The 57,671-nt window shown below is 69.7% G+C and carries 45 protein-coding genes (1 of these 45 running past the window's edge); 21 read left to right on the top strand and 24 right to left on the bottom strand.

Annotation, left to right across the window (positions count from 1 at the left end):
* Positions 1–941 carry the 3' portion of a PP2C family protein-serine/threonine phosphatase gene (locus tag MLE42_RS03355; RefSeq protein WP_243286473.1) on the top strand. 226 nt of this gene lie to the left of the window's left edge, so the window shows 941 of its 1,167 coding nt (coding positions 227–1,167); the start codon falls outside the window, past its left edge; its stop codon occupies positions 939–941.
* Here MLE42_RS03355 and rfaD read toward each other — a convergent pair.
* The 5 genes from rfaD to MLE42_RS03330 all read right to left on the bottom strand — a co-directional run bounded on the left by rfaD (position 938) and on the right by MLE42_RS03330 (position 6,224).
* The gene (gene rfaD, locus MLE42_RS03350; RefSeq protein WP_243286472.1) at positions 938–1,873 is read right to left on the bottom strand and encodes an ADP-glyceromanno-heptose 6-epimerase; all 936 of its coding nucleotides are present in this window, start codon (positions 1,871–1,873) and stop codon (positions 938–940) included. The genes MLE42_RS03355 and rfaD overlap by 4 nt on opposite strands.
* Before the next feature lie 31 nt (positions 1,874–1,904).
* The gene (locus MLE42_RS03345; RefSeq protein WP_243286471.1) at positions 1,905–2,855 is read right to left on the bottom strand and encodes a DMT family transporter; all 951 of its coding nucleotides are present in this window, start codon (positions 2,853–2,855) and stop codon (positions 1,905–1,907) included.
* Between the two features lie 67 nt (positions 2,856–2,922).
* Positions 2,923–3,885 carry a DUF1573 domain-containing protein gene (locus MLE42_RS03340; protein WP_243286470.1) on the bottom strand — a complete coding sequence of 321 codons (963 nt, stop codon included), beginning with the start codon at positions 3,883–3,885 and terminating at the stop codon, positions 2,923–2,925.
* Between the two features lie 28 nt (positions 3,886–3,913).
* The gene (locus MLE42_RS03335; protein WP_243286469.1) at positions 3,914–4,882 is read right to left on the bottom strand and encodes a glycosyltransferase family 9 protein; all 969 of its coding nucleotides are present in this window, start codon (positions 4,880–4,882) and stop codon (positions 3,914–3,916) included.
* 223 nt (positions 4,883–5,105) lie between these two features.
* Entirely contained in the window at positions 5,106–6,224 is a 1,119-nt protein-coding gene (locus MLE42_RS03330; protein ID WP_243286468.1) for a glycosyltransferase family 4 protein, read from the bottom strand.
* A gap of 63 nt (positions 6,225–6,287) precedes the next feature.
* Here MLE42_RS03330 and MLE42_RS03325 point away from each other — a divergent pair, with 63 nt between their 5' ends.
* The 9 genes from MLE42_RS03325 (at position 6,288) to MLE42_RS03285 (ending at position 14,549) form a co-directional block, all read left to right on the top strand.
* On the top strand, positions 6,288–7,742 hold the full coding sequence (locus MLE42_RS03325; protein WP_243286467.1) for a sigma-54-dependent transcriptional regulator: 1,455 nt from the start codon (positions 6,288–6,290) through the stop codon (positions 7,740–7,742).
* An 88-nt stretch (positions 7,743–7,830) separates the two neighbouring features.
* Positions 7,831–8,331: a type II secretion system protein gene (locus MLE42_RS03320; protein WP_243286466.1), complete on the top strand. Its 501-nt coding sequence runs from the start codon at positions 7,831–7,833 to the stop codon at positions 8,329–8,331.
* Entirely contained in the window at positions 8,328–8,861 is a 534-nt protein-coding gene (locus MLE42_RS03315) for a YceD family protein (RefSeq protein ID WP_243286465.1), read from the top strand. Before MLE42_RS03320 ends, MLE42_RS03315 begins: the two co-directional genes overlap by 4 nt.
* 44 nt (positions 8,862–8,905) lie before the next feature.
* The gene (rpmF, locus tag MLE42_RS03310) at positions 8,906–9,091 is read left to right on the top strand and encodes a 50S ribosomal protein L32 (RefSeq protein WP_243286464.1); all 186 of its coding nucleotides are present in this window, start codon (positions 8,906–8,908) and stop codon (positions 9,089–9,091) included.
* A 10-nt stretch (positions 9,092–9,101) separates the two neighbouring features.
* The gene (gene plsX / locus MLE42_RS03305; protein WP_243286463.1) at positions 9,102–10,127 is read left to right on the top strand and encodes a phosphate acyltransferase PlsX; all 1,026 of its coding nucleotides are present in this window, start codon (positions 9,102–9,104) and stop codon (positions 10,125–10,127) included.
* 117 nt (positions 10,128–10,244) lie between these two features.
* Positions 10,245–11,183, top strand: a complete 939-nt coding sequence (fabD, locus tag MLE42_RS03300; RefSeq protein ID WP_243286462.1) for an ACP S-malonyltransferase — start codon at positions 10,245–10,247, stop codon at positions 11,181–11,183.
* A gap of 158 nt (positions 11,184–11,341) precedes the next feature.
* Entirely contained in the window at positions 11,342–13,132 is a 1,791-nt protein-coding gene (locus tag MLE42_RS03295) for a 2-oxoacid:acceptor oxidoreductase subunit alpha (RefSeq protein ID WP_243286461.1), read from the top strand.
* A gap of 8 nt (positions 13,133–13,140) precedes the next feature.
* Positions 13,141–14,016, top strand: coding sequence for a 2-oxoacid:ferredoxin oxidoreductase subunit beta (locus MLE42_RS03290; RefSeq protein WP_243286460.1), 876 nt, complete (start codon positions 13,141–13,143; stop codon positions 14,014–14,016).
* Positions 14,017–14,027: 11 nt separating this feature from the next.
* On the top strand, positions 14,028–14,549 hold the full coding sequence (locus MLE42_RS03285; RefSeq protein WP_243286459.1) for a ferritin-like domain-containing protein: 522 nt from the start codon (positions 14,028–14,030) through the stop codon (positions 14,547–14,549).
* Here the strand turns inward: MLE42_RS03285 and MLE42_RS03280 are convergent.
* The 5 genes from MLE42_RS03280 to MLE42_RS03260 are packed head-to-tail and all read right to left on the bottom strand — an operon-like array spanning position 14,536 to position 19,850.
* A complete protein-coding gene (locus tag MLE42_RS03280) occupies positions 14,536–15,204 on the bottom strand; it encodes a c-type cytochrome (protein WP_243286458.1) in 669 nt (222 codons plus the stop codon). The genes MLE42_RS03285 and MLE42_RS03280 overlap by 14 nt on opposite strands.
* Before the next feature lie 17 nt (positions 15,205–15,221).
* Complete coding sequence (locus tag MLE42_RS03275; protein WP_243286457.1) at positions 15,222–16,784, bottom strand: DHA2 family efflux MFS transporter permease subunit; 1,563 nt, start codon at positions 16,782–16,784, stop codon at positions 15,222–15,224.
* On the bottom strand, positions 16,781–17,893 hold the full coding sequence (locus MLE42_RS03270; RefSeq protein WP_243286456.1) for an HlyD family secretion protein: 1,113 nt from the start codon (positions 17,891–17,893) through the stop codon (positions 16,781–16,783). The genes MLE42_RS03275 and MLE42_RS03270 overlap by 4 nt, the downstream gene beginning before the upstream one ends.
* A gap of 11 nt (positions 17,894–17,904) precedes the next feature.
* Complete coding sequence (locus MLE42_RS03265; protein ID WP_243286455.1) at positions 17,905–19,329, bottom strand: TolC family protein; 1,425 nt, start codon at positions 19,327–19,329, stop codon at positions 17,905–17,907.
* A gap of 38 nt (positions 19,330–19,367) precedes the next feature.
* Positions 19,368–19,850: a MarR family winged helix-turn-helix transcriptional regulator gene (locus MLE42_RS03260; RefSeq protein ID WP_243286454.1), complete on the bottom strand. Its 483-nt coding sequence runs from the start codon at positions 19,848–19,850 to the stop codon at positions 19,368–19,370.
* Positions 19,851–20,108: 258 nt separating this feature from the next.
* On the opposite strand from MLE42_RS03260, the gene MLE42_RS03255 reads away from it, so the two are divergent.
* From MLE42_RS03255 to MLE42_RS03240, 4 genes are all read left to right on the top strand, one after another.
* Positions 20,109–20,813: a nitroreductase family protein gene (locus tag MLE42_RS03255; RefSeq protein ID WP_243286453.1), complete on the top strand. Its 705-nt coding sequence runs from the start codon at positions 20,109–20,111 to the stop codon at positions 20,811–20,813.
* 96 nt (positions 20,814–20,909) lie between these two features.
* The gene (locus MLE42_RS03250) at positions 20,910–21,917 is read left to right on the top strand and encodes an alpha/beta fold hydrolase (protein ID WP_243286452.1); all 1,008 of its coding nucleotides are present in this window, start codon (positions 20,910–20,912) and stop codon (positions 21,915–21,917) included.
* Positions 21,918–21,976: 59 nt separating this feature from the next.
* Positions 21,977–22,723, top strand: a complete 747-nt coding sequence (gene fabG, locus MLE42_RS03245) for a 3-oxoacyl-[acyl-carrier-protein] reductase (RefSeq protein WP_243286451.1) — start codon at positions 21,977–21,979, stop codon at positions 22,721–22,723.
* A 7-nt stretch (positions 22,724–22,730) separates the two neighbouring features.
* Positions 22,731–24,662, top strand: coding sequence for a PP2C family protein-serine/threonine phosphatase (locus tag MLE42_RS03240; RefSeq protein WP_243286450.1), 1,932 nt, complete (start codon positions 22,731–22,733; stop codon positions 24,660–24,662).
* Positions 24,663–24,722: 60 nt separating this feature from the next.
* Here the strand turns inward: MLE42_RS03240 and MLE42_RS03235 are convergent, their stop codons facing one another.
* Both MLE42_RS03235 and xseA read right to left on the bottom strand, forming a co-directional pair.
* The gene (locus MLE42_RS03235; RefSeq protein WP_243286449.1) at positions 24,723–27,473 is read right to left on the bottom strand and encodes a serine/threonine-protein kinase; all 2,751 of its coding nucleotides are present in this window, start codon (positions 27,471–27,473) and stop codon (positions 24,723–24,725) included.
* Between the two features lie 342 nt (positions 27,474–27,815).
* Positions 27,816–29,126 carry an exodeoxyribonuclease VII large subunit gene (xseA, locus tag MLE42_RS03230; protein ID WP_243286448.1) on the bottom strand — a complete coding sequence of 437 codons (1,311 nt, stop codon included), beginning with the start codon at positions 29,124–29,126 and terminating at the stop codon, positions 27,816–27,818.
* Positions 29,127–29,522: 396 nt separating this feature from the next.
* Here xseA and MLE42_RS03225 point away from each other — a divergent pair, with 396 nt between their 5' ends.
* The 5 genes from MLE42_RS03225 to MLE42_RS03205 all read left to right on the top strand — a co-directional run bounded on the left by MLE42_RS03225 (position 29,523) and on the right by MLE42_RS03205 (position 38,936).
* On the top strand, positions 29,523–30,287 hold the full coding sequence (locus tag MLE42_RS03225; protein ID WP_243286447.1) for a hypothetical protein: 765 nt from the start codon (positions 29,523–29,525) through the stop codon (positions 30,285–30,287).
* Positions 30,288–30,526: 239 nt separating this feature from the next.
* On the top strand, positions 30,527–33,844 hold the full coding sequence (locus tag MLE42_RS03220; protein WP_243286446.1) for a S41 family peptidase: 3,318 nt from the start codon (positions 30,527–30,529) through the stop codon (positions 33,842–33,844).
* 174 nt (positions 33,845–34,018) lie between these two features.
* Positions 34,019–35,638 carry an L-lactate permease gene (locus tag MLE42_RS03215; protein WP_243286445.1) on the top strand — a complete coding sequence of 540 codons (1,620 nt, stop codon included), beginning with the start codon at positions 34,019–34,021 and terminating at the stop codon, positions 35,636–35,638.
* 139 nt (positions 35,639–35,777) lie between these two features.
* The gene (locus MLE42_RS03210; RefSeq protein ID WP_243286444.1) at positions 35,778–36,923 is read left to right on the top strand and encodes a glycerate kinase; all 1,146 of its coding nucleotides are present in this window, start codon (positions 35,778–35,780) and stop codon (positions 36,921–36,923) included.
* 144 nt (positions 36,924–37,067) lie between these two features.
* Positions 37,068–38,936, top strand: a complete 1,869-nt coding sequence (locus tag MLE42_RS03205) for an aldolase/citrate lyase/malate synthase family protein (RefSeq protein WP_243286443.1) — start codon at positions 37,068–37,070, stop codon at positions 38,934–38,936.
* A 13-nt stretch (positions 38,937–38,949) separates the two neighbouring features.
* On the opposite strand, the gene MLE42_RS03200 is transcribed toward MLE42_RS03205, so the two are convergent.
* The 8 genes from MLE42_RS03200 to MLE42_RS03165 all read right to left on the bottom strand — a co-directional run bounded on the left by MLE42_RS03200 (position 38,950) and on the right by MLE42_RS03165 (position 49,830).
* Positions 38,950–39,210 carry a hypothetical protein gene (locus MLE42_RS03200; protein ID WP_243286442.1) on the bottom strand — a complete coding sequence of 87 codons (261 nt, stop codon included), beginning with the start codon at positions 39,208–39,210 and terminating at the stop codon, positions 38,950–38,952.
* A 156-nt stretch (positions 39,211–39,366) separates the two neighbouring features.
* Complete coding sequence (locus MLE42_RS03195) at positions 39,367–42,174, bottom strand: M20/M25/M40 family metallo-hydrolase (RefSeq protein WP_243286441.1); 2,808 nt, start codon at positions 42,172–42,174, stop codon at positions 39,367–39,369.
* Between the two features lie 41 nt (positions 42,175–42,215).
* Positions 42,216–43,526 carry an aminotransferase class I/II-fold pyridoxal phosphate-dependent enzyme gene (locus tag MLE42_RS03190; RefSeq protein ID WP_243286440.1) on the bottom strand — a complete coding sequence of 437 codons (1,311 nt, stop codon included), beginning with the start codon at positions 43,524–43,526 and terminating at the stop codon, positions 42,216–42,218.
* Positions 43,527–43,648: 122 nt separating this feature from the next.
* Entirely contained in the window at positions 43,649–44,974 is a 1,326-nt protein-coding gene (locus MLE42_RS03185) for a glutamate-5-semialdehyde dehydrogenase (RefSeq protein WP_243286439.1), read from the bottom strand.
* Positions 44,971–45,828 carry a glutamate 5-kinase gene (gene proB, locus MLE42_RS03180; RefSeq protein ID WP_243286438.1) on the bottom strand — a complete coding sequence of 286 codons (858 nt, stop codon included), beginning with the start codon at positions 45,826–45,828 and terminating at the stop codon, positions 44,971–44,973. The genes MLE42_RS03185 and proB overlap by 4 nt, the downstream gene beginning before the upstream one ends.
* A 287-nt stretch (positions 45,829–46,115) precedes the next feature.
* On the bottom strand, positions 46,116–47,126 hold the full coding sequence (locus MLE42_RS03175; protein WP_243286437.1) for an alpha/beta hydrolase family protein: 1,011 nt from the start codon (positions 47,124–47,126) through the stop codon (positions 46,116–46,118).
* A 221-nt stretch (positions 47,127–47,347) separates the two neighbouring features.
* Positions 47,348–48,763, bottom strand: coding sequence for a pyridoxal phosphate-dependent decarboxylase family protein (locus MLE42_RS03170; protein WP_243286436.1), 1,416 nt, complete (start codon positions 48,761–48,763; stop codon positions 47,348–47,350).
* 23 nt (positions 48,764–48,786) lie between these two features.
* Positions 48,787–49,830, bottom strand: a complete 1,044-nt coding sequence (locus tag MLE42_RS03165) for a M28 family peptidase (protein WP_243286435.1) — start codon at positions 49,828–49,830, stop codon at positions 48,787–48,789.
* A 117-nt stretch (positions 49,831–49,947) separates the two neighbouring features.
* On the opposite strand from MLE42_RS03165, the gene MLE42_RS03160 reads away from it, so the two are divergent.
* Positions 49,948–50,340: an OsmC family protein gene (locus tag MLE42_RS03160; RefSeq protein ID WP_243286952.1), complete on the top strand. Its 393-nt coding sequence runs from the start codon at positions 49,948–49,950 to the stop codon at positions 50,338–50,340.
* Between the two features lie 166 nt (positions 50,341–50,506).
* Here the strand turns inward: MLE42_RS03160 and MLE42_RS03155 are convergent, their stop codons facing one another.
* From MLE42_RS03155 to MLE42_RS03145, 3 genes are read right to left on the bottom strand one after another with little or no spacing between them, the layout of a single operon-like run.
* A complete protein-coding gene (locus MLE42_RS03155) occupies positions 50,507–51,790 on the bottom strand; it encodes an ABC transporter permease (protein WP_243286434.1) in 1,284 nt (427 codons plus the stop codon).
* Between the two features lie 2 nt (positions 51,791–51,792).
* Positions 51,793–53,019, bottom strand: coding sequence for an ABC transporter permease (locus tag MLE42_RS03150; protein WP_243286433.1), 1,227 nt, complete (start codon positions 53,017–53,019; stop codon positions 51,793–51,795).
* Positions 53,020–53,026: 7 nt separating this feature from the next.
* Positions 53,027–54,259 (bottom strand): efflux RND transporter periplasmic adaptor subunit, encoded by a 1,233-nt coding sequence (locus MLE42_RS03145; protein WP_243286432.1) that lies wholly within the window; start codon positions 54,257–54,259, stop codon positions 53,027–53,029.
* A 146-nt stretch (positions 54,260–54,405) separates the two neighbouring features.
* On the opposite strand from MLE42_RS03145, the gene MLE42_RS03140 reads away from it, so the two are divergent.
* Positions 54,406–56,817, top strand: a complete 2,412-nt coding sequence (locus tag MLE42_RS03140) for a TonB-dependent receptor (RefSeq protein ID WP_243286431.1) — start codon at positions 54,406–54,408, stop codon at positions 56,815–56,817.
* A gap of 7 nt (positions 56,818–56,824) precedes the next feature.
* On the opposite strand, the gene MLE42_RS03135 is transcribed toward MLE42_RS03140, so the two are convergent.
* On the bottom strand, positions 56,825–57,671 hold an 847-nt coding region (locus MLE42_RS03135), incomplete at its 5' end, for a transporter (protein ID WP_243286430.1).

Here is a 57,671-nt window from a genome sequence, read left to right as displayed (position 1 = left end):
AGGACGTCTACTTCATCATCCTCTCGGCGCTGGACGGGACGGCCTCGCGCATCGGCAGCCTGTCCCTGGGCGCCGATGACATGATCCCGAAGCCGTTCCACGCCCAGGAGGTGCTGGCCAAGGTGGACTCCACCTTCCGCCTCATCGGGATGCAGAAGGAGATCAAGCGCCAGAACAAGGAGCTGACCGCCTTCCAGGAGCGCGTGCAGGAGGAGATGGAGCTCGCCGCGGCCCTCCAGATGGGCCTGCTGCCCAAGCTTCCCGGCGAGGGGCCCGGGGTGCGCTACACCCACTGCTACCTGCCGGCCGCCGGCATCGGCGGGGACATCTACGCGGTGCTGCCGCTGCCGGACGGCAGCACGGCCATGATGATCGCCGACGTGAGCGGCCACGGCGTCACCGCCGCGCTCATCTCCGCCATGGTGAAGACCTCCTTCGAAAACCAGGTGCGGCTGGGCGGCGAGCCCCTGGCCTGGGCCACGGGCATGAATGAGGACCTGTGCCGCTCCACCCTGGCCGAGCAGTTCGCCACGGCCTGGCTGGGGCGCCTGGACCCGGCCACGAACCGCATTCGCTACGTGGCGGCCGGCCACTGCGCGCCGCTGCGCATCGTGCGGGGATCCCAGGGGGGGCTCCAGCGCTCCGAGGTGCTGCGGGGCAAGGGTTTCATGCTGGGGCTGGATGTCCAGCTGCCCTTCATGGAGCATGACGCGGAGTTCCTGCCCGGGGACCGCCTGGTGCTGTACACGGATGGCCTGGTGGAGGTGGAGCGGGAGGACCGCACCATGCTCGAGGAGGCCGGCCTGCGCCGCATCTGCGCTGAGCTGCCCGCCGGGGCGGAGGACGCCGCGGCCGCCATCATCGCCCAGACCCGGAGCTTCAACGCCCCGGCGCCCTTCGTGGATGACGTGACGCTCGTGGTGCTGGACCGCAGGCCCTAGATCTCCGCGAGGGTGGCCTCGATGCCGGCCTCCAGCTCCGTGAAGGGGGCGGTGTAGCCCGCGGCGCGGAGGCTGCGCACGTCCGCCTGGGTGAAGCTCTGGTACTTGCCCCGCAGGGCGTCGGGGAAGGGGATGTACTCGATGCGGCCCCGCCCCAGGTGGGCGATGAGGGTCTTCGCGATGTCGTTGAAGCTGCGGGCCTTTCCGGTGCCCGCGTTGACGATGCCCTTGGCCATGGCCCCGCCGCCGAAGTGCAGGTTGATGGCCACGATGTCGCCCACGAAGATGAAGTCGCGCCGCTGCTCGCCGTCGCCGTAGCCCTCCGTGCCCTCGAAGAGGCGGCAGGCCCCCTCCTCCTTCAGCTGGCGCAGGAGCTGGTGCAGCACGGACATCATGCGGCCCTTGTGGCCCTCCCGGGGGCCGAAGACGTTGAAGTAGCGCAGGCCCACCACGGGGCTCTGGATGGCGGCCATCAGGCTGCGCACGTGCTGGTCGAAGGCCAGCTTGGAGTAGCCGTAGACGTTGAGGGGGCCCTCGTTCGCCGGCACCGGCTCGAAGTCCGTGCTGGCGCCGTAGGTGGCCGCGCTGCTGGCGTAGACCAGGGGCGTCTTCCGGGCCAGGCACCAGTGGAGCAGGGCCTTCGAGTCCCCGTAGTTGTTCTCCATCATGTAGCGGCCATCGCTCTCCATGGTGTCGGAGCAGGCGCCGTTGTGGAACACGGCCTCGGGCCGCAGGTCCAGGGTGCCTGCGTCCAGGCGGGCCCGGAACTCCCGCTTGTCCAGGTAGTCCGAGAGGGTCAGGTCCGCCAGGTTCCGGGCCTTCTCGGCCCGGGCCAGGTTGTCCACCACGAGGATGTCCGTGTGCCCGCGGCGGTTCAGCTCCCGCACCAGGTTGCTGCCCACGAATCCTGCGCCGCCTGTGACGATGAACATGCCCGACTCCTTCTCTGCACCAGGATACCGGCTATCCGATGGCCTCTTCCGGCTCGGGCCTCTGGAGGCGTTTCAGCAGTCTCGGCCCCAGTTCCGCCACGAAGGTGGCCGCGAGGATCAGGAGGCCGCCGGCCAGCTGCATGGGGCCCAGGTGCTCCAGGACGCCGGGGACGATGCCGCTGACGGCGATGCCGGCGGTCCAGACGGGTTCCAGGCTGAAGAGGATGGCGCTTTCCGTGGCCCCCAGGCGGGCCTGCATGGTGCTCTGGACGTAGAAGGCCAGGGTGGTGGCCAGCAGGCCCATGAAGCCCAGGGCGACCCAAGTGCCGCCCCGGGCGAGGGCGGCGCCGGCGCCCTGGAAGACGTGGGGCGCGGGCAGGGCCAGGGTGATGATCAGCGACACGATCCCGGTGACGGCCACCTGCATGAAGGCCAGCACCCAGCCGGAGGAGCGCCGGGAGAAGTGCGCCGTCATCACGATCTGGACCCCGCAGAGCACCGAAGCCAGCAGGGTCTCGGAATCGCCCCGGTTCCAGCCGCCCCAGGCGGCGCCGGGCTCGCGCACCAGCAGGGCCAGCCCCGTCAGGGCCACCAGGGCGGCCAGGCCATGGGAGGGACGCAGGCGGTCGCCCGCCACCAGGGCCACCAGGGGCGTGAAGATCACATAGAGCCCCGTGATGAAGCCGGATTTCGACGTGGTGGTGAAGCGCAGGCCGTCGGTCTGGAGCCAGAACAGGGCCGCCAGCACCAGCCCCAGCCAGAGGCCGTCCAGGGCCTCCCGTGGCCGGATGGGCACCCGGAGCAGCAGCATCATCAGGCCCAGGCCCGCCGTCCCCACGGCGAAGCGGAGGGTCAGCAGGGCTCCCACGGAGAGCCCCGCCTGGAGGCAGTACTTGGTGGCGGGGAAGCCGCCCCCCCAGATGGCCGCGATGGCCGCCATGGCGAAGACGGCGATGAGGTGGGACCTGCGGGACTCCGGCATCCCTCCAGGCTATCGCCCCATCCGGGATGGACGAAGGAGGAATCGCGAAGTCCTTGACGCTCTGCTGTTATTTCAAGATCGCAGCCAGGCGGATCGTCAATTCCGGCTGATCCGGGTCGTCGGTGGCCAGGGACAGGACCTCGCTGTACCGGCCCGCCTTCAGGGAAGCGGGCAGCACCACGGACAGCTCCTGGCTGGCGGAACGCTGGCCCAGACCCTCCACCCGGACGCCCGTGAGGGAGCAGCGGCTGCCGGTGACGCGGAAGGCGCGGCCGTCCGCCTGCTTGAGGGCGATCTTCTGCCGCAGCTCGCGGCCTGCGGCGTCCTGGAAGACCAGCTCGACCGGCGTGGCCTGGATCGAAGGCTTCAGCTCCCACTGGATGTTCAGGCCCATCTGGCTCATGCGGGGGTTCGTGAAGTGCACCGTGGCCTGCTCCACGCCGCGGAACCGGCCGGCGGGCACCTTGCGGCCGTCGAAGGCGACTTCCAGCACCAGGTCTTTGCCCTCCTGCCGGTAGGCGAAGGCGAGGAAGGGGGCGCCGGGGGCCTTCACGTCCACGATCTGGACCGGTTCGCCGCTGCCGCTGGCGTAGCGGACGAGGCTGCGCGAGGTTGAGGACTTGGGGGCGTTGTGGAAGTAGACGGATTCGACGGAGGGCATGATCTCCTGCACCACCTCCGCCTCGAGGGTCAGGCTGGTGGCCGGGGTCTTCGGGTCGTTGCAGACCACTTCGATGGACTTGCGCACGCCGCCCTTGAGGCCCCGGGGATCGAAGGTGGCCTCCAGGTCGGTGCTCTCGCCCGGGGCGATGGACCACTTGCCGATGACCGTGGCCGTGCAGCCGCAACTGGGCCGCACCTGGGTGATGCTCAGGACGGCGTTGCCGGTGTTGGTCACGCGGTACTTCGCGGCCACCTTCCGGTCCGGCGTGATGCGGCCGAAGTCATGGTGGGTCTTGTCGAAGTGGATGGCGGGGGCCTGGGCCATGAGGGTGACGGCGGCACAGGCAAAGAAGAGGCGGCGGAGCATCGGGACCTCGTCGGGAAGAGTTGTGATTCTATCCGCAGATCAGGTCGCGGAGGGCGGCCCAGACCTGATCCGGTCCGATCCCCGCGAGACAGGGGTGGCCGGGGGTGAAGCAGTCCCGCTTGAAGCAGGGGGCGCAGGGGACGCCATCCTTGCGCAGGCCGCGGCTCTCCGGTCCCCAGGGGGTGGATCCGCCGGGGTCCGTGGCGCCGTAGAGGGCCAGCACCGGCGCGCCGGTGGCGGCGGCAAGGTGGCTGAGACCGGAGTCGTTGCCCAGCACCGCCGCGGCGCCGCGCATCCAGGCCGCGGCCTCCTTGAGGGTGGTCTTCCCGCAGAGGTCCAGGCCTTCCTCACCGGCCACCGCCGCGCAGGTGGAGGCCTCGTCCGGCGAGCCCAGCACCGCCACGGCGTAGCCTTCGGACCTGGCCTTCAGCAACAGGGTCCGGTAGTGCTCCACGGGCCAGGCCTTGGAGGGCCAGGTGGAGCCGGGCATCAGGCAGAGGTAGCGTTCCGCCGGCTTGTCGATGGCCACCTGCGGATCGAAGTCCGCGTAGGGCATGGGGGGCAGGTCCGGCCAGCGCCGCTTCAGCACCGCGTGGTAGCGCAGCAGGAAGGGGCCTTCCGCGTCCCAGAATGGGCCGCTGTGGGTGTTGAAGGGGCCGGCCAGGCTCTCGTCCACGCCGATGCGCTCGGGCACCCGGGCCAGCCAGGCCGCCAGGGCGGGCCGCAGGGACTTGGGGAAGTGGATGCTGCGGGCGGCGCGGTGCTGCCTCAGGGTGCGGGCCATGGCGAAGGGGCCGGGCTTGCCTTCGTCCGGCAGCGCTGCGTCGCAGAACCACGTATCCGCCACCAGGCCCACGGTGGTCTTCGGCCCCCAGACGACCAGGGGCCCGGCGTCGATCTCCCGGAGCAGGCGCAGCACGGGCAGCTGCATGGCGGCGTCGCCCACGAACCGCGGGAAGCGCACCCAGGTGGCGTGGTCGGGGATCACGAGGGTCATTTCCGCGGCTCCAGCGGGGCTCGCCGCCGGGGACTACCCCCCGATCGCACCGCGCCCCGCGCGGTGCTCCCGCTCCCGCTGCGCCTCCATCTGACGGACAGCGCCCCGCGCTGTCCTCCCGCTCGTTCCTCGCGGAGGTGGAGCCTCTGGCTTGCGATCGCGGAGGGGGCCCCGTCATCGCCCACGAACCGCGGGAAGCGCACCCAGGTGGCGTGGTGGTGGATCACAGCCATGCCGCCACCGCATCGCGGAACTTCGCCGCGGCATCGTAGTCCCGGGTGAGGGCCGTGCCGAAGGCGTGGGCCTTCGCGCGCTGGGCTTCCCAGGCCGCGGGATCCGCCAGCAGGGGGGCGATCCGGGCGGCGGCGGCGCGAAGCAGGCCGTCCTCGATGGCCTTGCGGTCGTCGGGCTTGGAGATGAGAAAGCCGCCCTCGCCGTCCTTCAGCATGGTCCCGATGCCGCCCACGGTGGGCGCCAGCACGGGCACGCCTCGCTCCAGGGCCTCGATGAGGGCCAGGGGGAAGAATCCCTCGTTGCGGCTGGTCATGACGTAGAGGTCCAGGGCCGCGAAGGCGGGGGAGAGGTCCTTGAGCGGGCCCGTGCGGGTGCAGTGGTCGAGCAGCCTCTCGTCCTCCAGCGCGTCCTGGATCTCCTGGGCGTAGGCCTGGTCTTCCCGGCCCGCCAGCAGCAGGTGCAGTGGATCTGGCAACTGCTCTCCCAGCCGGGCGGCGAACCGGATCACGTCCGCGGTCGCCTTCCGGGCATCCATCTGCCCGGCGTACCCTACCACCACCGCGTGTTCCGGTACGCCCAGCGCGATGCGCGCCGTGCGCCTCGCCTCCGCGCCCACAGGCTCCACCACCGCACGCGGATACAGGGGGTGGATGATGCTGCACGGGGCGGTGCCGAGGTGCTGCCGTACCGCCGCGGTGAAATCGTAGGTGCAGATCCACCGGTCCACGAGGTTCCGCACGCCGCGGTACTTGCGCAGGTGGCGCTCGTAGTGCTCGTGCAGGGTGAGGACGGTGGGGATGCGCACGCCGAACCGCGCCAGCCAGGGCAGGGCCCGCTGCACCCCCTTGTGGTTGCAGAGCACCAGCAGGTCCGGCCGGGTCCGGCGCAGCCAGCGGAAGGCGCCCAGGGCACCGGGGAGGTGGAGCACCTCGGCCACGTTCGGATTCCGTTGCCGCAGCTCGGGCTCGATATCGCGCTTCCCGGGCTCCTTCCGGAAGATCACACTGACCTTCACCGGCAGCCCCGCCAGGGCCGCCACCTGCTCCAGGAGCACCCGCTCGCCCCCTCCGAAGGACAGTTTCCGGTGCGCGAACACGACGTGCTTCACGGGACTCCACGAAAGGGTTCAAGATAGGGTAACTGACCTAACGCGTCACTTCTTCAGGTTGCCATGTCCCTCGCCTCGACCCAACGGATCCTGCTGGTGGAGGACGAACCCGGCCTTCGGGAGGTGCTGACCCTGGCCTTGGAGGGGGCCGGCTTCAAGTGCGAGGCCGCTTCGGGCATCGAGGAGGGGCGGCGGGCCCTCCGGGAGACCACCTTCGACGGCGTGCTCTCGGACCTGAAGCTGAAGGACGGCTCCGGCATCGAGCTGCTCTCCTGGATGAAGGAGCAGGGCCTGGAGACGCCGGTGGTGATCATGACCGCCTACGCCACCACGGAGACCACCGTGCAGGCCCTCAATCAGGGCGCCGTGGACTTCATCACCAAGCCGTTCAAGCACGAAGAGCTCATCGGTACGCTGAAGGGCCTGCTGGCCGCGGCCGAGCCCGAAGCTCCGCTGCCGCAGGATCTGGGAGAGCTGGTGGGCGTGGGCCCGACCATGCGGAAGATCAATGCCCTCATCGGCAAGGTCTCGCGCGCCGACACGACGGTGCTGCTCACCGGCGAGAGCGGTACGGGCAAAGAGGTGGTGGCCCGGCTCATCCACCGCTATTCCGACCGCGCCAAGGGCCCCTTCATCCCCGTGAACTGCGGGGCCCTGCCCGAGGCCCTGCTGGAAAGCGAGCTGTTCGGCTTCGAGAAGGGAGCCTTCACCGGGGCCGGGGCCATGAAGCGCGGGCTCTTCGAGGAGGCCGGCGGCGGGATCCTCTTCCTGGACGAGATCGGCGAGATGCCGCTGCCCTTGCAGGTGAAGCTGCTGCGGGCCCTGCAGGAACGGCGGGTCCGCCGGCTGGGGGCCACGGAGGAGCGGCCCGTGGACGTGCGCGTCATCGCCGCCACCAACCGGGATCTGCGGGCCCGGGCCGAATCCGGGGCTTTCCGCGAGGATCTCTTCTACCGGTTGAACATCCTCCAGATCGAGCTGCCGCCTCTGCGGGAGCGCCTGGACGATCTGCCCATCCTCGCGGAGCATTTCATCCGCCGCTTCTGCCAGAAGCTGGGCAAGCCGCCCATGCAGCTCCACGCGGACACCATGGCCCAGCTCCTGGCCTACCGGTTCCCGGGCAACGTGCGGGAGCTGGAGAACCTCATGGAGCGCTGCGTGGCGCTCAACGCCGGTGGGCCCATCACCCGGGACCTGCTGCCGGACGGCTTCGGCCAGGCTGGCGTCAGCGAAGCCGCGGGGCGCCCGGCTCCCCTGACCATCCCCCCGGACGGCTTCGACCTGGAGGCCTGGATCAACGCCCTGAAGGGCCACTTCCTCAAGCGCGCCCTGGAAGAAGTGGGCGGAGTGAAGACCAAGGCGGGCAAGCGGCTGGGCATGAGCTTCCGGGCCTACCGCTACTGGCTGGCCGAACTCGGGGGCCTGGAGGCCCTGTCCCAGGATTTCCCCTGGCCTGCCGACTTCCCCCCCGCCCCGGTGGACGAAGGCGGCGGAACCGAGGGCGGCAAGGACGCATGATGCCGATGGATCCTTGCTTTTTCAGCCATTTCTGGCACACTGTAACGCTCGGATGCGCCGCAGACGAGCCCTCACCCCGGACCCTCCCATGACCCCGACCCACGCCTGCCGACGAGACCGCGGATTCTCCCTGCTGGAGCTCCTGGTGGCGATGATGATCATCGCCGTCCTGGGCACCCTCGGCTTCTCGCAGTACAAGAAGCACTCCGCCCAGGCCCGGTACCTCAAGGCCCAGGACGACCTCAAGATCGTGGCCGAGGGGCTCGACCAGTACTACCTCAAGCACGGCCGCTTCCCCGATTTCGGCAGCTTCGACGCCATGGTGGACGGCAACTCCTCGCTGGTGAAGGAGAGCCTCATCAAGGTGGGCATGGCCGCCCAGGACCCCTTCGGCCAGCCCTACGAGGGCAAGTCCAGCCGGGCCACCTACGAACTGAAGTGCGCCGGCGACCCTGGCAACCAGGAGGACGCCGGTCCCATCGTCCGGACCCCCGGCCAGGTGACCGGTTCCTCGCCCGTCAGCGGGGCGGGCAGCGCGGCGGCGCCCAAGGCGGATGCCCCGGCCGCCGACACCGGAGCCGGCAAGTGATCGATCTCCACAAGCTGCCCCTGGAGGGCCTCCGCCTGAACGGCACCACCGACGCGGTGGCGCTGGAGGGTGGCGTCTCCCTGCGGGACCTGGCCTGGTCGGTGTTCGCGCTGGCCTCGGACGGCGATGTCTTCCTCGAGGTGAAGGGCCAGGCGGTATGGCAGGGGGCCTGCAGCCGCTGCCTCGCGCCCCTGGACCGGCCCATCTCCGTGGAGAGCCAGTTCCTGGGCAGCAAGGATCCCGACCTGGTGGGCCGCGGCTCCCATACCCTGGGCTCCCAGGACCTGGACGTGGTCTTCCTGCCGGAGGACACGCTGGACGAGGCCGAGCTGGTGCGGGAGCAGTTCGAGCTCCAGGCCCCCATGCACCCCCTCTGCGCCGAGGACTGCAAGGGGCTCTGCCCCACCTGCGGCAAGAACTGGAACAAGGGCCCCTGCCAGTGCCCGACCGGATCCGCGCAGGCCCCCTCCGCCCTCAACCAGGCCCTCACGAAGGCCCTGGCGGGAATCAAGCTGGACCCGGAATCCTGAAACCCTTAACCTGGAACTTTGCGTTTTCCCCCTAGGAGCAAGCCATGCCGAATCCCAAGCGCCGCCATTCCAAGGCCCGCCGCGACCGCCGGCGCACCCACGACGCGCTGGAGGCCATGAGCGCCAGCACCTGCCCCAACTGCCAGACCCCCAAGCTGCCCCACCGCGTGTGCCCCAGCTGCGGCTTCTACCGCGGCAAGCTGGCCGTCCGCGTCGCCGAGAACGCCTAAGAGCCGTCCGGTGGACGGTCATCGCATCGCATTGGACGTCATGGGGGGCGACCACGCTCCCCATGCGACGCTGCTGGGCGCCCGGGAGGCCCTCCAGGCCTGGCCGGGACTCTTCCTCCTCCTCGTCGGGGATGAGGCGGTGCTCCGTCCGCAGCTGGCCCGCCACGGCTTCACGCCGGAGCTGATGGCCCGCGCGGAAGTGGTCCATGCCTCCCAGACCGTGGTCATGGAGGACAAGGCCACCAGCATCCTCAAGGAGAAGAAGGACAGCTCCATCCGTGTCGCCGCCCAGCTCGTCCGCGAGGGGCGGGCCCACGGCGTGGTGTCCATGGGCCACACGGGGGCGGCCATGGTGGCCTCCAGCCTCGTCATCGGCAAGCTCGAGGGTGTGGACCGGCCGGCCCTGGCCAGCGTGATGCCCAACATGAAGGGTGGGCCCACGGTCCTGCTGGACGTGGGCGCCAACGTGGACTGCCGGGCGGAGCACATCGCCCAGTTCGCCGTGATGGGCTCGGTCTACGCCGAGGAAGTACTCGGCCTCGAGCGGCCCCGCGTGGGCATCCTCAGCGTGGGCGAAGAGGACGGCAAGGGCACCGACGTGACCAAGGACGCCTCCGCCATGCTCCGCGAGATGGAGATCCGCTTCGAAGGCAACGCCGAAGGGCGGGACATCTGGAACGGCAACTTCGACGTCATCGCCTGCGACGGCTTCGTGGGCAATGTGGTGCTGAAGTCCAGCGAGGCCCTGGCCGAGGGCATCATCAGCGGCCTGCGGGACAGCTTCATGGAATCGCCCATCACCAAGCTGGCGGGCCTTCTCGCGAAGCCCGCCATGAAGCGGTTCAAGCAGAAGCTCGATTACGCGGAGTACGGCGGCGCGCCGCTGCTGGGCGTCAAGGGCGTGAGCATCATCGGCCATGGGCGCAGCGACCACAAGGCCGTGCGCAACGCCATCCGCGCGGCCTTGCGCGCCGCGGAGCACCGTCTCCACGAGCGCATCCAGGAGCGCGTGGCCATGCTCCTGCCTCAGGACTGATTCAAGGGCAAAAGCATCCACCACGAAGACAGGAAGACCACGAAACAAACCCTCTCCTTCGTGGTCTTCCTGTCTTCGTGGTGAATCCGTTTTCTAGGTTTGAGGTTGGAGGTTGTCATGAGCAAAGTGGCGTGGCTGTTTCCGGGGCAGGGCTCGCAGGCGGTGGGCATGGGCGTGGCGCTGGCGGAGGCCGAGCCGGCGGCGCGGGCCGTCCTCCAGGACGCGGACGCGGCCCTGGGTTTCCCGATCTCGAAGCTCATGGCCGAGGGGCCGGAAGACACGCTGAAGCTGACGGAGCACACGCAGCCCGCCATCCTGACCCACAGCACCATGGTGGTGCGCGCCTGGGCCCACCGCCTGCCGAAGCCCGATTTCGCCGCGGGGCATTCCCTGGGCGAGTACAGCGCCCTCGTGGCGCTGGGCGCGCTGGGCTTCCAGGACGCGGTCCGCACCGTGCGCGAGCGCGGCCGGGCCATGCAGGAGGCCGTGCCCGTGGGCGTGGGCGCCATGGCGGCCATCCTGGGCATGAGCCAGGCGGATGTGGAGGCCAGCTGCGCCGAGGCCGCCGCCGCGACCGGGAAGATCGTGGTGCCCGCCAACTTCAACGGTCCCGGCCAGATCGTCATCGCCGGCCACGCCGAGGCCGTGGACGCGGCCCTGGAGGCCGCCAAGACCCGCGGCGGGCGCAAGGCCATGAAGCTGCCGGTGAGCGCGCCCTTCCATTCGCCCCTCATGGAGCCCGCCCAGGCTCGCATGGAACCCATCCTGCGGGGCCTGACGTTCAAGGCGCCCATCTGCCCCCTGGTGAACAACGTGGACGCAGCCGCGATCTCAGAACCCGAGGCGCTGCGCAATGGCCTGGTGCGCCAGATTCCCGGCGCCGTGCGCTGGCAGGCCACCCTGGACCTGCTGCTGGACCAGGGCGTCACCTCCTACTTCGAGCTGGGTCCGGGCAAGGTCCTGGCGGGCCTGGTGAAGCGGCAGGCCAAGGAGCGGGGCCTGGAGGTGACCGCGCTGAGCCTTGGCGCCCCCGAGGACCTCGCCCAGCTGGGCTGACACCGCAATGGCAGGGCCTTCCCGCCGGGAAGGTGTGATGAAAAGCAATGCCCCCCGGGGGTAGGGTGGATGGAACGACACTGCGTCTTCCAGTGGGCGGCGGCGGGCGGCGGAATGTGGCCCGGTGCTGCGCACATCACCCTCAGTCCGAGGTGCCCATGCGCAAGGATCTTGTCTTCGGAATGGCCGGTTCAGGAGGCGATGGCATCGTCTCTGCCGGCGACTCCCTTCTCCAGGCTGCTTCGGCGGAGGGTTATCACGGCGTGATGACCAAGAGCTTCGGCTCCCAGATCCGCGGCGGGGAGTCCTCCTGCCGCGTGCGCATCAGCACGGACCCGGTCCTGAACCCCGGCGGCAACCTGGACGTGGCCGTGGCCCTGAACTGGGAGGACTTCCTCAAGTTCGGCGCCGAGCTCCCCGTGGCCGGCACCACCGTGGTGATCTACGAGGCCGCCACGGGCGTGCCCGAGAACCAGATCCCCCTGGTGGGCGTGACGCCCCTGCAGGTCATCGCCGTGCCCATCGCCGCCATGGCCAAGGAGACTGCCGGCACCGAGCGCGCGAAGAACACCGTGGTGCTGGGCCTCATCGCCGGCTGGTTCGGCATCGGCGGCGAAGCCGTGATGAAGGGCATCTCGAAGAAGCTGGCCAAGAAGAGCCAGGAGCTCGTCGAAGCCAACCAGAAGGCCTTCGACGCGGGCGTGGCCTTCGCGAAGTCCCATCCGCTCAAGGCCGACATGACCGTCGTGCCTTCCTCGAGCAAGGGCGCCGTGAAGCTCCTGACCGACGGCAACGACATGTGCGCGGCCGCCGCCCTCTTCGCCGGATGCCAGTTCTTCGGCGGCTACCCGATCACGCCCTCCACCGAGATCATGCAGTTCTTCACCAACCACGTCTGGAAGTACGGCGGCGCCGTGCTGCAGGCAGAGGACGAGATCGCGGGCATCGGCTCCGCGGTGGGCGCCTCCTTCGCGGGCAAGAAGGCCATGACCGCCACCAGCGGCCCCGGCCTCTCCCTGAAGTCCGAGATGATGGGCCTCGCCAGCATCGCCGAGCTGCCGCTCGTGATCGTCGATGTGCAGCGCGGCGGCCCCTCCACGGGCCTGCCCACCAAGACCGAGCAGTCCGACCTCTTCGCGGCGGCCTTCTCCGCCCACGGCGACGTGATCCGCCCCGTGCTAGCCCCCACCTCCGTGGCCGACATGTTCCGCACCACCGTGGAGGCCTTCAACATCGCCGAGTACTACCAGACGCCGGTGATCATCCTCTCCGACCAGGAGATCGCCTCCCGCAAGGAGACGCTGGATCCCATCGACACCAGCCAGTTCAAGATCATCAACCGCCTGGTCCCCACCGGGGCGGACCTGCAGGACTACAAGCGGTTCAAGCAGACCGAGAACCACATCAGCCCCATCAGCCATCCGGGCATGCTGGGCGGCACCTACCTGGCCTCCGGCATCGAGCACGTGGAATCCGGCGCGCCCACGAACAGCGGCTCCGTCCACCAGCGCATGAACGACAAGCGCATCAAGAAGCTGGATCCCCTGAAGGAGCGCAAGGACCTCTTCGAGATCACCGGCAACCCCGACGCCCCCCTGGCCCTGGTGGCCTGGGGCAGCGTGGCCGGCGTCTGCCGAGAGGCGCTGCAGATGGCCCAGGCCGAAGGCCTGGACGTGAAGCTCATGGTGCCCTACCTGCTCTACCCGGTGGCCGAGCAGACCTACCGCGACTTCTTCGCCTCGGTGCAGAAGGGGCTCGTGGTCGAGCAGTCCCACCTGGCCCAGACGTTCAAGGTGCTGCGCATGCACCTCGACCTGCCCAAGGGCCTGCAGTCCCTGGCCCGCAGCGGCGCGAACCCCTTCCTGCCCGGCGAGATCGTCGCGGCCCTCCACCATCTCCTCTCGGAGCTGCAGCGCAGCCACGAGGGCAAGCTTCAGCCCCAGGAGTGAGGTCGATCATGAGCGCCACCTGCGAATTCCAAGCGAAGGACTACAAGAGCGACCTGAAGCCCATCTGGTGCCCCGGATGCGGCGACTACTCCGTGGTGCAGGGCATCTACCGCGCCCTGGCCGCCATCGGACGCCCGCCCCATGAGGTCGCCTTCATCTCGGGCATCGGCTGCTCCAGCCGCATCCCGGGCTACACCACGGCCTACGGCTTCAACACTGTCCACGGCCGGGCTCTGCCCATCGCCCAGGGCATCAAGCTGGCCAACCCCGACCTGCTGGTGCTGGCGGCGGGCGGCGACGGCGACGGCTTCTCCATCGGCGGCGGCCACATCGCCCACCTGATCCGCCGCAACATCGACATCACCTACATCGTGATGGACAACCAGATCTACGGCCTCACCAAGGGCCAGCTCTCGCCCACCTCCCAGAAGGGCCGCACCACCTGCACCTCGCCCTACGGGAGCCTTGAGAACCCCGTCAATCCGCTCCTCTACGTGCTGGCCTACGGCGCGGGCTTCGTGGCCCAGGCCTCGCCCACGGACCTGGCGGGCATGGCCGCCACCCTCGAGGAGGCCATCCGCTACCCCGGCTTCGCCTTCGTGAACGTCCAGTCCCCCTGCGTCACCTACGGCGAGGAGGCCCAGCAGATCAAGGGCCTCAAGGCCATCAGCGAGAACCTCGCGGCCATCGGCCACAACCCGGCCGACCGGCTGGCGGCCATGGACCTGGCCCAGCACTACGGCGAGAAGCTGCACCTCGGCGTGTTCTACAAGAACCCCGAGCCGCCGCCGACCTATGACGCCCTGATCCGCGAGCGTCAGGCCCAGTTGTCCCAGGGCGCCCTCCCCAAGGAGCGCATCCTGGATCTCTTCATCAAGAAGTGACGGGAGGCCCCATGGCCGCACGGATCGATTTCGCCAGCCTGAGCCTGATGGATGCCCTCGATCTGGCGGTCCTGATCGAGGACGAGGCCAAAGAGCGCTACGAGGAATTCGCAGCGCAGATGGACCAGCACCGGACGCCGGATGCCGCCAGGTTCTTCCGCCTCATGGCGGTGAACGAGGCCAAGCACGGACAGGAGCTGGCCGATCGCCGGAGCCAGCTGTTTGATGGTGTGACGCCCACGATCACCCGGGCCATGGTCTTCGAGGTGGAGGCCCCTGACTACGACCAGGCCCGGGCCTTCATGAGCCCGCGCCAGGCCATGAAGGCGGCCCTGGCCTCCGAGGTCAAGGCCCACGCATTCTTCGTGGCGGCCCTCCCAGCCCTGAAGGATGCGCGAGTCCGCGCCCTCTTCGAAGAGCTCCGCGACGAGGAGGTGCAGCACCAGGCCCTCGTCAAGGCCGAGCTGGCCAAGCTCCCTCCGGACAGCGGCCTCTCCGACGACGATTTCGTCGACGAGCCTACAGCTCAATAGACTCCTCGTCCGGCCCGCGCCAGACCTCCATCAGCACGAAGGCCGCCGCGGCCAGGTAGGCCGCGGCCAGCAGTCCCAGGGCCACCCAGGGCGCCCACGCGGTGCCCGGGTGGCCCTGGCGCATCCACCAGAGGGTGGCGTCGAACAGCACGGCCACCGCGCAGCCCCCCATGAGGAGGTGGCGGCCCGGCCAGGTGATCCGCCGCAGGTAGAGGACCGCCACCGCCAGGAACACCAGGGGGAAGGCGGCGAGATGCAGGCCGCGGGCGCCGATCGTGGCATAGAGGCTCTCCGAGGTCTCCTCCAGGGCCAGGGGCCGAAGGTCCTCGTAGCTCGTGAGGCGCGGGTACTGGCCGCCATCACCGTGGCAGCTGGCGCAGTTGTTGGCGACGATGGCCTCCACGGGCGCGAACCCCTCCCGCGTGGCGCCCCCCTGCACCCAGGTCCGGAAGACCGCGACCTGCGCGGGGTTGGTGTTGGGCGCCATGACGCCCTCCAGCACGGTGATCAGGCGGGACCGGGCCGGGGGTGCGGCCGCCGCCGGTCGCTCCTGCTTCGCGGCGAAGGCCAGACCGCCGGCGAGGAAGGCGCCCAGGGCCAGGACGACAAAGGTGGCGAAGGCGCGTTCCGAGGAGGGCAGGGTTCGCAGGGACATCCGCCCATGGTACCCGCTCACTCCAGGGGCATGTCGCCGCTGGCGAGGCTCCGCCGCATGAGGAATAGCAGGGGGAAGAGGCAGAAGCAGAGGATGCCCATGAACCAGAAGGTGTCCGCGAAGGCCATCATGGTGGATTGCCTCACCACGGTGCCGTAGGCGGCGCCCTGGGCCATGTGGGCGGCGTCCGCCGGCGACAGCCCCCCGCGCAGGACGCCCAGCTGGGTGGTGCGGTCCAGGAAGCCCTGATAGGCCGGGTTCCCCGGCGCCAGGTGGCCGATGAGGTTCGCCTGATGCACCTGGGACCGGCGGGCCAGCATGGTGGTGGCCAGGGCGATGCCCGTGCTGCCGCCGATGTTGCGCACCAGGTTCATGAGGCCGGTGGCGTAGGCCGTCTTCTCATGGGGGATGTGCTGGAAGGCGGAGACGTTGATGGGGATGAAGAGGAAGGCGAAGCCGAGGCTCTGCACCACGCGCGACCACATGGCCGTGCGGAAGTCCACCTGGAGGTTGAAGCCCGCCATCTGGATGAGGCCCAGGCCGCAGGTGAAGAAGCCGATGCCGATGAGCCAGCGGGTGTCCACCTTCTTCAGCAGCATCGCCACCACCGGCATCATCAGCATGATGGCCAGGCCGCCGGGGCTCAGCACCCAGCCGCTCAGCAGGGCCGTGTAGCCCAGCAGGGTCTGGAGGAAGATGGGCAGCAGGGCCAGGCTGCCGTAGAGCACGAAGCCCAGCACGAAGAGCATGAGGATGGACACGGCGAACGTGCGGTCCTTCATCAGCCGGAAGTCCACGATGGGCCGCGTCTTGCGCAGCTCGTAGAGGACCGCGAACACCAGGGCCACCGCGGCGATGATGGCGAAGAAGACGATGAAGTTCGAGGAGAACCAGTCCTTGCGCTGGCCCTCGTCCAGCACGATCTCCAGCGAGGCCAGGCCCAGGGTGAGGACGCCGATGCCGAAGTAGTCGAACTTCGCGCCCTCCTTGAGCGAGATGCGGGGGAAGGTCGGGGGGTCCTGCACCAGGGCGCTGGTGAGCGTGAAGGACAGGAAGCCCACGGGGATGTTGATGAGAAAGATCCAGTGCCAGCTGAAGTTGTCCGTGATCCAGCCGCCCAGCACCGGCCCGATGATGGGTGCCAGCACCACGCCCATGCCGTAGACGGCCATGGCGGCGCCGCGCTTCTCGTGGGGGAAGGTCTCGACGAGGATGGCCTGGGAGATGGGCTGCAGGCCGCCGCCGCCCAACCCCTGGAGCACCCGGAAGAAGATGAGCCAGCCCAGCGAGGGTGCGATGCCGCAGAGCAGCGAGGCGACCGTGAAGGTGGTCACGCAGGTGAGGTAGAACCGCTTGCGGCCCATGAGGCTGGAGAAGTAACCGCCCAGGGGCAGCACCACGGCGTTGGCCACCAGGTACGAGGTCAGCACCCAGGTGGTCTCCTCCACCGTGGCGGACAGGTCCCCCGCGATGTGCGGGAGCGCCACGTTCGCCACGCTGGTGTCGAGGACCTCCATGAAGGTCGCGATCATCACCGTGAGGGCGATGATCCAGGGGTTGATGCGGCGGTGCTGAGTCACTTCACGATCACCGTGGCTTCAACGTTCATGCCAGGGCGCAGGACGACCTTCTGAGCTTCGGATTCGTCGATGTGGATCTTCACGGGGATGCGCTGGACGACCTTCACGAAGTTGCCCACGGCGTTCTCGGGGGGCAGCAGGCTCATGCGCGAGCCGGTGGAGCCGGCGATGGAATCCACGTGGCCCTTGAGCACCATGCCGTTCATGTCCACCTTGACCTCGGCCTCCTGACCGGGCTTCATCTTCGCGAGCTGGGTCTCCTTGAAGTTGGCCGTCACCCAGGTCTGGTGCAGCGGGATCAGCGTCATCAGGCCCTGGCCCGGCTGGATGGTCTGCCCGGCCTCCACGAACTTGCGGGTCACGACGCCATCCACCGGCGCCAGGATCTTCGTGTACCCGAGCTGCAGTTCCAGTCCCTCCTGGCCGGCGCGGGCCTGCTCCACCTGGGCCTGGGCCGACGCCAGGCGGGCCTCGGCCGCGCCCATGGCCACGCGGCGGATGTCCGCCTCGCGCTGGAGGGAGCCCAGCTTCTGCTGGGCGGCGCGCCAGTCGCCGTCGGCCACTTCGGCCTGGGTGCGGATGCCGTCGAACTGCTGGGCGGAGATCTCCTCGCGTTCCGCCAGGGGCTTCATGCGCTGGACGTCCATCTTCGCTTTGTCGAGGCTGGCCTTCTTGGAATCCAGGTTGGCCTTGGCCGTCTCCAGGTCCGAGCCCTTGGCCTGCTGGAAGGCCACCCGGGCCCGCTCAAGATCGGCCCTGGCGCCTTCGACCTGGGCCTTGGCCTGGGCCAGGGCCGCCCGGGCCTGGTCGAGCCGGGCCTGGATGTCGCGGGGATCCACGACCACCAGGGGGTCGCCGGCCTTCACGGCCTGGTTGTCCTCCACCAGCACCTTGTCCACGGTGCCGTAGACGCGGCAGGAGACCGGCACCAGGTGACCGTCCACCTGGGCGTCGTCCGTGCTCATGCGGTTGCGGGTGTAGAGCCACAGCCCGCCGCCGAGGAGGAGCACGATGGGCGTGCCGATGAAGAGGGCCCGCATGGCCTTGGAGATGCCGGCGGCTGCGGCGCCGCTGGGGGTGTCCGTCACGGGGGAAGCATCTTGGTTCATGGGTGTCTCCATCAGCGGGCGAAGGTCTGTTCAAGCTGGCCGGTGGCGCGGGCCAGGTCCACGCGGGACTGGTTGAGGCGGTAGAGGGCGTTGATCTGGTTGTCGTTCGCGCGGGCCAGCTCGTCCTGGGCGTTGATCACTTCGATGTTGTTGCTCACGCCGGCTTCGAACCGGTGCCGGGCCTGGGTGAGGGCCTCGGTGGACAGGCTCACGGCGAGGTTGGCGACCTCCACCTCGTGGGTCGCGGCTTCCAGCTCGGCCTGCGCCACCTGGACTTCGTATCCCACCTGGGCGCGCACCTCGCGACGTGCTTCCTGCACGCGGGCCTGCTCGGACTTGGCGCGGGACACATGGGAGGACACCAGGCCGCCCGTGAAGAGGGGCACGCGGAGGCCCAGCGAAATCTGGTAGGTGTGGGTCCAGGACTCGGACTGGAGGCCCGTGGTGCCGTAGGTCCCGCTGGCGACGAGGGTGGGCAGACGGAGGCCCTGGGCGGCCTGGCGCAAGTTCTCGGCGGCCTTTTCGCGGGCATCGAGGGCCGCGAGCTCCGGGCGCTGGGTCAGGCCGGCCTGGTAGGCCGCCTCGAAGCCGTCCGTGGGCAGGGCGGGCGCCGAGAGGCTGTCGGCCAGCTCGATGCGGGTTCCGGGTGTCAGGTCCAGCAGCCGGCCCAAGCCGGCCAGGGCGGTGGTGCGCTGGGTCTGGGCCTGGATGAGGCGCTGGCGCTCGGTCTGCAGCTGCACCTGGGACCGCAGCGTATCGAGCCTGGTGCCCACACCTTGCTTCTGCTGGTTCTCGGCCAGCTTGGCCAGGGCTTCCGCCAGCTCCACGCGGGATTCTCCCGCCTTCACCGAGGCCGCCGCGCGCAGCGCGTGCAGGTACTGGCCCACCACCAGGGCGGCGATCTCCTCGCGCACGGCGCGGCCCTGGGCGCGGGCGGCGTCTTCCGCATGGCGGGAGGCCCGCCACTTCTTCCAGAGGCTGAGGTCGAACAGGGAGACCTGGGCCTCCACGCCCACCTGGCCCCAGTTGTATGGACCCACCACCTCGGGTCCACCGGGCTGCGGCAGGCCCATCAGCGCGTCCAGGTTGTACTTGTTGCGCTGGCCGAAGGCCTGGGCGCTCACCTGGGGCATGAGGGCCGCGGCGGCCGCCCGGCGGTCATCCCCGCTCTCGGCGATGGTCAGGAGCGACTGCTGCAGTCGAGGATTCTGCTCCAGGGCGGTCTTGAGGGCCTGGGCCAGCGTGAGCTGCACGGTGGGGTAGGCGCTGACCGGCGCCGCCGTGGTGGAGGAGGTGGCGGGAGGAGGAACCTGGGTCCAGGCGGTGCCAGCGGTCAGCAGGGTGAGGGAGAGCACCCGGCCCCGGCCGAGGGCACGGGGGGCGCCAATGGTCCAGGAGCGGGCCCAGGAGCTGGCCCGGGAGCTGGTGCGGGACATGCGAACCTCCATCTGTCTCGAAAAAACGCGTGTGCCGGTCATGAGGGCAGCTCGCTGTTGGCGCGGATCCGGTTCAGGAAACCCTTGAGCTGGTCCAGCTCTTCCCGGGAGAAGCCCTTCAGGTGGGCGTTCAGCACCTTGATGGCCACCGGGGGCAGATGGGGCAGCAGGTCGTGGCCCGCCTCCGTCAGCTCGAGGAGGGTGATCCGCCGGTCCTTGCTGCTGGGAACCCGGCGGATGAGGCCCTTCTCCTCCAGGCGGTCCAGCATGCGGGTCATGGAGCCGGTGTCGCAGTGGCCGAAGCGGCAGAGCTCGGCGGCCGTGGAGGCGCAGCCCCGGGCGATGCGCATGAGGATGACCCACTGCGCGCCGGTGATGCCCATGCCCTGGCTGGCCAATTCCTCATCGAATCCGGTCAGGATCCGCCGCGAGATGTCCGAAATCAGGCGCCCCAGGCTTTCCTCCGGCTGGTAGTTCTCGGGGGTGTACAGCGGCTCGGTGTTCTCGGGTTCGACAGGCATGGCGACGTCCTGATTGAGTGCCTAAGCAATTACTGCCAGAGCAGCAATCTTGGGGACCTCAGGAACTTCCGTCAACTGCCTGGCCCTTCTGCGGGTGCCTCCGAAGGAAGTGGCCCAGTGTGGAAAGTTATGTTTTTGCGTCTTGTTATCAAATTTGTGGTGGCAAAAAACAGGCTCGAAAAAAGAGCGGAAAACGAACCGTGCCCTCCTCTTCCGCCCTCGATGGGAGGACCATGGAGGCCTTCGCAGGAGGTTGCCATGGTTCGCGCACCCTTGCTCAAGCGGGTCCTGCCTGCCGCCCTGGTCGGCGCCCTGCTCGGGGGCGGTCCCCTCGTCCCCCAAGCCACGTCTGCGTCGGGTCCCGGCGGGCTTCTGGCGCTGCCCCCGCCCGCCACGGGCACCGTCCCGCTGGACGCCGCCCTCCGGGAACGACGCACCACGCGCGCGCTGGTGGGCCCGGCCCTCTCCCTGGCGGAGGCCTCCCAGCTGGCCTGGAGCGCCCAGGGCGAGAACCGCCCGGGGCGGCGCACGGTGCCGAGCGCCCATGCGAGCTATCCCCTGGGCCTGTACCTCGTCACCGAGGGAAGCCCCACCTTGGGGGCCGGCACCTACCGCTATCAGCCGGGCGCGCATGGGCTCAGGAGCTCAGGGCCCAAGGGCGTGGCGGCCCTGTTCGGCCCCATCCGCGCGATGCAGCCCTGGATCGTCAAGGCGCCCGCGGTCTTCGTGGTCACGGGAAGGCCCTTGAAGATCTCCTCGCGCGAGCCGGCACCCAGGATGGACTACACCTTCTGGGAGGCGGGCGCGGCGTCCCAGGCCCTGCTGCTGCAGGCCGCGGCCCTCGGCCTCGGGGCCGGCGTGGCCTCCGGCGCGGATCTGGCCGCGGTGGGTGCGGCCCTGGGCCTGGACCCGGAGGAGAAGGCGCTCATCCTGCTGCCGGTGGGACGCCTGAAAGGGAAGTGATCTCCAGCGAACCTTCATCCCCGCTGGCCCATTGAAGGGATGGGCCCACGCTTCGTTTACCCTGGACCGAGGGATGCCCGCGACCCCGGAGACCTCATGAACCCTGCCTGGCCCTGCCTTCCCCTCACGGCGCTCGCAGCGTTCTCCCAGACGGCTCCCGCACCCGCCCCGGCGCCTGCCCCGGGGGATCGCGAGATCACCTTCCCAGGATTCAACGCCTTCCCCTTGAAGGGCAGCGTCAAGGCCGGCGGGGAGCACCGCTACTTCGCCGTGATGGTGGCCGGCTCCGGGCCCACGGACCGCGACTGGTCCAATCCCCTGATCCCCGTGCCCAGCCATGGGGGACGCGACCTTGCGGCCTGGCTGCAGGGGCAGGGTCTCGGCTCTTTGCGCTACGACAAGCGGTTCATCGGTTCGAAGGATCCGAAGCTCGACATCTCCCTGGATGCCCAGGTGGGGGACCTCAAGGCCGCCCTGCGGACCGCCCACGCGCTTCCGGAAGCGAGGGGGAAGAAGCTCCTGCTGGTGGGCCACAGCGAAGGGGCCCTACTGGCCCTGCTGGCCGGCGGGGAGGCGGACGCCGACCTGCTGCTGGCCATGCCCGGCCTCAGCATGGGCCGCGTGATCCTCGCCCAGGTGAAGGCGCAGTTGGACGCCGCCGGAGCACCCGCGGAAGTGGCCCAGGCGAACCTCGGCTACCTGGAGGCGTCCGAGGCCGCGATCCGCCAGGACAAGCCCCTGCCCGAGGCGGGCCCCCAGGTCGCGCCCGGCGTTTTGCGCCTGGCCCGAGTGCTGGCGCAGCCGGAGAGCCGGGGCTTCGTCCGCGACACCCTCGACCTGGATCCCTGGGCCCTGGCCCAGCGCCTGCCGGTGCCCTGCGCCGTGGCCTGGGGCGACCGCGACGTGCAGACCTGGCGGCCGGACGCGGTGCCGCCGGGCTTCAAGGGCACGGTCATCGAGCTGCCGGAGGCGAACCACCTGCTGAAGCGGGAGGCCCGTCCCCGAGCTTCGCTCGACGGCCGATCCGCCGCGTCCGCCTACGGGGACGGCACGCCCTTGGCGGACCTGACGCCGGTCGCCCAGTGGCTGAAGGCGCTGAAATAGGCAGGATAGGGGCGGCCGGACGCCTTGCTAGACTGGACCCTCGCATCTTTGGAGGTCCCATGTTCCGCCTCGACGGCAAGATCGCCCTCGTCACCGGTGCCAGCCAGGGCATCGGCGAAGCCATCGCGAAGCGGCTCGCCGCCCAGGGCGCCACGGTGGTCTGCGCGGCCCGCACGCTGAGGAAGCTCCAGGAGGTGGCGGACGCCATCACCGCCGAGGGCGGCAAGGCCGACGTGGTGGTGGCCGACCTCTCGGACGGGGCCTCCGTGCGCGCCGCGGTCGCCACGACGGTGGAGCGGCACGGTGCCATCCACATCCTGGTGAACAACGCCGGCATCACCCGCGACAAGCTGCTCATCCAGATGAAGGAGGAGGACTGGGACGCGGTGATCGACACCAACCTCAAGGGCGCATGGACGGCCATCCAGGCCGCCACCAAGCCCATGATGAAGCAGCGCTGGGGACGCATCATCAACATCGCCTCCGTGGTGGGCCAGATGGGCAACCCGGGCCAGGCGAACTACGTGGCCGCCAAGGCGGGCCTCATCGGCCTCACCAAGTCCGTGGCCCGGGAGCTGGCCAGCCGCAACGTGACGGCCAACGCCGTGACGCCCGGCTACATCGAGACCGCCATGACCGCGGGCCTGCCTGCCGAGGTGAAGGCCGAGTTCACCAAGCAGATCCCCCTGGGCCGCATGGGCACCGCCGATGACATCGCCGCTTCCGTGGCCTTCCTCGCCAGCGACGAGGCGGGCTACATCACGGGCCAGGTGCTCAGCGTCAACGGCGGCATGCTGATGGCCTGAGCCGACCATGCTCCAACGCGCGAAGGACCTGATCCGCCGCGGCTGGGCCGCCTTCCGATTCCGCCGCCACTGGCCCTGGGTGCTGGTGGCGCTCGGCCTGCCGCTGGCCCTGAAGCCCGTGGATTCGGGCTGCGCGGCCTTCCTGGCCTGGATCGGGGCTCTGGTCCTGCTGGGACGGGCCCTGCGCTGGATCTGGGACCGGCTGCTGTTCCGGGTGTCGCGGCGGCTCTGGATGATCCTCGCCCTCATGTCCGTGCTCCCCGTGGTGGCCATGGCCGTGATGCTCATGGCCCTGAGCTGGCTGGGTCTCGGCGCGCAGGTGAGCCGCTCCACCCAGCAGACCCTGGCGGCCTGGGAGGAGGCCCTGCGGAGCGCCAACGGCGAGGCCTCCGACGCGGCGGCCCTCCAGGTCCTCCGCACCTACGGCGGGGCCTGGGTGGACCACGCGCGCCAGCTGCCCGAGGGCGTGGACGCCTCCTTCGTGGGCATGGTCTGGGCGGATAGCCACGATGTGGATGCCGAAGCGGGCCGGAAGGACACCTACCTGCGGGCTGTGCGCAAGGAAGCCGGCGGCTACCGCATCCTCTCGCTCAACCTGGGCGTGCTGGGCGACCGGGCCCAGGCCCTGGCGGGGGGCCAGGTGGTGTTCCAGCTCACCCCGCGGAAGGAAGGCCGGGAACGCGAGGAGAAGCTGCAGATCAAGACCGGCGACCGGCGGAGGGACACGGAGGCGCCCATCCTCGTGGGCCAGCGGGAGACCCTCGCGGGCTGGACCAAGGGCCAGGCCCTCCGGGGTTCCGGACTGTTCGCGCCGTTCAACCTGCCGCCCCTCGCCTTCCCCATCGTGGACTGGACCACGGGCCGGCCCATGGTGCTGACCGCCACGCCGGAGACCAACCTCTACGCCCTGTTCGCCGGCTTCCGCTCCGGCGACCGGCAGGCACTGTCCGAGGGCACCGTGAAGGCCATCGTCGTGGTCTCCCTGGTGCTGATGGGCCTGCTCATGGCCCAGGCGGTGGCGGCGATCCTCGGGCTGGTGCTGGCCTGGTCCCTGGGCCGGGCGGTGAACGATCTGCACGGCGGCGTGAAGCGCCTCAGCCTCGGGGATTTCTCCACCCGCATCCGGCCCCGGGGCCGCGACCAGGTGGCCCAGCTCTCCTCCGCCTTCAACGAGATGGCGGGCCGTCTCCAGGCCGCCGCCACGGAGCGGGAGGAGCGCCTGCGCATGGAGGAGGAGCTGCGCGTGGCCCGCGAGGTCCAGATGCGGCTGCTGCCGGACCTGGAAGCCCTGCGGATGCCGTCGGTGCGGGCCGCCATCCTGCCGGCCCTCGAGGTGGCGGGAGACTACTACGACCTGTTCCCCCTGTCGGACGGCAGCCTGGCCTTCCTCATCCTCGACGTGAGCGGCAAGGGCACCAGCGCCGCCTTCTACGCGGCCGAAACGAAGGGCGTGCTGTCGGCCCTGGACAAGCAGGCCCTGGGCCCGCTGGAGGTGGCCGACCGCCTCAACGCCATCTGGTGCCAGGGCCACGCCCGGCGCCTCTTCCTCACCCTGGCCTACGGCACCTTCCACCCCCGGACGGGCCAGTACCAGTTCGTGCGGGCGGGCCATCCCCCGGCCTTTCTGCGCGGCGCGGACGGCCGCGTGGCGCGCCTCCACCCCCGGGGGCTGGGCGTGGGCCTCAGCGCCACCCAGTTCAAAGCCTCGCTGGAGCTGTGCGAAGGCGTCCTGGATCCCGGCGACAGCCTGATCTTCTACACGGACGGCCTGTCGGAGGCCCAGGCCCCGGACGCCTCCTTCTACGGCGAGGACCGCCTGGAAGCCCTGCTGGCCGGCCCTTCCGAAGACCTGCAGGCCACCATCCTGGCGGACGTGATGGCCTTCACCCAGGGGCGGCCCCTGGCGGACGACCTCACGCTGCTGATCCTCAAGCGCTGACCGGGCCCAAGGACTGGCTGGCCCCAGACACTGGCCGGCCCCGAACACTGATCAGAAAGGTCAGCCCTGGGCCGCCGCCCTCAGCTCGCGCACGATCTCCGGGGCCTGGACGCGGGCCCCGCTGAGGGCCTTCGCGAACAGCAGCTTCGCCTCGTCCAGCCGGCCCTCGGCGCGGGCCAGCCAGGCCTGGGCCCGGAGGATGTAGGGCGTCTCTTCGGTGGAGAGGCCGCGGCTCCGGTCCAGCAGGGCGCGGGCCATGCCGCGCCGGCCCTCGCGGGCCATGCATTCGGCCTCCGCCGCCAGGCAGTGCGTCTCCATCAGCGTGTCCGCCAGCTCCTCGTGGAGGGCCAGGGACTGCCGGTAGAACGTGCGCGCCGCGTCGTAGCGCCCGGCATCGCGGTTGATCTCGCCGAGGTTGTAGAGGGCGGTGGCCTCCATGGGCTTGAGCTGGGTCTTCCGGGCCTGCTCGAGGCACTGGCGCTCCAGGATCTCCGCATGGTCCAGGTCGCCCCGCGCCTGGGCCACGCTGGCCAGGCCCATGAGGGAGTAGACCAGGCCGTTGTCGTCGCCGATGGATTGGCGCAGCGCCTGCGCCTTGCGGAAGAAGGCCTCCGCGCGGTCCAGGCCGCCCTCCTGGGCGAGGGCCAGGTCGCCCAGGTTGTTGGTGATGAAGGACTCGCCCCAGCGGTCGCCGTAGGCCTGCACGGTCTGGAGGGCGCTCTGGTAGCGGGCCTCCGCGTCCTTGAGGTGCCCGCGCTCCTTCTCGATCACAGCCAGGTTGTTGAGCGACCGCGTGGCGTTCAGCTTGTCGCCCAGGCGCTGGTACGTGGCCAGGGCCTGCTGGTATTCGGTTTCCGCCTCGGCGGCCTTGTGCTGGCGCTGGAAGTTCACGCCGAGGGTGGCGTGGATCCCCGCCTCGAAGGCCGCCTCGCCCAGGGTGCGGGCCAGCTCCAGGGCTTCCCGGCCGACGCGGTCCGAGGCCTCCCACTGGCCCCGGTCCCCATGCCGCACGGACAGGTAGTGGAGGGCCTTCATCTCGCTGATCCGGTCGCCCTGGGCATGGGCGGACCAGCGGGCCCACTGGAAGACGGGCTCGGGGGGCGCGTCCGCCAGGCGGCTGAGGCAGCGGGCGTAGCCGAGGATGGCCGGGGCGAAGTCGGGGGCCTTCAGCGCCGCGGTCTGGAAGGCGGGGGCGGCCTCCTTGAAGTCGCCGCGGTCCATGAGCTCCGCCCCCCGAACGTAGGCGTCCATGGCCTCCGGCGCCACCGGCAGCAACGCCTTCGGCTCGGAAGCCAGCGGATCCACGGCCTTCACGAGCGCCGCCGCCACCTTGCGGGCCAGGGGCTGGGACACGGCCGAGCGATCGCTGGCCTCGCGGGTCTCGCCCGCGTGACGGACTTTGCCGGCGGCGTCCCTGAGCTCGTAGGCCAGCACCACCGAGCCTCCATCCCCCCGCGAGAGGGTGCCCTGGAGCACCAGCTGGGCGCCCAGCGCGGAGATCAGGGAGGCCTGGGCCTCCGGCGCGAGGGGCCCGCGCGGCGGCAGCCGCAGGGCGGCCCGGCCCCGGGCCAGGGTGTCCGCGTCCACGGGGGCCAGCTTGGTGCGCGCGCCCAGCGAGGTCTCGATCATCTGGGGCAGCACCAGCTGGGTCATGGAATCCAGCCGGGGGTCGCCGGTGGCGTTGGCGAAGGGCAGGACCGCCAGGCGGGCCGGGCGCTCCCGGGTCAGGTCCGCGATGATGCCGCGGGAGGTGAACCAGTTGGCGCCCGCCGCCAGCGCCAGGGCGCCGAGGGCCGAGGCGCCGGCCCAGCGCAGGGCGCTGCGGGGCCGGAGGAGGTCGTCGAGGCGCCGGCCGACCTGGGCGGCGGTGGGGCGCTTGAAGGGATGCGCGTCGAGCATGGACAGCAGCAGTGCCGAGGTTCCCGAGGGCAGGCCCCGGACCTTCAGCTCCTTGTGGTTGCCCCGCACGATGGCCACCATCCGCACCCGGCCTTCGCCGGGGAAGGGATGCTCGCCCGCCAGCAGCTCCCAGGCGAGGATGCCGAGGGAGAACACATCGCTGGAGGAGCCCGCGGCCTGGCCCTGGATCTGCTCCGGGGAGGCATAGCTCGGGCTGCCCATGAACGCGCCCGCCTGGGTGAGCCGGTCCCAGGAGGGGCTCCCGGCCTCGTCGCCGCCCGGCCCTTCCTTCGCCCGCCGCGCATCCTCCGCGGCCTTGAGCGTCACCAGCGACGGCACGCCCTGGGGCGTGGTGCGGGCTTCCCCCGAGCCTGCGGGGTCGGCCAGCCGCGCCAGGCCGAAGTCGAGGACCTTCACCTGGAGCTTCCGGCTGCCTGGGGCCTGGGCCACCATGATGTTCCTGGGCGTCAGGTCCCGGTGGATCAGCCCCTTCGCGTGGGCGGCCTCCAGGGCGTGGGCCACGGCGCTGACCACCTGCAGCTTCTCGCGAGTGGTGAGCTCCGGCCCGGCCTGATCCAGCGTCCGCCCTTCGATGAGCTCCATGGCGATGTAGGTGCCGCTGGGGTTCTCCACCCAGTCGTGCACCTGGCAGACGTTCGGGTGGTTCAGCTGCGCCAGGGCCAGGGCCTCGCGGCGGAAGCGCTCCGGCGCCGTGGCTTCCCGCTCCTGGCCCGAGCGGAGGGCCTTGAGGGCCACGCTGCGCTCCAGGGTGGGATCCCAGGCCTGGTAGACCTCGCCCATGCCGCCCGTGCCCAGCAGGGACTCCACCCGGAACCGGCCCACCTGGGTGCCGACGTCGAGGATCCGCCTCTTGGAAGAGGGAGCGGACTCGGCATCGATTTCATTGGACATCTGAGCACCGGTGAATTTTTTTTACGTTATCACGCGACGCGGTCCGAGGCGCATATAAGAAGTCCGTTTACCTGAGGATCGGCGAGCCTCGTCCTGGAATGACCGAACCGCGAAAAGCGCAAATCGCCCTGCGGGCGCGCGAATGACGAATGATCCTCCGCCTCCCGCGCGGGGCGGGTCTGGCGGCCTTCAGGAGCCGGCATTCCCGCCTCGCGTGCGGCCAGCCGCGCCGCGCGGCTGGGGGCCGAAGGCCCAGGCGGCCCATCTCCGTCGCGTTTCGCGCCCATTCGCGTCATTCGCGGTTGCCTGCTTTTCCGGCTGAGCTCCGCCGGGAACTGCCGCCTAGTCCAGCCGGGCCTTCCGCTCGCCGTCATGCCAGCGCAGGCGGAGGCCAGCGCCCGCGGGCAGGGCCCGGGCGGCGGTCACCGGGCGCCCCTCGGCGTCCAGGGCCAGCACGAAGCCCCGCTGGAGGGGGCCGGCGGGATCCAGGCCCCGCAGCCGCTCCGCCAGCACGGCCAGCCGCTGGTCGCGGCGCTGGAGGGCGCCCAGGACGGCGGGAGCCAGGCGGCGCCGGGCCTCATGCACCCGCGGCAGGTCCGGCTCGCCGGCGGCGCGGCCGGCCGCCTGGCCCAGGCGGTGGCACAGGAGGGACAGCCGCGCGCCGGCGGCGTCCAGCCCGCGGCTGGGGTGGGCCAGGGCCAGCCGCTGGCCCTGGGCGGCCAGGCGCGTTCCGCCCATGGCCAGCGGCTCCGCCCGTTGCAGACCGTGCTCCACCAGCAGGTTCAGCGTGGTCTCCAGGCCCCGCAGGCGCCAGGCGGTCTTGGCGGCCAGGGCCTCCACCCGGCGACGCAGCTCCGCGGCCAGGGCCGCGCGGTCCGGCGTGGCCAGCTCCGCGGCCTGGCTGGGGGTGGCGGCGCGGCGGTCCGCGGCCAGATCCACCAGCGTCGTATCAATCTCGTGGCCCACGCCGGTGACCACGGGGATCCGGCACACGGCCACGGCCCGCACCAGCTCCGGATCGTTGAAGGCCCAGAGGTCCTCCAGGCTGCCGCCGCCCCGCACCAGCAGCAGGGCCTCGCAGCCCCAGTGGGCATCCTGGAGCTCCTGGAGGGCGAGCAGTGTCTCCGGCACGCAGCGCTCGCCCTGGGCCGCCGCCGGGGCGATAAGCAGGTGGATGCCCGGGGCGCGGCGGCTCGTCACCTCCAGCACATCGCGCAGGGCCGCGCCGCCCAGGGCCGCCACGATGCCGAGCTTCTTGGGGAAGCGGGGCAGGGGGCGCTTGGGGCGGTCGAAGAGCCCCTGGGCGCGCAGGTCCGCCTCCAGCGCCCGCAGCCGCGCCTGCAGGTCGCCCACGCCCGCGGGCTCGCAGTGCGTGACCGCCAGCGTGATCGTGCCGCCCGCCACGTAGAGGTTGAGGCTGCCCTTGAGCACCACCCGCTGCCCGTCCGCCGGCTTGTGCTGGAGGAACCGCTGCTGGCTGGCCCACACCGCGCAGGAGAGCGCGGCGCCCTCCTCCTTCAGCGTGAAGTACCAGTGCTTGCCCGAGCCCCGGAAGTTCGACACCTCCCCCACCACGCACACCGCCGCGAACGGCGGCTCCAGCCGGACCTTGACCTGCTCCAGCAGGCGCTTGACGGAGAGTGGGGTGTCCATCCCGGCATCATCGCACGGGAAGCATGCAGCCACCGATGAGCCCCGATTTCAGTGATTTCAGCGATGAGAAAGGATGGGGTCATGTCCCGAGGCAGGGTGGGCTCATGGGGGGCGGCAGGGCCGCGCCTTTTTGGGAGTGCGGCCCTGCCGCTCCCCATGACTTCCGGCCAAGCCGGAAGCGGCCTGCCTATGCGGAATGCCTCGGAGCCCCAATCCGCGCAACCGGCGAAATCGGTGGCTAAAAAGATCTTTGGCAATTCCGCATTCTCAGTCGCTGCGCTCGAGGCTCGGAGGTCGGCCCGGGCCCTCTCTGGACACGGACTGTCCATCGCGGCAGGGTAGGGTGATCATGCCTGATCTTCAGGTCATCATTCCATTCTCCATGGCGGAGCCTCCATGCGCATGACGTCCTCCCTTCTTCCGGCCATCGGCCTTCTGACTCTCCTCGCCTGCGGGGGCGGAGGGGGAGGCACCTCCACGCCGCCTCCGCCGCCGGCCTCCGCGGGCGCCTTCGAGGGCCCCTGGAATGGCACCCTCGTCTCCAACACCGGCGGAAGCGTGTCCGCCACGGCCCTTCTGCTGGCCTCCGGCGAGATGCGCTACGTGGCCTCCAACGGCATCCAGGCGGTGGGCACCCTGTCCGTCACCGGCAGCAACGCCACGGGTTCCGGCACGATGTACGCCCCCACGGGGTACCTCTTCCCGGGGAATGTCGCCTCCCTGGGCTACACCCTCCGCGGCTCGGGCACGGGCGGATCCGCCCTCTCCGGCACCTACGCGAGCGTCTACGACAGCGGGACCTTCACCTTCTCCTACAACGCCGGGGCCAAGTACGCCTCGCCGGTGGTCATGGCGAACGTGGCAGGGACCTACGCCTCCACCGCGACCAGCTCGGGCTATCCCATCAGCGGGCGGCTCACGTCCACCGGGGCCCTGAGTGGATCCGACGCCTTCGGCACCCTGGCCGGCACGCTGACGGCTGTGGATCCCGCCAAGAACGCCTTCCGCGTGAACGTGACCTACACGCCCACCGGCCAGCCGGCACGCGCCTACGCTGGGCTGGCCTTCTTCGACTTCAGCTATTCCCCCGTGCGCCTGGAGGTGCAGGCCACCGGCGCCGCCGGCCAGTTCGCCGCCGAGCTGCAATTGGTCGGGCCGTGAATGACGGGATCTGCATTCATCCCTTGCATCCCTGTCGGGAAAGGCCTTTGAACAGGGATGCAGGGGATGAAGGGGATGGGGACCAAGCCACGTTTGACGCGGAGGCTCTATCCCGACTCGTGGCCCTGAACAAGGAGTGCACCGCCGTGCCGACCCAGGGATCGCCGCTCGGAAGTTTTCGTTGGCCTGGCATTACCTCGTCATACAATGCCTGCATCTCCAACCTCAGAGGTGCACCGATGCCCGGACGACCCTTCCTCCTTTCCCGGCTGGCCCTGACGCTCGCGTTCTGCGGCGTGGCGCAGGCCCAGACGAAGCTGCTGCGCTTCCCGGACATCCACGGGGACAAGGTGGTGTTCACCCACGGCGGCGACCTCTGGAGCGCTCCGGCCACGGGCGGCACGGCCACGCGGCTGACGGCCCATCCGGGTCTGGAGCTGTTCGCGAAGTTCAGCCCCGACGGGAAGTGGATCGCCTTCACGGGCCAGTACGATGGCGACGAGCAGGTCTACGTCATGCCCAGCGAAGGCGGCATCCCGCGCCAGCTCACGTTCGACCCGGCGGCCGGCCCGCTGCCGCCCCGGGGCGGCTACGACCACCAGGTGGTGGGCTGGACGCCGGACGGCTCCAGCGTGCTGTTCCGCGCCGGCAGCGACGCCGATGGCGTGCTGAGCCGCACCGCCCTCTACACCGTGAGCCTCAAGGGCGGCCTGCCCGCCCGGCTGCCCATGCCCACGGCCGGGCCGGGCGCCTACTCGCCGGACGGCAAGCGCCTCGCCTACGCGCCCATGTTCCGCGACTTCCGCCACTGGAAGCGCTACCAGGGCGGCTGGGCCCAGGACCTCTACGTCTTCGACTTCGCCACGAAGCAGCAGAAGAAGATCGCCGCTAGCCCGCGCACAGAGCGGGATCCCATGTGGATCGGCGACCAGGTGTACTTCGCCTCGGACCGCGACGGCACCCTCAACCTGTTCTCGGTGGACCCCGACACGGACGCCGTGAAGCAGCTCACCTTCCAGAAGACCTGGGATGTGCGCTGGCCCTCCAGCGACCGCCAGTCCCGCATCGTCTACGAGCTCAACGGCGAGCTGCACGTGTTCAACGTGAAAGACGGCCGCGACCAGGGTCTCTCCATCACCGTGCCCACGGACGGCGGCGCCTCGCGGCCTGCGCGCATCGCCGTCGAGCGCAACATCGAAGGCTTCGCGCTCTCGCCCAAGGGCGAGCGGGCCCTCTTCGTGGCCCGGGGCGACGTGTTCACCGTGCCCATCGAGAAGGGCCCCGTGCGCAACCTCACTCACAGCTCCGGCGCCCACGACCGGCTGGCCCGCTGGTCGCCGGACGGCAAGACCATCGCCTTCATCTCCGATTTGAGCGGCGAGGACCAGGTCTACCTCGTGGCCCAGGATGGGAAGGGGAAGCCGGAAGCCCTCACCAGCGGCCTGGTGGGCCAGCTCAACGGGCTCACCTGGGCGCCGGACGGCAAGCACCTGGCCTTCACGGACAAGGACGGCGTGGTCTACGTGCTGGGTGTCCAGGACCGCAAGCTCGCGAAGGCCGCCAAGGACATCTTCGCCCGGGTGGGGGACCTGGCCTGGTCCCCGGACGGCCGGTTCCTGGCCTTCTCGCTGGCGAACCTGAACGGCACGCGCAGCCTCCACGCCTGGGGCCTGGCGGACCAGCAGCTCCACCGCCTCACCGGCGAGCTGTTCACGGTGGCCGATCCCGCCTGGGATCCCGAGGGTAAGTACCTCTACACCCTCAGCCGCCGGGACTACGCGCCCCAGATCAGCAATCTGGAGTTCGACTACGCGGGCAACCGCAACACCGACATCGTGGCCTACGCCCTGACGAAGGCGGTGCCCCATCCCTTCCCGCCGGAGAGCGACGAGGTGGGAGCGGCGCCGGAGAAGGCCGCTCCTGAGAAGGTGGGGCCCGAGAAGAAGGAGGAAGGCGGGAAGAAGCCCGAGGCCTCCAAGGCCCCCGTCGCCGTGCGCATCGACTTCGACGGCTTCGAGCAGCGCGGCGTGCGCGTACCGGTGCCCGCGGACAACCTGGGCGGCCTGGAGGCCGTGAAGGGCTTCCTGCTCTACAGCAAGCAGGAGCCCTTCGTGTACGGCGAAGCCAATGGCCGCCGGCCCGGCGGCGGCGCCCTGTGGATCTTCGACCTGAAGAAGCGCCAGGAGAGCGAGCTGATGGCGGGCGTGCAGGGCTGGGTGCTGAGCCAGGACGGAAGCAAGGTCCTGGCCCGGGCCGGGCAGGGACCCGCGGCCTCGTACCAGCTCATCGACGCCAAGCCCAAGGCCATGGAGAAGAAGACGGTCTCCACCAAGGACCTCTACGTGGACCGCATCCCCGCCGAGGAGTGGCGCGAGGTCTACGATGAGACCTGGCGGCGCTTCCGCGACTTCTTCTACGTGAAGAACATGCATGGCTACGACTGGAAGGCCCTGCGCGAGCAGTACCGCCCCTGGCTCCAGCACGTGACCCACCGCTCGGACCTGACCTACGTGCTCACGGAGCTCATCTCCGAGCTGAACATCGGCCACACCTACACCGAGGGAGGCGACCAGTTCCTGCCCGAGCGCGCCAAGGTGGGCCTGCCCGGCGCCCGCTTCGAGCTGGACGCCGCCGCGGGCCGGTACCGCCTGGCCCGCATCTACCGGGGCCACAACGAGGAGCCCAAGTACCGCAGCCCCCTCACGGAACCTGGCGTGGACGCCCGCGAGGGCGACTACATCCTGGCCATCGACGGGGTGGAGCTGAAGGCCGACGACAGCCCCTACTGCCTGCTGCGGAACAAGACCTTCCCCGTGACGCTGACGCTGAACGCCAAGCCCGGCCTGGAGGGCGCGCGGCAGGTCACCTACCAGCCCATCCAGAGCGACGCCAGCCTGCGCTACCTGGACTTCGTGCTGCGCTCCAAGGAGACCGTGGACAAGCTCAGCGGCGGCAAGGTGGGCTACCTCCACATCCCCGACATGGGCGGGCCAGGCCTGTACGAGTTCATCAAGTGGTACTACCCGCAGATCCGCAAGGAGGGGCTCATCGTGGATGTCCGCGCCAACGGGGGCGGCAACATCAGCCAGATGATCCTGGAGCGCCTGGGCAAGAAGCTGCTGGGCACGCGCTTCGGCTATGCGGGCGAGCATCCCACCACGTACCCGTCCACCGTGTTCCACGGCCCCATGGTGGCCCTGGTGAGCGAGACCAGCGCCAGCGACGGCGACATCTTCCCCTACCACTTCCGCTTCGCGGGCCTGGGCCCCCTCATCGGCAAGCGCACCTGGGGCGGTGTCGTGGGCGGCGGCAACTCGCCCCTCATCGACGGCGGCAGTGTCTTCGTGCCCCAGTCCGGCACCAACGCCCCCACGGGCGAGTGGATCATCGAGGGCCAGGGCGTGGCGCCTGACATCGAGGTGGAGAACGATCCCGCCTCGATGCTGGCGGGCCACGACCTCCAGCTGGAGCGAGGGGTGCAGGAGGTGCTGAAGCGCATGGCGGAGACCCCCATGCACCTACCGAAACGCCCGGCGGATCCGGTCAAAGTGAAATAGGTCTGGTGGTCTAACCACCGCGATTGGTGCCGATAAAATCCACTTTGAAAAGTGTGGCTACAAGGGCCGGGATCTGACCGATTCCGGTCCTTGTGGCTCAAAAATGTTTTTGGCTTGGTGGTCAGACCAACCCCAGGTACTGTTTGGCAACCGATTCGGAGGTCGACAATGTTTTTGAGCATTCTCGCAGCCACGCTGCCCCTCATCGTTCTGCTCATCGGCATCCCGCTGCTGATGAAACCAGCCGCCAAGGTGGCGCCCATCGCCCTGCTGGTGACGGTGCTCGCGGCCATCCTCGTGTTCCACTTCCCGGCCAAGGTCACGGTGCTGGCGGCCCTCCAGGGCGGCCTCACGGGCATCTTCCCCATCATGTACATCCCCTTCGGCGCGCTGGTGGTCTACAACGTGCTGAAGGCCACGGGCTGGATGGACAAGATGCAGGGCGCCATGGCGAACCTCACCGTCGACCGCCGCGCCCAGGCCCTGCTCATCGCCTTCGGCTTCGGCGCCTTCCTCGAGGGCATCTGCGGCTTCGGCGCGCCCGTGGCCATTCCCGCCAGCATCCTCATCGGCCTGGGCTACAACCCCATGATGGCCGCGCTGGTGTGCCTGGTGGCCAACACGGGCCCCGTGCCCTTCGGCTCCCTCGCCATCCCCACCGTGACGCTCGCCAAGACCACGGGCCTGGACGTGATGAAGCTCTCCCAGATGACGGGCCGCTTCATGGCGCCCCTGGCGCTGATCATGGCCTTCGCCACCGTGTACGCCATGTCCAAGTCCAAGGGCCTCAAGGGCGCCCTGGGCACCATCCTGGTGTCCGGCCTCAGCTTCGCCATCACCGAGTTCCTCGTTTCCAACTTCATCGGCGCGGACCTCACCTCCGTGCTGGCGGGCCTGGTCTGCCTCGTGGCCACCGCCATCTACCTGAACTTCCAGAAGCACCCGCAGCCCTGGCTCTTCGAGGGCGAGGCCCCGGCCACCGACGAGCGCCGGGAGTTCCATCCGAAGGAGCTGTTCCTCTCCTGGCTGCCCTACCTGCTGCTGGCGGTGCTCGTCATCGCGGTGAACCTGCCCAGCACCAAGCCCCTCTTCAACGGCACCGCCCCGGGCTGGAAGTGGGTGCTCCTCAAGGCCCAGATCTACAACCCCGGCAAGCTCTATGCGTTCACCTGGCTCCAGAGCCCCGGCACCATCATGCTCATCGCCGGCCTCATCGCCTTCCCCTTCATGGGCATCAGCTACGGCGTGATGGGCGAGCAGTTCGGCAAGACCTTCAAGCAGATGATCCCGTCCTTCATCGCGGTGGCCAGCATCCTCGCCATCGCTGAAGTGATGAACATGGCCCTGCCCATCATCGACCCCAAGACCAAGCTGGCCGTGGTGGGCGATCTCGCCACCAAGCAGATCTCCATGGTGGCCACCATGGCCAACGGCATCGTGGCCCTGGTGAGCCGGAACGTGTACCCGTTCCTCAGCCCGCTCTTCGGCACCCTGGGCGTGTTCCTCACGGGCAGCAACACCTCCGCCAACGCCCTCTTCGGCAACCTGCAGCGGCTCACCGCCAACGGCATGGGCCTGTCCGACATCCTCATGGCCTCGGCCGGCAGCGCGGGCGCCTCCGCTGGCAAGATGATCTCGCCCCAGAGCATCGTCATCGCCGCCACCGCCGTGGGCCTGGCCGGCAAGGAAGGCCTGATCATGCGGCAGACCATCAAGTACACGATCCCCTACGTGATCCTGCTGGGCCTCATGGTCTTCGGCTTCGCGTTCCTGTTCCCGGGGCTCGTTCCCTGACCTGATCGGCGAGAACACAAAGCCAGAATCACCACGAAGACAGGAAGACCACGAAGAGCTGCGGTTGTATTTTCCTTTTCTTCCTGTCTTCGTGTCTTCGTGGTGAATCTTTTCCAATCGGCACGAGAGGTAAGAACCCATGCGCATCATCGTGGCTCCGGATTCCTTCAAGGGCAGCGTGTCCGCCCTCGGTGTGGCCGAGGCCATGGAGCGGGGCATCCATGCGGTGTTTCCCGCCGCGGAGGTGGTCAAGGTGCCCATCGCCGACGGCGGCGAGGGCACGGTGGAGGCCCTGGTGGCGGCCACGGGCGGGCGCCTCATGCACACGGAGGTGCGCGGCCCCCTGGGCGGGCCCGTGCGGGCCCACTGGGGCATCTCCGGCGACGGCGCCACCGCCTTCATCGAGATGGCCTCGGCCTCGGGCCTGCCCCTCGTGCCGAAGGACCGCCGGGATCCCCGCATCACCAGCACCGCGGGCACGGGCGAGCTGATGAAGGCCGCCCTGGATGCGGGTCTGCGCAAGCTCGTCATCGGCATCGGCGGCAGCGCCACCAATGATGGCGGCACGGGCATGGCCCGGGCCCTGGGCGTGCGCTTCCTGGATGCGGAGGGCCGCGATCTGCCCGAAGGCGGCGCCGCCCTCGCGCGCCTGGCGCGCATCGACCTGTCGGGCCTGGATCCGCGCCTCGCCGAGGCCAGCGTCCTGGTGGCCTGCGACGTGGACAACCCGCTCTGCGGTCCGCGCGGGGCCTCCGCCGTCTACGGTCCCCAGAAGGGCGCCACGCCGGAGATGGTGCAGGAGCTGGATGCGGCCCTGGGCGTCTTCGCGGAGGTGGCCGAGGCCGCCACCGGCCGCGACATCGCCCTGCTGCCCGGGGCCGGTGCCGCCGGCGGCCTAGGGGCGGGTCTGCTCTTCTTCACCCCCGCCAGCCTCCGGCCCGGCGTGTCCATCGTGCTGGAGACCACCGGCTTCGAGGCCCTGGCCCAGGGCGCGGACCTGGTCATCACCGGGGAAGGCCGCACGGACTTCCAGACGGCCATGGGCAAGGCTCCCGTGGGCGTGGCGGCGGTGGCCAAGCGCCATCGCGTGCCCGTGATCTGCATCGCTGGCGGCCTGGGCGACGGCGCGGACGAGGTGCTGGGCCACGGCATCGACGCCCTGGCCACCACCGTGCCCCAGCCCATGACCCTGGAGGACTGCATGGGGCAGGGCGCGGCGCTGGTGGAGGCTGCGGCCGCCCGGGCCTGCCGCCTGGTCAAGGTCGGCATGGCCCTGCGCCCCTGAACCCCGATTGACACCCGGATGCCTTGTGATTGACATGCGATTGACACGCCCACCTGATTGACACGCGCTCGAGGGGTGGAAGCACCCGCCGATCCGCAAGAATGGATGCACCTGTCCTGCCGATGTTCCGAAGGGAGACCGACCATGACCCTCGAATTCCGTGATGCCGTCCTGTCCAGCTATCCGGATGTCTACACGCCAGAGGCGATCCGTGCCCTGGAGGCCCTGGCGCCCCTGGATGAGCAGCGCCGGGAGCGCATGGCCGCCCGCCTCGCCCGGCGCAGGCAGCGGGCCGAGGCTGGCGAGCGCATCGGGTTCCTGGACCCCGCCGCGCGGATCCCGGGCAAGCCCTTCACGGTCGCCGACGCCCGGGCCGGGAACTTCGACGGGGCGGTGATCCCGCCGGACCTCCAGCGCCAGTGGATCCAGGGCACGGGCCCGGCCACCAAGCCGCGCTCGGATGTCCGCTCGGGCATCCGCAACGTGGCCTACGCCCTGCTCTCCGGCGCCGACGGCTGGATGTTCGACGGCGAGGACGCCCTGGGGCAGGTGGACACCATGTCCCTCGACAACCACCGCAACCTCAAGCTGGCCATCGCCCGGGACCCGCTCTTCCTGGAAGTTGCCGAGGAGGTCAGCCGCGAGATGAACCAGTGGGCGAAGGGGTTCTTCGGCCACCCGATCATCGAGGACTGGCGCAAGCAGCTGGACTTCACCACCGTGATCTACCGCGTGCGGGGCCTGCACCTGGAGGACCGCCACATCCGGCGGAACGGCCATGGCTTCTCCGCCTCCATCGCCGACATGGCGCTCTACATCGTGAACAACCACGCGCGCCTCCGCGCGGCGGGCCGCAGCCTCGTGCTCTACCTGCCCAAGACCCAGACCGCCGAGGATGCCGCCCTCTTCAACGCCATGCTGGTGGCCCTGGAGGAGCACCTGGGCCTCGAGGTGGGCACCATCAAGGCCTACGTGCTGGTGGAGCAGCTGGAGCAGTGCTACCAGCTCATGGAGATCCGCGCGGCGCTGGCGCCCCACTTCGTGGGCTTCAACACGGGCCGCTGGGACTACATCAACAGCGTCTCGGACGCCCTGGCCTGGGACAAGGGCTTCGTGAATCCCGACATCAGCTCGATCACGATGACCTACGGCTACATGCGCACCTACGAGGACCGCGTGCGCCGGGCCATGAACACCCCGGACCGGAACGGCCGCTTCGCCCTGTGGCAGGGCGGCATGGAGCCCAACATCCCCGTGGGCAGCGAGGCCGGCGTCACCGCCAGCATGAAGCGCGCCGTGGCCGGCGCCGAGCGCGAGCAGCGCGAAGGCGCCTCGGGCAAGTGGGTGGCCCACTGGAAGATGGTCCACATCGTGCGCCCCGTCTGGGAGCGCGCGGGCCAGGCCAACCAGATGGGGCGCGCCTTCCCGGCCCTGACCTACGGCCCGGAGGACGCCGCCGGCCTCATGATGCTGGAGAAGGCCCCCCGCACCATCGCCGGGGCCCGTGATCTGCTCTCCGTGGCCCTCCAGTACGGCAACGCCTTCCTGCGCGGCTTCCAGGCCGCGGCCCTCAAGCCCGCGGACTTCTTCGGCAACGACGACGTGCTCTACCTCATGGAGGACATGGCCACGGGCGAGATCCGCCTCTCCATCCTCTGGGAGTGGCTGCACAAGGGCGCCGCCTTCACGGAGGCCGATGCCGCCACGGGCACGGCCATCGGGGACACGCTGACGCCGGCCCTCTTCGCCCGCCTGGTGGACGAGGAGTACGCCAAGCTCCGCAAGGCCAGCAACCGCGATGTCCACGACGACTCCAAGGACACCACGCTGCCCGTGGCTCGGGCCATCGTGCAGGCCTACGTCAACAGCCCCGTGAAGGCACCCTGGTACGTGGACCTGCTCAACCTGAACCTCGGCGTCGAAAGCCTGCCCGAAGCCGAGATGCGCATTGCCACCTTCCTCCAGACCTTCAGCAAGAACGGCACCCGGATCACCGACAACCTGGACTTCTGAGGGCAGGGCGAAGCTACGCGACGGCGGGGCGCTTCTGCACGATGGCCTTGGCACAGTCGGGGCAGACGCCGTGGGTGAGGGCGGGGCCGGCGCTCTCCAGGAGCGCTGGCTCCGCCGGAACCCACTCGCCCTCGTCGGTCCGGACCTTCCGGCACCAGCCGCAGACGTGGACGAGACCGTCCCGGGCACGGAGGGCCGTCAGGCGGGCGGCGGCCGGGTGGTGGAGCATGGTGTTCAGGCGGGCGGAGCTGGTCCGGCCCAAGGTGCGGCGCATCGAGGCGATCTCCCGGGCTTCCGGCGGACCAGGACGATCCCGTTCCGAAGGCCATCCCTGATGGTGGAAGCAAGAAACTGTTTTGACAGTGATCTTGGGCACGACCACCGGACCTACCTGCGGTCAGGCCTTGATTAGGCCGTGGTGTGGCCGTGGTCAGCCCTTCAGCTTGGCCGCAAAGGCGTCCAGGGCCCGGTAGTAGGGATCGATGCTGGGGATGTAGTGGCGCTCGCCGGCGGCGTGGGGGCCGATGCCGGTCTGGCCCCAGACCACGCCCTGGCCCTTGGGGGCGAAGCGGGCGGAGGTGCCGGCGCCCTTGCGCCCGATGCGGATGTCGCCTCCGGCGGCCTCGATGCCCGCTAGCAGGGCCTTGAGGTAGGGGTTCTCCGGGTCGCAGGCGATGCCCGGCTCCCAGGCGGAGGGCACCAGCTCCAGCTCCCGCGCCGCGGCCAGGGCCTCGATGTCGGCGCGCAGCCCCGTGATGTCGTCCTGGGGGATGGGGCGGATCTCCACGCCCAGGGCGCCCCGATCCGGCGTGATGTTGTAGACGCCGGGCGTGCCCACTTGGATGTAGGCGAAGCGGGCCAGGGACTGCCAGCCGTCCGCGGCCTTCAGGGTGAGGCGCTTGGCGAACATCTCGCGCAGGGCCTCACGGGCGCCCAAGAGACGTTCCGTGAGGTCGCTGCCCCCCGCCAACCCGCTGTGGCCGCGGGTGCCCCGGGCCACCAGCTCGAAGCGCAGGACGCCGCGGTTCTGGGTGCAGACCTCGCCCCAGAGCTCCGTGCCCTTCTCCCCGGTGCGCTCGCCAGCCACGAAGAAGGAGGGCTCGTAGCCCCACTCCTCCTTGAGCTGCCTCAGCACGTGGGGCGTGCCCATGGGCTCCAGCTCGCCGTTCTCCTCGTTGCCCAGCATGAGCAGGCTCACGGGCGGGTAGGGGGCGCCCTTCTTGAAGGTGTCCTTCATCCACACGAGGTAGGTGGAGAGCACGGTCTTCATGTCCGCGGCGCCGCGGCCCCAGAGGTAGTCGCCTTCGATCTTCGGCTCGAACTGGCTGTCGTCGGGCTCGGGCTCCACCACGTCGAAGTGGCCGCACAGCATGGCCGGGGCCTGCTCGCCGCCGGGGAAGTGGGCGAGCACGGCCGGGAAGGTGGCCTGGTTGAAGTAGCGCACGGGCACACCGTGGTTGCGCAGGTAGTCGTAGATGAAGGTGGCCGCCCGGTGGATCTCGGGCATGCGCTCCTCGGGGCAGGCGGTGACGCTGGGGATGCGGATGAGGCGCTGGGACACGGCCAGCACCTCCGCGGTCTTGCTCGCGAAGGTCCCCTCCACCACCGTCTCTGGCCGGGGGCGGAAGCGCACGGGGGCGCGGGGATCCAGGTGCACCTCGTCGCGGGCGTGTTCCACGAAGTCCTTGAGCTTGTCCTGTTCCGGCCCGAGGTCCGCCAGGCGGGCAGTGATGGCCTCCACCTCGTCGCGGACCTGGACCTTCCGGGCCTCGGCCAGCTCCACGAGCAGGGCCGGCGGCACGATGTCCGAGGTGCCGAGCTTGGCCTTCAGCTTCTGGCGCATCTTCTCGGCGGTGCTGGGCGCGCCCTCCGCCATCTCGCGGAGCGGCTGGAGGTCCTCCCAGAAGCCGAGCGCCTCGGCCATGGGCCGCAGCTGGTTGAGCGTCCAGGCCAGGAAGACGCGCATGGCCACGGGCTTGGCGGTGAGGGGATCCTCGATGACGGCGTTCAGGCCCTCCCTGGCCGCCAGGTCCTCGTTGCGCCGGGCCCGGGTGATGTCCTCGGTGTCGTAGCGGAAGCCGCGGGCGAAGTCGGGATCCGCGTAGAAGCGGAGGAGGAGCAGGTGCTTGAGGGTGAGGTTCGCCACGTCCAGGGCCAGCTCGTGGCCGGGGTCGTCCGTGCGGACCTCCACGCGGGCCATGGGCAGGTCGATGCGGGCGAAGAGGTTCTGGCGTTCGATCTGCGCGGCCATGTCCTCGACGTTGCGCGTCTCGCCGGCGGCGAAGAGGCCCCGGGCGTAGATGTCGTGCAGCTGGTCGCTGGTGACCTGGATGAGGCGCTCCACGGGCTCGGCCTGGGAGCGGGCGCGCACGGGGATCCAGTTGTTGTTGCCGAAGCGCACGCCGCGGCGCACCAGATCGTAGGACAGGCGCAGGTAGTCCGCGTGGCTGCGGTTCAGGTCCGGCACGTCCAGGGCGGGCGGATTCGGGAAGGTGAGGTTCCGCACGGACTCGTAGGGGGTGAGGCGGACGACGGGCTTCCCGCCCTCTTCGGAGGCCTGGAGGGGCGTGCTGGCGCTGGTGGCGATGAAGAGCGACGCGAAGGCCCGCATGAGGCGGGTGCCCGTGATGTAGACCTGGTTCTTGTAGTCGTCGAGGTGGTGATCGCCACGCTGGGAGGCGGGCAGGTGCATGAAGTCCCAGGCCAGCATGGGCTCGGGCAGGCTGAGGTTGCAGTGGGTGCCCGCGGTGGCCAGCTCGGTGCCGTACATCTCCACGCAGCGCTGCAGGTAGCGCCGCTTGGCCAGGTGCCAGGACTCGGGCACGCAGTCGGGCCCGATCTCCGGGAGGATGAGCAGGTTCCCATGCCAGTAGTGCAGGGGCTCCCCGAAGGCGCGACCCGCCTTGTAGAGGGCGTTGATGAGGGCGGCCTCCAGCAGGCGGCCTTCGTACACCGCGCCCCGGGGGGTGTGGTAGGGACGGGTGACCCACTCGATCATCCAGTGGAAGACCTCGAGCTGGTGGTACTCCCCGGTCCAGGGCGCCAGCACCTTCGTCCGCAGGTGGTCCACGAAGGACATGCGGTCCGGCCCCGTGCCCACGGTGAGCAGGGGGCGGAACTGCGGATCCACCAGGTTCCACTCCAGCTCCAGCCCGCAGAGGCCGCCCTGGGGCCGCGTCTCCTGGGCGGTCTGGCGCGCCAGCTTGAACTTCTCGACGAAGGCGTTCAGGTCGAACACGGGTGCTCCGGATCAATCAATCAACGTGCGGATGAATCTGTTCAACCCTGAAGTGACTTCAGCGCCGCCAGGAGCCGCTCGGCGGCGCCCTGGGTGCGCTCGGGCGGGGTGGCGTAGGAGAAGCGGATCCACTCGGCGCCGTAGGGGCTGAAGAAGGCGCCGGGCACCACGGCCACGCCGTGCTCCTCGGCCAGGTACTGGCCCATGGGCTCGGAGTCGGTCCAGCCCTTGGCCTGGAAGGTGTCCGACACCTTGATGAAGGCGTAATAGCCCTGGCCGATGATGTGGGTGAGGCCCTGCTTCTTGAGGAACTCGCGCAGCCAGGCGCGGCTGGCGCGGGTGGGCTCGATGATGGGCGCGGCGGCCTTCTGGAAGCCCTTCTCGTAGGCGGCCATGGCCACGGCCAGGCTGAAGAAGGAGGGCATCACCGTGTGGGAGGCCTGGGCCACGATGGTCTTGACCACCTCCGCGTCGGCCAGCAGGTGGCAGTTGCGGATGTTGGAGGCGCCCAGGCTCTTGGTGAGGCCGTCCAGCACCATCAGGCGCTTGCGCAGCTCGGGCTCGAAGGCCCGCAGCAGCACGTTCACGTCGTAGGGATCGCCATCGCCCACGGCGTGGTACATCCAGTCGAAGAGCACGTAGGCCACGCCTGCCTCCAGGGCCGTGCGGGCCAGGACGATCTGGCGCTCGAGGGGGATGGTCTGGCCCGTGGGGTTGTCGGGGCAGGTGATGACGAGGCCCGCGATCTTGCGGCCGTGGCGGGCGGCCTCGGCCACGCAGGCGCGGATGCCTTCTTCGGAGTAGGCCCAGCCCTCCTCGGCCCGGCCGGGCGCCCACATCACGTTGGCGCCGATGCCGTAGGGGCCCCAGTTGTAGCTGATCCAGGGCACACGGCTCACCACCACCACGTCGCCCTGGCGGCCGTGGCCCAGGGCCAGCATGGCCTGGTAGGCCTTCTGGAGGCCGTCACGGCCGCCCTGGGTGCCGATGATGTTGGCCGGGCCCCAGCCCGTGTCGGGGGCCAGCTTCCAGTACTGCTCGGCCACGATCTTCCGGTAGGCGTCGGTGCCGTAGGGCATGTCGTAGGCGGTGCCGTGCTGCTTCTGCATCTCGAAGGCGCGGTCCAGCAGCTCCGCGGGCACGCCGGGGAGCGAGGCGCCGCCGTCGCCCTGGCTGGCGTCGAAGACGGGCACGCCCGGCTGCTTCTCCTTGAAGACCTTCAGCGACTTGTTGATGAGGAACATGCGGGAGGCCGGGATGGGCGCCAGCTGTTTCAGGTGATCGCTCACCGGGACGAGGTTGGCCTCAGGCACGGCGAAGGCGGGCGTTTCAGGGGAGAGCAGGGCAGCCATGGATCCTCCCGATACGAAAAAGTCGCCCCTGCGGCGATCCAGGAGCGACGAACGTGGGTCAAGGCTAACACCTCGAGCCCGGGGTTCAAAGTTATAGAGTCTTATGTATCAATAATTGATGTTTATACCCTACTGTCTGGATCGCCGCCCAGATCCCGGTGCCGGAAGGGCCGGGCGGCGGGTCCCGCGTAGTCCTCCACCTTGTGGCCGTGGCCCAGCAGGAGGTAGCGGTAGCTGAGCAGTCCCTCCAGGCCCACGGGGCCCCGGGCGTGGATCCGCCCGGTGCTGATGCCCACCTCGGCGCCGAAGCCGTACCGGAAGCCGTCGGCGAAGCGCGTGGAGGCGTTGTGGAACACGCCCGCCGCGTCCACCTCCGCCAGGAACCGCGCTGCGGCGGCGTGATCCTCGGTGACGATCGCCTCCGTGTGGCCGCTGCCATGGGCGCGGATGTGGGCCAGGGCTCCGTCGAGGTCCTCCACGATCCTCAGGGCCAGGATGGGGGCGCCGTACTCGGTGTCCCAGTCCGCGTCCGTGGCCTCCGCCAGGCCGGGCACGAGTGCCCGGCAGGCGGCGCAGCCGCGCAGCTCCACGCCGCGCGGCGCCAGGTCCGCCACCAGGGGCGGCAGCAGGCGGGCCGCGGCCCGGCGGTGGATGAGGACCGTCTCCACGGCGTTGCAGGCGGCGGGGTACTGCAGCTTGGCGTCGCGCACCAGGGCCACGGCCATGGCCGTGTCCGCGGCGGCGTCGAGGTACATGTGGCAGAGGCCGTCGGCGTGGCCCAGCACGGGGATGCGCGTGGCGGCCTGGAGGCTCAGCACCAGCTCCCGGGAACCCCGGGGGATCACCAGGTCCACCAGGTCCGGCCGCTGCAGCAGGGCCGCCACGGCCTCGCGATCCGGCAGGCCCTGGACCGCATCCTCGGGCAGCCCCTCCTCCGCCAGCGCCTGCCGTACCGCGGCCAGCAGCGCGGCGTTGGAGCGCGCGGCCTCGCGGCCGCCCTTGAGCAGCACGGCATTGCCGCTCTTGAGGGCCAGGGCGCTGATCTGGATCAGGGCATCCGGGCGTGCCTCGAACACCACGCAGAGCACGCCCAGGGGGCAGGCCACGCGGGTGAGGTCCAGGCCCTCGTCCAGCTGGCGGCGCAGCTGGACCCGGTGGAGGGGATCCGGCAGGTCCGCCACGGCCCGGACGCCCTGGGCCATGGCCGCCAGCTTGGCGTCATCCAGCTTGAGCCGCTGGAGGGTGGCGGGCGGCAGGGCGCCCCCGGCGGCCACATCATCCGCGTTGGCCGCGAGGAGGGCGGGCGCCTGGGCTTCCAGGAGGTCCGCCAGCCGCCGCAGCACCGCCGAGCGGAGCGCCCCGGTCGTGGTGGCCAGGCGCCGGGAGGCCTCCCGGGCCGCCTGGGCCATGGCCTGGATCTGGAGGGGGCTGAGGCTCGCGTCGTTCATGGCCGGGCTCCTCTGGGGGCGGCGAGGAAGAGGGTTCCCACGGGGTCACCCGCGAGGATCTGGTCGAGGATGCCGATGGCGAGGCCCGAGGCGAGCACCACGGGCACCCCGGCCCGTGCCGCGGCCCGCGCCGCCTCCACCTTGCTCACCATGCCCCCCCGCCCGCGGCCCGAGGTGCCCTCGAGCCTGGCCTGAGGATCGGCTCCGAAGGGGACCTCCGCCAGGGGCTCGGCGTCCGCGTGCAGGCCCGGGTTGCGGGTGTGGAGGGCGCTCACGTCTGAGAGGAGCACCAGGAGATCGGCCTCCAGGTGCGTGGCCACCAGGGCCGAGAGGTGGTCGTTGTCGCTGAAGATGGGCCGGCGGCCGGGGGAGGGGCGCTCCAGCTCCAGGGTGGATACGGTGTCGTTCTCGTTGAGCACGGGGATGGCCCCCAGCTCCAGCAGGGTGTCCAGGGTGCGCCGGAGGTTGGCGTGGCGGAGGGGATCCGCGAAGTCATCCTCCGTCAGCAGCACCTGGGCCGCGCACAGGCCCATGCGGGCGAAGCCCTCCTGGTAGATGGACATGAGCTGGCCCTGCCCGGCGGCCGCGCAGGCCTGCTTCTGCGGAAGCCCCTCGGGCCGGATGCCGAGCTGCCGGGCCCCGAGGCCCACGGCGCCGGAGGAGACCAGCACGGGTTGGGCGCCCCGGCGGCGGAGAGCCGCCACGGTCTCCATCAGCCCGTACAGGCGGCTCAGGGCCGGCCGGCCTTCGGCATCCACCACGACCTGCGTGCCGAGCTTGATGACGATCCTTTTGGCCGTGCCAAGGCTGGCCCGCTGGGCGGTGTTGGCGATGGAGTGGGTGCTGCGGGTCATGGTTATCTGCCCATAAAGAAAAGCCCCCGGGTCGGTGTGCGGCCCGGGGGTGGATGTGAGCGGAGCGTCGTGGTGATTAGCTCAAAGCCCTCCAGCCGGTCGGCCGGTGATCGGGTGGCTAGGGCGCGGGTTGAAGGTCGTCACGGTAAACATGTTGGAACAAGTCTGCCGGAGCGGCGATGATCCGGAAAGGGGAAATGGACGGATTGGCTTTATAGGGGCTTGAAAGCGGGGGCCGAGCGGCCCTTAAGCTCCGGTCTCCTGCCCACTCAAGGCGGCGGGGCTGCTCAGTCGGCTGCCAGGTTGAACACCCGGCGGAAGAAGGCCAACGCGTCCGTATTGATCTGCGTGTGGACAAGCTTGCGGTTGACACCGGGTGAGTCGGTGCAGAGGTCGGGAATCTGCTTGGCCAAGGCTGGCGAGCACGGAGCGAGGAACACCCAGTGATCGGCCTTCGGCACCTCCTTCACCCCGGCGAGGGTGTGGATCAGCGGCAGGATATGGCGGGCGTTGGCATCGGGCCGCAGCACGAGGTCGTTCTGGCTGTAATACAGGTAGATCGGGATGCGCACCGTATCGAAGCTGTGCGAGTCGAAGATCAGGCTGAGCGGCGCCATGACGAAGGCCGCCTTCACGCGCGGGTCGGCCGTTTCGCCATAGCGGTAGAGCTGGTCCTGGGTCCGCTGCATCAACTGGCGCTGCGACAGGCCCAATTTGTCGGCTTCGGCCTGGAATTCGGCCAGCTTGCCGCAGACGTTCAGATCCTTAGGGTAGTGCTCGCAGAAATCCACGAAGCGGGTGAATTCAGGCTTGGCGCCCGCCACCATCAGGCCGGTGTAGCCACCCGAGGAAAACCCGGCAACGCCGATGCGCGCAGGGTCGATCAGGGTGTTCCAGCGCGGGTCGCCCAGCAGCATGGAGATGGTTGCTTTTACCTGCACCGGACGACCGGCCAGCACCTCGATATGGCCGGCGCCGCTGGTGTCTTCGAAGTCGTCCTTGGGGTGATTGAGCGTGGCGACGATGAAACCGTGGCTGGCCAGAAAGGTGGCCAGGTCATGGTGGCCCAGGCGTGAGCCGCCGTTGCCGTGCGAGATCACCACCAGCGGCTTGAGGCCGGCCGTCGCCGATGCATGGAGGCGCGCTGCCACCTCGTAGGGGCCGAGCGCGGTGATGCCGGGGGTGGGCTCGGGTGACGGGTAGAACACATAGCCGTCGGTCTGGCCGCCGCTGACCGGGTCGGGGATGCGGATCGGTGCGATCCCGACGCCTGATATGGGAGGCGCCGCAAACAGCATCGTGGCAAGCAGGAAACCGAGGGCAACGCCCAGCCAGTGAGGGAAGCGAGGGCGGCATGAGGTGACGGGCGAAGACGCTGTAGACATCGTGATAGACCCCAGGCCTTGATTCCGTAAGAGCATACGGCGCGTTGTACGGAATGCGAGCGCAATAGCCCGGGCCAGCCGTTTTGGGCACGGGGATGCCCCTTGTGTTTGAGGTGTACTGGACTGGCAGAGTCTCAGGTATTTCCTGAGGCCTGCTTGAGCTCCACCCACAGCGCCTCCACGTGCCGCCGCTCGGTCGGCTCGGCCCCGATGCTCACGCGGAGGATCTGGCGGCCCTTGAGCAGGGAGGGGGTGAGGTAGGCGGCGCCGCCTTCGTTGATGCGGCGGGCGAGGTCCAGGTTGTGCTGGGCGAGGGCGGCCTCGTCCAGGCCGGGCTTGAGGTGGCGGAGGCAGATGGTCTGCAGCGGCACGGGGGCCTGGCGTTCCCAGTCCGGCGCCGCATCCACCTGCTCCCTGAACCACTGGGCGTTCGCCAGGTCGCGGCGGATGCGGGCCTGGAGGCCCTCCACGCCCACGTCCATGAGGTAGAACCACAACTTCAGCGCCCGGAAGCGCCGCCCGAGCTGGATGTGCCAGTCGCGGAAGTTGCTCACCTGGCCGTCCTGGGCCGTGCGCAGGTAGCTGGGGTTGGTGCTCATCACGCGGATGAGGTGCTGGGGATCGCGCACGTAGTAGGCGCTGAGGTCGAAGCCCACGCCCATCCACTTGTGGGGGTTGAACACCAGGCTGTCGGCCCGCTCGATGTCCTCCCACATCCAGCGGCACTCGGGCAGCACCATGGCCGTGCCCGCCATGGCCGCGTCCACATGGAGCCACATCCCGTGCTTCTCCGCGAGGTCCGCCAGGGCGGGCAGGGGATCCAGGGCCGTGGTGGCCGTGGTGCCCACGGCGCCGACGATGGCGCAGGGGCGCAGGCCGATCTCGATGTCCTTCTCGAGGGCCGCCTGGAGCAGATCGAGCCGGATGGCATGGTTCTCATCCGTGGGGATGAGGCGCAGGAAGCTGCGGCCGAAGCCCGCGAGAAGGGCCGCTTTCTCGATGGAGCTGTGGGCCTGGTCCGAGGCGTAGACCACCAGTGGCGCCTCGCCGCTCTGGAGGCCTTCGGTGTTCTGGGCGTACTCCGACACCTTCTCCCGGGCGCAGAGCAGGGCGGTGAAGGTGGCGGTGCTGGCGGTGTCGTGGATGACGCCGGTGAAGGCCGTGCTCAGGCCCACCATCTGGCGCAGCCAGTCCATGACCACCTCTTCAACTTCGGTGGCGGCGGGGCTGGTCTGCCAGCTCATGCCCTGGGCACCCAGGCCCGAGGCGGCCAGGTCGCCGAGGATCGAGCTGTAGCTGGTGTTGCTAGGGAAGTAGGCGAAAAAGGATGGATGGTTCCAGTGGGTGATGCCGGGCAGCACATCCCGCTCCAGGGCCGCCAGGGCCTGGGTCACGCGGCCCCCGTGCTGGGGCGGGTGGTCCGGGAAGGCGGCGCGGATATCGCCGGGCTGAACCCGGCTCATGACCGGCAGGCGCTCGAGGTTCTCGCGGTAGTCCGCGATCCAATCCACGAGCTGATAACCGAGGCGGCGGAATTCTTGGGCGTCCATGCCTCTAGTGTGCCTGCATTCCTCTAGGGTGCCCGCATGGCGAGGCGGGTCACGGCGGCATGCACCCCCTGGACCACCTGGGCCATCCGCAGGTAGTCCAGGCGGTCGGCGGTGTCATGGTCCGTGTGATAGTCCCGGTTCCGATAGAAGGCTGTGTCCGTGAGCATGACGGCCGTGAACCCCTGATCCCAGTAAGGGTAGTGGTCCGAGAAGTCCATGCCCGGGATCCAGCGGGGTCCGTTCATGGACACCACGGGGAGCGGCGACGCGCCGCGCAGGGAGGCCTTGACGTCGCGGGTCAGGCCGATGTCGCCGAATCGGCCGGCCACCAGGAGGAAGTCCCCCCGGTCGGGGTAGAGCAGGCCGAGGAGGGAGGAGGGGTAGCGCTGGCTTCCCGGAACTTCGGTGTAGCGGCCGACCATCTCCAGGACGAGGACCGCACGCACGTCGGTTCCGGCCTCCCTCATGAGGCGGGCGTGCCGGGCGCTGCCCATGTCAGAGGTCCGGAAGAAGGGCGGTTCCTCCAGGGTGTAGGCCACCAGGTCCACGCGCAGGGCGGGGGCGGCCCGGCCGAAAGCCCGGGCCAGCTCCAGCATGCAGGCCACGCCGCTGGCGTTGTCGTCCGCGCCGGGCTGCTCGCCACAGGCGTCGTAGTGCGCCCCCACCACGATGCGGGGGCCGGACTCGGGCCCGAAGGAGGCGATCACGTTGGTGAAGGCGTGTCCGCGGACCTCGAAGGGCTCCCGGGCCACCCGTCCGCCGGCCGCCTGGAAGGTCGAGGCGATGGCCTCGGCGGCCCGGGTCAGGCCCTTGCTCTGCCACTCCCGCGGCGCGCAGCCTTCCGAGAGCAGCCGGACGTCGGCCTCCAGGCGCTCCGGCGACACCGCGATGGCGGGTTCGACGGCAGGGGCGGCCAGCACCGGCTGGGTCACCAGGATGGACGCGCAGGTGCCGAAGCCGAGCAGGAGGAGGGTCAGCCCGGCCAGGACCCTCCACTGGCGCTGTCGGCCGGTCCGCCGGAAGGCCTCCGGCACAGCGGATGGGGAGGGCGGCTCGAGGGGGGGCATGCCACCAGTGTTGCGCGGATCGTGCGCGGCGGTGAGGGTTTCCAGTGCCCTGCACGCTGGTGGCGCCGCAGCGCTCCCGCGACAATGGGAGTTCGAACGAAGGAGGCTCTCGTGGACATGGTCATCGATTTTCCGGGCGGCGCGCGGGTGGACGCGCACTTCGGACCCTACACCGTGAAGACGGACCAGCCCGTCCAGGGCGGTGGGGAAGGCTCCGCGCCCAGTCCCTTCGCCCTGTTCCAGGCCTCCCTCGCCACCTGCGCCGGCATCTACGTGCTGAACTTCTGCCGCCAGCGGGACCTCCCGACCGAGGGCATCCGGCTGGTCCAGCGGACCGTCCCCGATCCCGCCACGGGGATGGTAGGGCGGGTGGAGCTGGAGATCCTGGTGCCGCCGACGTTCCCCGAGAAGTACCACGAGGCCCTCGTGCGCACCGCCAGCCAGTGCACCGTGAAGAAGCACATCGAGCATCCCCCGGCGTTCAGCGTGAAGACCCTGGTCGAAGGCTGAGGTAGATCTCGGAGGAAGGCCCTTCTGCCACCGATTTCAGTGATGAAAAGATAAGGCCCTGTCCCGGGGCAGCATTCGGGGCCCATCACCGCAATCACTGAAATCGGTGGCTAAAAAATCGCCCGAGTCGACCACGGCTTTGAGGTTGTTCTCGCCCGACGGTGGCCTACTCGTAGCGGAGGGCCTCGATGGGATCCTGCTTCGCGGCCTTGAGGGCGGGCCACAATCCGAAGATCAGCCCCACGGCCGTGCTCACCCCGAAGCCGAGCACGATGCTCCAGAGGGGCGCGGCGGCGGGGAACTCGAAGACCAGGCGCACCAGCATGGCGATGCCCAGCCCCACGGCGATGCCGACCGCGCCGCCCACGCCGGTGAGGCTGATGGCCTCCACCAGGAACTGCATGGCGATGTCCCTGCGGGTGGCGCCGAGGGCCTTGCGCACGCCGATCTCGCGGGTGCGCTCGGTGACGCTCACCAGCATGATGTTCATGACGCCCACGCCGCCCACCAGCAGCGCGATGGCGGCGATGAGGATCATGGCGCCCGCGATGCCGCCGGTGATCTGCTGGAAAGTCTTGAGCTGGGCCTCGCTGGTGAAGATGGCGAAGTCGTTGGGCTGGCTGGCGCGAAGTCCGCGCCGGGCCCGGAGGATGGCCACCTCCTGGTCCATCATGTCGTACATCCGCTTCGGGTCCTTGGGCACGGTGGCGATGTGGATGGTGTCTCCGCCGCCGTTCTTCACCTGGGGGAACATCTCGTCGAAGGTGCTGATGGGGATGATCAGAATGTTGTCGGCATCGCCGCCCAGGAAGCTGCCCTTCTTCTCCAGGAGCCCGATGACGCTGAAGGCCACGCCGTTCACGAGCACCGTGCGGCCGATGGGGTCGCGCTTGCCGAAGAGGGCCTCGGCGGTCATGGGGCCCAGCACGCAGGTGCGGGCCGTGTGGGTCACGTCCGCGTCCACGAAGAACCGCCCGTCCTGGATGAAGGAGTTGTTGGAAGGCGCGTAGTCGGGATTCGTGCCCACGAAGGTGGGATTGTTCCCCTCCTGCCCCTCGGGCGTCTTGATGCTGAGGTTCGCGGCGTCGTTGCCGAAGAGGTAGCGCTCCTGGGATACGGCCGCTGCCAGGGTGGCCGTCTGCTTGAGGGCCTCGGCGTCCTCGATGGTGAGGTCGCGGCGGCGCTTCTGGTCCTCGGGGATGCGCCCGCCGCCGAAGCGGGGTTCGTACTTCTGGAACTGCACGAGGGTGGTCCCGAAGCTGGAGAAGCTGTCGGTGACGGCGTCGTTGAAGCCCGAGACGAAGCTCACCATGGCGATGACCGTGGCCACGCCCGCCACGATGCCCAGCAGCGTGAGGAAGCTCCGAAGCTTCTGCGCCACCATGGCCCGGAAGGCGAACTTGACGTTCTCGCTGCCGATGCCCCTGAATCCGGCTTTCCGGCTGGCCATGGTCACTCCGCCCGGATCGCGTCGATGACGACGAGGTTGGAGGCGCGGTAGGCGGGTAGGAAGCCCGCGGCCAGACCCACGAGGGTGCTGAGGAGGATGCCCACGAGGACGATGCCCGGCGTGATCTGGGCGGGGAAGTCCGCCACGGCCCGGACGGTGAAGGCCCCGAGGGAGCCCACCAGCACGCCGATGACGCCGCCGGCGGCGGAGAGCAGGGCGGCCTCCAGGAGGAACTGGTACCGGATGTCCCGCTTGCGGGCGCCCAGGGCCATGCGGACGCCGATCTCCTGGGTCCGCTCCACCACGCTCACCAGCATGATGTTCATGATCACGATGCCGCCCACGCCGAGGCTCACGCTGGAGATGAGCATCAGCAGGATGAAGGCGGCGCTGCTGATGGTCTTCCAGAGCTCCTGCAGACTCTCCTGGGTGAGGAGGCCGAAGGGGTCGGGGCTGCGGAAGCTGGTGTGCCGCATGGCGCGGAACAGGGCCCGCACCTCGTCCATGGAGGCGTCCAGGCCCTCCACGCCGTTCCGGGCCTTGATCTGCAGCTCCAGGCTCTCGTTCGAGGCCATGAAGTTCTTCCGGTAGACCTGGAGGGGGATGTAGATGCGCCCGTCCTGGTTGAAGCCGATGCTCCGCCCCTGCTTGGGCATGAGCCCGATGACGCGGAAGGGGAGCCCGCGGATCAGGATCGTCCGGCCCACGGGATCCAGGTGGGGGAACAGCTCCTCCCGGGTGTTGGCTCCGATGACGGCCACGTTCAGGGCGCCCTGGTCCTCGTTGTCCGAGAAGAAGCGCCCGGCCTCGAACTCCAGGTTGAACAGGTCCGCGAAGTTGGAGGTGATGCCGATGACGGCGATGTTGTCCAGGTGACGATCCCCGCTCTGCACGGGCATGGAGTTGCCGGCGGCGGCGGAGACCTGGGAGGACTCCTTGAGGATGCCGCTGGAGAGGCGCTGGTACTCCTGCCAGGTGATGGGCGGGCGCTTGAGGGCGTCGATGAACTCCCGCCGGCTCCGGATGATCCCGAACTTCTGGACGACGTAGACGTCCGGGGCCAGGACGATGATCTTCTCCTTCACGTAGGTGTTCAGGCCGGAGATCACGCCCACCACGGCGACGATGGTGGCCACGCCGATGATGACGCCCAGCAGCGTGAGGAAGCTGCGCAGGGTGTGTGCCCGGATCGCCCGGAAGGAGGCGCGGAGGAGTTCAGTGGGGTTCATGGGGGCCTCAGGACTTGGTCTCGTCCTTGTCCTTGTCCTTCTTCTTCGCCTTCTCCACCCGGACCGCCTCGCCGCCCTTGAGGTCGCGGAGCGCCCGGTTGGGGCCGGTGATGAGCGACTCGCCGCCCTTGAGGCCGGAGAGCACCTCCACGGAGAGGTCGCCCATGAGGCCGGTCTTCACGGCCACGAACTTGGCCTTGCCGGATTCCATGAGGAAGACGCCTTCCTCCTCGCGCGGGGCGCCGGGCTTGTGGGTCTCGCCGGGCTTCAGCTTGATCTCGCGCATGACGAGGGCCTGGAAGGGGATGGCCAGGGCCTGATCGCGGCTGCCGGTGAAGATGTCCGCCTGGGCGGAGAGGCCGGGCTTGATGGTGAGGGGCGGATCCTTGATCCACACCTTCACCTTGAACTTGGTGGCGTCGTTCACGCTGGTCTTCAGGATGGGGCTGCCGCCCACTTCCGTGACCTGGCCCTGGAAGATCTGGTTGGGGTAGGCGTCGATGCGGATCTGCGCCTCCTGGCCCAGCTTCACGGTGGGGATGGACGCCTCGTCCACCTCCATCTCGGCCTCCACCTTGCTCATGTCGGAGACGGTGAGGAGCACGGTGCCGGGCTGGTTCTGGATGCCGGGCACGGCGGTCTCGCCCAGCTCGATGCGGCGGGCGGTGACGACGCCGTCCATGGGCGCGGCGATGGTGGAGAAGCCGAGGCCCACATGGGACTGGCTCAGGTTGGCCTTGGCCTGGTCCGTGCGGCGGCGGGCGGTCTCCTGCGCGGCCTGGGCGGTCTCGAGGGCGGTCCTGGCCCGCTCGAAATCCGCCGCGGAGATGATGCCCGCGTCCCGGTTGGCCTTCGCCCGGTCGAAGTCGGACTTGGCCTGGGCGAGGTTGGCGGTGGCGGAGGTCAGGTCCGACTGGGCCGCGTGCAGGCTGGCCTGCATGGCCTCGGAGTTGGCCCGGGCGCTGCGGGGATCGATCTCCATGAGGAACTGGCCCTTGTGGACCCGGTCGCCCTCCTTGACGGCCAGGCGGGTGACCTGGCCCATGATGCTCGCGGAGATGTCCGCCTTCGTCACCGCCTGGATCTTGCCGTTGGCGCTCACCTTGGCCTGCAGGTTCTCCCGGGCCACGGTGGCCACCTGGATGGCGATGCCCTTGTCCCGCATGCCGGCGATGCTCAGGCCGGCGATCACGAAGACCACCAGTCCTCCGCCGAGGATCCACATCTGCTTCCGCTTCATGTCAAAGGCCTCCCCAACGGGCTGATCGCATCTCAATCTTCGCTCATGCAGTCCAAGGGTTTAGTGGCCTTGGATGTCATAAATGGAATTGTTTTCTATTGATTGGATTCGCCAGTTGGAAAATAATTCCATCTGGAGGACCCGCCTTGTCCCATTCCCCCTTCGGCCCCACCATCCTAGCCCTTCTTGCGGCTGGGCCTGCATTCGCCGCGGCTGCGGGCAGCGGAACCCTCGCCGGACGGGTGCTGGACGACCAGGGAAGGCCGGTGGCCCAGGCCCAGGTCCGCCTGGAGAACCGTGTCTCCGGATTTCGCCAGACCGTCGTCACGGACGCCTCGGGGACCTACGCCGCCTACAACATCCCCTTCAGCGACTACCACCTGGAGGTGGTGGCGCCGGGGATGCAGGACCTCCACCAGAACATCTCGGTGCGCTCCAACCTGCCCACCCGGCTGGACCTGAGCTTGAAAGCGGCCCAGGCCTCCGCCACGGTGGCGGTGGAGGACACGGTGTCCCTGGTGGAGGCCCACCCCTCGGCCCACATCGACATCGACCGCTCCACCATCGAGAAGATCCCCACCGCCGTCCAGAGCCGGGCCATGGAGAGCATCCTGCTCGCCACGCCGGGCTTCATCCAGGACGAGAACGGCCGCTTCCACTTCCGGGGCAGCCATGGGCAGGTGACCTACGTGGTGGACGGGGTGCCCATCACGGACCAGGTGCAGTCCACCTTCTCGAACTCCCTGGACCCCTCGCAGGTGGAGAGCATGGAGGTCATTACGGGCGGGGTGAGCGCCGAGTACGGCGGGAAGCCGGCGGCCGTGGTGAACCTCACCAGCAAGTCCGGCCTGGGTTCGCCCAGGCCCTTCCAGGGCGAGCTGTCCCTGGGAGCCTCGCGGTTCAGCACCCGGGAGCTGGGCTTCGGGGCCCGCGGCGGGACGGCCTCCTTCGGCTACTTCGTGACCGGCGCCGCCTCCGAGAGCGACCGGTTCCTGGACCCCGTGAACTTCGAGAACCTGCACAACCACGGGACGACGGACCGCCTCTTCACGCGCTTCGACTGGCTCCTGGGCGCCAGCGACATCCTCCGGTTCTCCGCCAGTGGCGGCAGCACCAACCGGGACGTGGTGAACCTGGCCTCCCAGCAGACCGCCGGGCAGGACCAGCGGGTCCACACCACGGACGTGAACCTGAACCTGGGCTGGACCCACCTGCTGGGCGCGGACCGCAGCCTGGATGTGGCGATCTACTACCGCGGCGCCACCGCCCGCCTGGATCCCACCCGGGACCTCCAGCCGGGCTTCGGCGGCGGCGGGCCGGACACCCCCGTGTGGATCCGCTCCGACCGGCGCCTGGACAACCAGGGCGCCCAGGCGGGCTACACCCAGCGGAATGGTGACAACACCTTCAAGGCGGGCCTCCAGGTCGTGCGCTATCCCCTGCACGAGCGGTTCGACATGGCCATCACCGACCAGGCCCAGGCCTCCGGGCCCTCGGATCCTCTGTATCCCTACACCCCTGCCGGGGGCGGGAACATCCTCCGGTTCGCGGACGGCTTCGCGCCCTCCCTGGCGTCGGCCTACCTCCAGGACGACCTGAAGGCCGGCCGCTGGACCTTCGCCCTGGGGCTCCGCTTCGACAGCTACAAGGGGCGGGATTTCACCCAGAACGAGCTCCAGCCGCGGCTGGGCGTCACGTACGCGCTGCCGGGGATCGGCACCCTGGTGCGGGTGGTCTACGACCGGCTGCTCATCACGCCGGAGAACGAGAACCTGGCCTTCTCCACCTCCCAGACCGTCTGGAGCCTGGTCACCCAGTCCGCCACGCCGGTGCCCCCGTTGCGGGCGGAGACCCAGGACAGCTACCTGGTGGGCCTGGAGCAGCAGCTGGGCCAGGTGGCGCGGGTGAGCCTGGACTACTGGTGGAAGGACAGCCGGAATTCCGCCGACAACAGCCAGTTCATGAACACGGGCATCCTCTTCCCCATCACTGCCTGGAAGGGGCGCTTCCACGGCCTGGACCTCCGGGCGGACACGGTCCCCATCCGGGGCTGGTCAGCCTACCTGAGCGCGGGCACCGTCCGGACGCTCTACTACAGCCCGACCCTCGGGGGCCTGGATTCCGCCGATCCCGCGGTGAACGGGCCCGACGGAACGCCGTACCTCATCGACCACGACCAGAAGCTCACCGCCCAGCTGGGCGTGCGGTTCGAGCAGGGCGGCTTCTTCGCCCAGGCCTCCGCGCGCTACGACTCGGGCCTGGAGGCGGGCGACCCCGCCACCGTCGCCGGGAATCCCGACTACGCCTTCGGCATCCCCTACGTCCGGACGGAGACCGACAGCCTGGTGGGCCTCAACCACCGCATCAAGTCCCGCACCGTCCTGAACCTCAACGCCGGGCAGGCGTGGAAGCTCAAGAACGGGCAGAAGCTGTCGGTGGGCCTGGACCTGCTGAACGCCACGGACGAGAAGGGCCTCTACAACTTCCTCAGCGCCTTCGGCGGCACCCATGTCATCCCGCCGCGCACCTTGGCGGCGCGGGTGAAATGGACGTTCTGAGCCTGCCTCAGAAGGGGTGCTCGAAGCTCAGGTAGAGGAAGATGGCCTTCTCGCCGCGGCTGGTGCCCACGCCGATGGGCACCGCGAGGCCGGGGACGATCTGGAGCCCGCTGCGGAAGTTGTAGGCCCAGCGGATGCCGGGGGAGACGTACGAGGCGCTCTGGCGATCAGTCCGGCCCGGGCCCGTCACGGTCTCGCCGCTGGTGTAGACGTATTCCAGCATCACGTTGAAGCGCGGGGCCGCCAGCCAGATGAAGCTCTGGCCCAGGTTGTAGTCCTGGGTGAAGCCCCGGTCGCCGTCGGGGCTGAGGGCCCGCGGCGTATGGGTGGCGCCCGCATTGAAGTGACCGACGAAGGTCTTGCTCAGCGTGAAGCTCACGGGCAGGTTCACCTGGAAGCCCGTGCCGCCCTTGCCGTAGCCAGTCTTCTCGTCGCCCGTGGGCAGCAGCACGCTGAACCGCGGGGCGATGGCCACCGGGGCGTCGCCGTCACCCAGCAGCTGGTAGCGGTAGTTCAGGGCCACGTCCCCGAAGGCCTGCTTGCCGTCCAGGGAGGCGCCCAGCCGCTGCCAGGGCAGGGTGAAGCTGAGCTGGTGCTTCAGCCCGCCCACGGGCCACTCCTGGGTGAAGGTGTAGATCCAGTCCCGGCTCTCCTGGTAGCGGGTGAAGGTGCTGATGTGCTGCACCACGCCGGGTTCCTGGTTGTAGGCCTCCTCCACGAGGAAGGAGTTGTCCTGGATGGGCCCCTCCTTCGCCTCCTGGGCCACCAGGGACGTGGCGAGCAGGAGGACGGGGAGGAGGCGCGGGAGGAGGCGAGGATGGGGGAGGGGGCGCGGGAGGAGGCGAGGATGGGGG

The organism is Geothrix terrae (genome assembly GCF_022808775.1).
Classification (GTDB): Bacteria; Acidobacteriota; Holophagae; order Holophagales; family Holophagaceae; genus Geothrix; species Geothrix terrae.
The sequence above is the reverse complement of the archived record's forward strand: the minus strand, read 5'-3'. Positions and strand labels throughout refer to the sequence as shown.

Excerpts from the sequence above, each read along its gene's own strand:
- rfaD (WP_243286472.1), bottom strand. The coding sequence starts at position 1,873 with ATGTTCATCGTCACAGGCGGCGCAGGATTCGTGGGCAGCAACCTGGTG.
- MLE42_RS03345 (WP_243286471.1), bottom strand. The coding sequence starts at position 2,855 with ATGCCGGAGTCCCGCAGGTCCCACCTCATCGCCGTCTTCGCCATGGCG.
- MLE42_RS03340 (WP_243286470.1), bottom strand. The coding sequence starts at position 3,885 with ATGCTCCGCCGCCTCTTCTTTGCCTGTGCCGCCGTCACCCTCATGGCC.
- MLE42_RS03335 (WP_243286469.1), bottom strand. The coding sequence starts at position 4,882 with ATGACCCTCGTGATCCCCGACCACGCCACCTGGGTGCGCTTCCCGCGG.
- MLE42_RS03325 (WP_243286467.1), top strand. The coding sequence starts at position 6,288 with ATGTCCCTCGCCTCGACCCAACGGATCCTGCTGGTGGAGGACGAACCC.
- MLE42_RS03320 (WP_243286466.1), top strand. The coding sequence starts at position 7,831 with ATGACCCCGACCCACGCCTGCCGACGAGACCGCGGATTCTCCCTGCTG.
- rpmF (WP_243286464.1), top strand. The coding sequence starts at position 8,906 with ATGCCGAATCCCAAGCGCCGCCATTCCAAGGCCCGCCGCGACCGCCGG.
- fabD (WP_243286462.1), top strand. The coding sequence starts at position 10,245 with ATGAGCAAAGTGGCGTGGCTGTTTCCGGGGCAGGGCTCGCAGGCGGTG.
- MLE42_RS03295 (WP_243286461.1), top strand. The coding sequence starts at position 11,342 with ATGCGCAAGGATCTTGTCTTCGGAATGGCCGGTTCAGGAGGCGATGGC.
- MLE42_RS03290 (WP_243286460.1), top strand. The coding sequence starts at position 13,141 with ATGAGCGCCACCTGCGAATTCCAAGCGAAGGACTACAAGAGCGACCTG.
- MLE42_RS03285 (WP_243286459.1), top strand. The coding sequence starts at position 14,028 with ATGGCCGCACGGATCGATTTCGCCAGCCTGAGCCTGATGGATGCCCTC.
- MLE42_RS03280 (WP_243286458.1), bottom strand. The coding sequence starts at position 15,204 with ATGTCCCTGCGAACCCTGCCCTCCTCGGAACGCGCCTTCGCCACCTTT.
- MLE42_RS03270 (WP_243286456.1), bottom strand. The coding sequence starts at position 17,893 with ATGAACCAAGATGCTTCCCCCGTGACGGACACCCCCAGCGGCGCCGCA.
- MLE42_RS03265 (WP_243286455.1), bottom strand. The coding sequence starts at position 19,329 with ATGTCCCGCACCAGCTCCCGGGCCAGCTCCTGGGCCCGCTCCTGGACC.
- MLE42_RS03260 (WP_243286454.1), bottom strand. The coding sequence starts at position 19,850 with ATGCCTGTCGAACCCGAGAACACCGAGCCGCTGTACACCCCCGAGAAC.
- MLE42_RS03255 (WP_243286453.1), top strand. The coding sequence starts at position 20,109 with ATGGTTCGCGCACCCTTGCTCAAGCGGGTCCTGCCTGCCGCCCTGGTC.
- MLE42_RS03250 (WP_243286452.1), top strand. The coding sequence starts at position 20,910 with ATGAACCCTGCCTGGCCCTGCCTTCCCCTCACGGCGCTCGCAGCGTTC.
- fabG (WP_243286451.1), top strand. The coding sequence starts at position 21,977 with ATGTTCCGCCTCGACGGCAAGATCGCCCTCGTCACCGGTGCCAGCCAG.
- MLE42_RS03240 (WP_243286450.1), top strand. The coding sequence starts at position 22,731 with ATGCTCCAACGCGCGAAGGACCTGATCCGCCGCGGCTGGGCCGCCTTC.
- MLE42_RS03235 (WP_243286449.1), bottom strand. The coding sequence starts at position 27,473 with ATGTCCAATGAAATCGATGCCGAGTCCGCTCCCTCTTCCAAGAGGCGG.
- xseA (WP_243286448.1), bottom strand. The coding sequence starts at position 29,126 with ATGGACACCCCACTCTCCGTCAAGCGCCTGCTGGAGCAGGTCAAGGTC.
- MLE42_RS03225 (WP_243286447.1), top strand. The coding sequence starts at position 29,523 with ATGCGCATGACGTCCTCCCTTCTTCCGGCCATCGGCCTTCTGACTCTC.
- MLE42_RS03220 (WP_243286446.1), top strand. The coding sequence starts at position 30,527 with ATGCCCGGACGACCCTTCCTCCTTTCCCGGCTGGCCCTGACGCTCGCG.
- MLE42_RS03210 (WP_243286444.1), top strand. The coding sequence starts at position 35,778 with ATGCGCATCATCGTGGCTCCGGATTCCTTCAAGGGCAGCGTGTCCGCC.
- MLE42_RS03205 (WP_243286443.1), top strand. The coding sequence starts at position 37,068 with ATGACCCTCGAATTCCGTGATGCCGTCCTGTCCAGCTATCCGGATGTC.
- MLE42_RS03200 (WP_243286442.1), bottom strand. The coding sequence starts at position 39,210 with ATGCGCCGCACCTTGGGCCGGACCAGCTCCGCCCGCCTGAACACCATG.
- MLE42_RS03190 (WP_243286440.1), bottom strand. The coding sequence starts at position 43,526 with ATGGCTGCCCTGCTCTCCCCTGAAACGCCCGCCTTCGCCGTGCCTGAG.
- MLE42_RS03185 (WP_243286439.1), bottom strand. The coding sequence starts at position 44,974 with ATGAACGACGCGAGCCTCAGCCCCCTCCAGATCCAGGCCATGGCCCAG.
- proB (WP_243286438.1), bottom strand. The coding sequence starts at position 45,828 with ATGACCCGCAGCACCCACTCCATCGCCAACACCGCCCAGCGGGCCAGC.
- MLE42_RS03175 (WP_243286437.1), bottom strand. The coding sequence starts at position 47,126 with ATGCTGTTTGCGGCGCCTCCCATATCAGGCGTCGGGATCGCACCGATC.
- MLE42_RS03170 (WP_243286436.1), bottom strand. The coding sequence starts at position 48,763 with ATGGACGCCCAAGAATTCCGCCGCCTCGGTTATCAGCTCGTGGATTGG.
- MLE42_RS03165 (WP_243286435.1), bottom strand. The coding sequence starts at position 49,830 with ATGCCCCCCCTCGAGCCGCCCTCCCCATCCGCTGTGCCGGAGGCCTTC.
- MLE42_RS03160 (WP_243286952.1), top strand. The coding sequence starts at position 49,948 with ATGGTCATCGATTTTCCGGGCGGCGCGCGGGTGGACGCGCACTTCGGA.
- MLE42_RS03155 (WP_243286434.1), bottom strand. The coding sequence starts at position 51,790 with ATGGCCAGCCGGAAAGCCGGATTCAGGGGCATCGGCAGCGAGAACGTC.
- MLE42_RS03150 (WP_243286433.1), bottom strand. The coding sequence starts at position 53,019 with ATGAACCCCACTGAACTCCTCCGCGCCTCCTTCCGGGCGATCCGGGCA.
- MLE42_RS03145 (WP_243286432.1), bottom strand. The coding sequence starts at position 54,259 with ATGAAGCGGAAGCAGATGTGGATCCTCGGCGGAGGACTGGTGGTCTTC.